Below are 57671 nucleotides of genomic sequence, written 5' to 3' on the forward strand. Positions count from 1 at the left end.
ACGAAAGCTTTTCATTTAATTGATACAAATCGAAAAGAAACCACTGTACCAAATAATCATGAAAATCGTGAGTTAATGATACAAGTATACTATCCTGCCGAAAAAGGATCAGGGAAGCCTTCTGCTTATTTTGAGAACATAAACGAGCTGGCTGAACAATTGGCAGTAATAAACGGTGCTCCATATATCGTAACGACACATTTAGGGCTGACAAAAACACATTCTTATCAAGATGCTAAGCCACTTCAAGATAAAGAAAAATTCCCCCTACTTTTATTCGGCCATGGGATGGGATTATATGGTCAACAAAATACATTCCAGTTAGAGGAATTAGCTAGCCAAGGCTATGTAGTAATCGCTCTTAATTTCACAGGATATGCAGCAACAACGATTTTCCCTAACGGAAACCGTGTAGACTCTATACCAATTGAATATACACCTACCGCCTTAAATACCATAGTTCAAAAATGGGAACAGGATACTACTTTTGTTTTAAACGAAGTAATAAAAGGCAATTTCGATAAAAGTTTTAAAACTATCGCAGACTTAATTGATTATGACAAAATTGGAATGTTCGGTCACTCTGTTGGCGGATCAACTTCCGCACAAATGTTAGTAAAAGATACGCGTATTAAAGCTGCAATTGATATGGATGGTGGATTGTATGGCGATCCAATGCCTAAAGACGGTCCTCAGAAACCATTCATGTTGATGAATTCTGAGGCGTCGATTCATTATATGAAAGAAGCTGAGAATCCAAAGATAACCGGAATCCAAAATGAATTATTGGAAATAGTCTATTTAAGAAATAAAACTATTGAAAAACCGGGCGTGTACACAGTGGTAATTCCAAAAACAAACCATACTAGTTTTACAGATTTAGCAGCATTTTCACCTATTATTAACGAACCAGACGAAGATGTAGCCGCAAATTATACACTCATTAATAAACTAGTAACTAGCTTCTTTGATCAAAATTTAAAAGGAATAAACGAAAATCATTTAGAAGAAATTCAGAAGCAATATCCTGAACTTCAGCTCATTAAACACTAATAATCATTCATTTACCTAGTCATGTAGCCCCTCACTATACTTGAGGGGTTTCCGCTTTAAAACAATTATAAAAAAAGGCCCCATCACTGGGGCGCTCAAAAAATAATATAAGTAAATGAATTAAAACAAATAACAGACAACTAAAATATATAACATAAAAATTGTATAATCTATATATATGCAATATTACATGGAAAAATTTCATTATTACATGCTATACTAAAACAGGAGTCGACAATCGTTATTTTCTTCTTATTTTTTAAAGCAATATGGATATATCTTCTTAACTTCATTTGGATTGTACAAACAAAAGAAGACATCTTACTAGATGTCTTCTTTTCGTATAGTTTTATGAATTCTTTTGCGAAGATGCTCTCCAAGCACGAAAAGATGTTGGGCGTCCAGAATGAGCTCTTTGCTTTGCAGCAGCAACAACTGGTTTTTCTTCAATAGTCATTGGTTTTTCTTCCACAATCGCTGATTTTTCTTCAAGAGTATTCACAGCTGTTTGCATTTTTTCCAACTGCTCTTTTAAGGCTTGCTGTTCAATCTTTAAATCCGTAAGTAATCGTAAAATCATTTCAGAATTGGCCATAAAGATCCTCCTTCCCCCAATACACAGAATAAAATACAATATGTCATCCGCATAATACTCGTGACAAAAATAAGGTCGTCAATTCTTATAAAATCTAACCTTCTTTTATTTTTCAAAAGGACCTGCTCAAGATTATCTGTAAAAACATAAAGTGAATTAAATCCATTAATTAATGGTCTTTATGGAAGGAGGAGTTAATATGGGCTATGGCGGTACTTGTGGTGGAGGCTGCGGTTTCGGCGGCGGATTCGCTTTACTTGTTGTACTCTTTATCTTATTAATCATCGTTGGCGCTAGCTGTTGGGGCGGCGGATTCGGCTGCTAAGTAAAGGCACTCTTGAGAGTGTCTTTTTTTCTGCTTTTGGATGTACAACCCCTATCTCGAGATTGCACATTTTCAAATTGACATAGCATTTCATGCACCTTATACTGTTAACAACAGTATACTGTCATTAACAGTAATATAATTCATTCTAGGAGGTATATCCATGAAACATACAGGAAGACATACGGGGGCATTTCTTTTGTTATTTCTAGCTGAAGGAGATAACTATGGCGGGCAATTATTGCAAAAGTGCGAAGAGGAACTTCCCGTCAATCCAATCGATAGCGCCATTTTATATCGCACGCTAAAGAAATTAGAAAACGAAGGTGCAATTGAATCTTACGTAAGCACAGATCATCAAGACAAACCGAGAAAGATGTACAAAATTACGCCTGCTGGAAAGGAACAACTGGCAGATTTTCAAATGGATATTGAAGAAAAAATGAAGAACTTATCCTTTTTCTTAGATAAATATAAAGACTTAAAGGAATCTGATCATGATTAACGGCGTGATCCTTTACACTTTAGCCGTTATTCTTACGGGGATTTCTTTTATGAAGGACCGGACGAAAACGAAAGAAGCTCTATGTAAGTCATGGAAAATGTTTCGAAATCTCCTACCTGCGATGCTATCTATTATGCTTTTCGTTGGCTTATCGCTTTCTATATTAACACCATCCTTCATCTCTTCCATCATTGGAGAACAGTCTGGATTGTTAGGTGTTATTTATTCAGCAATACTCGGATCCTTTGCACTTATTCCAAGCTTTGTCGTGTTCCCTCTTGGAAATACATTAGTCCAACACGGTGCAGGCCTCCCTCAAGTTGCCGCACTTATGTCTACATTCATGTCAGTAGGGATTACAACCTTGCCGATGGAACAAAAGATATTTGGACGAAGCTTTGCTTACGCACGTAATGCATCTGCATTACTCATGTCTCTTCTATTCTCCTATATCATTTGGATGGTGATGGTATGAAAGAACTAAAAAGATATCGCTTCTTTTTCATCTTACTACTCGGTCTCTTTATATTAACTTTTATAAATCAATCTTTAGGATGGAGCGCATTACAACTAACAGGAAATAGCATTTTAGATATGTTGTTTCTCCTTCCCCCTGTCCTACTATTTGTAGGATTACTTGATCAATGGGTGAAAAAAGAAACGCTCATGAAATATATGGGCGAAAAATCCGGCGTATACGGAATCTTATTCTCTCTCTTATTAGGCGGCATTGCAGCTGGTCCTCTCTACGTTGCCTTCCCAATTGCAGCACTACTTCTAAAGAAAGGCGCAAGCATTCGATACATCGTATTTTTCTTAGGCGTTTGGACAACTGCGAAATTGCCGATTCTCGTGTATGAATTTTCTTCATTTGGTGCTACTTTTACATTCATTCATATTTGCTTCGGTTTAGTGTTCTTTTATGTAATGGGGCTTATTTTTGAGAGGTTTTATGATCAAAGGCAGTTGCTAAGGTATGATGTTACAAAAGAAATGTAAAAAGACATCTTTATCTATTAAAGATGTCTTTTTTATATAAACCTTAATTCTCGTTCTGTAAAACCCTCGCTGCCTTTACTCCCTCTTTCTCTTCTTTTAAAAACAACGATACGATAAATGCAACAACAATAAAGATTAATCCAAGTGTAAATGCACCTTGGAATCCTGATGTTAAACCGTTTAACTTCTCTACTGGATCCATTGGATTTGCGGAGCTTTCCATATAGTTAGCTGTTCCTGAAGACATTTTCGAAATAAAGATAGCCGTACCAATTGCGCCAGCTACTTGTTGCAACGTACTAAACAGTGCTGTTCCGTGTGGATATAAATCTGGTGTTAATTGATTTAAACCGTATGTTTGTGCTGTCATGACAAACATGAGTCCAACCATTAATACGCTATGCATGACAATAATTTGTACCATTGATGTGTCAGGAGTAATGCCTTTAAACAAGAACATCGCAATCCCTACTAACACAATACCAGGAACGATAATAACTTTCGGGCTAAATTTATCAAATAGTTTACCCGCGATTGGTCCCATTATGGCGTTAATAACACTTCCTGGAAGCATGATAATTCCTGATTTAAACGCTGTAACGAGTAAAACTGTTTGCAGGAACATCGGTAATAAAGTCATCGTTGAAAATAATGACATCATCACGATGACGATTAATCCAACTGATAATGTAAACATCGGAACTTTAAATGCGCGTAATTCTAAAATTGGATTCTCAATTTTCAATTGTCGAACGGCAAAAATACATAATGAGATAAGCCCAACAAGTAAAGTGCCATACACTTTCGCATCAGACCATCCTAAATCACCTGATGCACTAAAGCTATACACAAGTCCTCCAAATCCTAATGTCGATAAAAGGATTGATGGATAATCTACTTTTGGCCTTGTTAACTCTGAAACATTTTGAATGTACTTCATTCCAATCATAATGGAAATGATCACGATCGGAATAACAATGTAGAATAACCAGCGCCAATTTAATGAATCAACGATTACTCCAGATAATGTAGGGCCAATTGCCGGAGCTGCCATCATCACAAGTGCGATTAATCCCATTGTGGCACCACGTTTTTCAGGCGGACAAATGATTAAAATCGTATTCATTAATAACGGTGTAATTAATCCCGTCGCTACTGCTTGGACGATACGGCCGACTAATAAAATGGAAAATGTCGGCGCGAATCCCGCAATTAATGTACCAGCTAAAAACGTTACCATAGCGATTAAAAACATTTGTCTCGTTGTGAGCCATTGCTGAAGTAACGCTGTAATCGGGACTAAAACACCAACCACTAACATGTAAGCTGTAGAAAGCCATTGAATCGTTGAAGCCGTTACGCCAAATTCTTTCATTAATACAGTTAACGCATTACCAAGTAATGTTTCGTTTAATAATGCAACCATTGCCCCTAAAAGTAATGCAATTAAAATGGGGGTATGTTTCAAATTAGAAGTATCAACTTTGCCACTTGTAGGGCTCTTAGTTGTCATATTCATTTACAGATTCTCCTCCTGTTTCTTACTTAAAAAGCTTTAAATAAACCCGAACACATGTAATATAATATACATGTGTAGATTAAAAAGGGAGAATCAATTTTCAGCCATTGTATACTTAATCTACAAAAAAGGAGAATTGTAGATGAATGATAATGAAAAACAACTCGATTTACGTATTAGACGTACACATAAATTACTATGGGATTCCTTATTCGAATTAATGACGCAATCAAAACAAAAATATAGTACCATCACGATTAACCAAATATGTGATCGTGCAATGGTACACCGAACAACCTTTTATAAACACTTTGAAGATAAAGATGCTTTATTAACATTTGGATTTAAACGATACAGCAAGATAGTTGCCGAAATACCGCTTTTAGATCGATTAAGTAAACCATTTCAAGTGATGGAACAATTCCTTCACCATGAAGAAATCGGTAAAATATTAGAGACACAAATGTCCGATGAACAATTCAATAGCTGCATTCATTATTTAAGCCACGAAATAAGAAAACAAGAAACCGAAGCGCTAAATCGTCTTTGTAAAAATCATACGATGCCAAACGATTTAATAACGGAATTTTATTCAGGGGTAATCAACTCATTAAGCTCATGGTGGTTTCAAAATGAAAGGAAATTGCCTGCAGCTGAAATGGATAAGTATTTCCATCAACTTATTAATCGGGATATTTTTCAGTTTGAAAAAGAGTAGGACTACAGATAAGAACATGATATGTTTTCGATAGAATACGATATAAATGTTACAGCGAATAAATGGCATATAACAAAAAGAAGAGATGTGCTAACATCTCTTCACGTAAATTTTCTTTTTTAATGAGACTTTTTTAGATGCTATCTTCGAATAAGGTAGCATCTAAAAAAGTTAAAAGGAATTTTCCCTAGTGTCTTCTTATATTTTATGTAATCTTGACCTTTTCTACGTCCTTTGATTACTTACTGCACATAGTCATACAGATTTTTCGCTAACAGCAAACAAGTTACGGTAATGAAAAGGGCGCGAACATACCCGCTTCCTTTTTTTATAGCAAATCTGGAGCCGGCGATTCCTCCAGCAATTTGAGCAATCCCCATTATAAAACCATACACATAGTTTACTTGCCCTACATACATAAACATCAACAATGCACCAACGTTACTTCCTAAATTAAGAAACTTCGCAGTACCTGCTGCTTTTAAAAAATCATACCCAATAAATAAAAGAGAAAACATTAAAAATGAACCTGTACCAGGACCTAGAAATCCATCATAAAAACCAATAGCAAAAATAAAAAAGGTAAAAATAATGACGTGTCGACCAGACAATTTTTTATGAGTGGAAATACTACCCCAATCCTTTTTGAATATCGTATAAATAGCGACCACACCAAGCATGATCAGCATTAATGGCTTCAGTACTTCTGGATTCATTAAATGAACGGTCCATGCCCCTATTATGGAACCTATGAAAGTGATTGGAAATAATTTAAACGCCGATTTCAAATCAAGATTACCAGAACGATAAAACACAATATTACTAGTTGCACTCCCCATTGTTGATGCTAATTTATTCGTGGCTACTGCACTTGCTGGATTCAATCCTGTAAATAATAAAGCTGGTAAGGCAATCAATCCACCACCACCTACAACTGAATCAATAAATGCAGCTACAAATCCAAAAACAATCAAAATCATTAATACAGATGGGTCTAAATAAAAATCCATACTAGTAGCCTCCCCTTTAGTCACTATTGTAATAGTAACTACCTATTTGCTAAATGTAAAGAGTTATTGTAACGTTACAATATAAAGTGAAACTTTAATCAGTGGGGGTTTTGTTCATCCCCCACTGATTATTAGTTGAACCAATCGGGCTTTTACGGGCAGTTGATCCCCACCTAACTTCTTTGCTTCCGCTGAATTTTGAGGTGGGGGTCTTACTGCCCGTTAAAGCGGGATAAAAGCAAACATCGGAGGACAAAAAAGTGGACTACATAGTGCAACAGCTTAAAAAAATTGGTTTTAATGAATATGAAGCTAAATCTTATGTATCTCTTGTGAAACAGGGGCCTGTCACAGCCTATCAAGTGAGTAAGGATTCGGGTGTCCCAAGAGCGCGAATTTATGAGATTTTAGGTAACCTTGTAGAAAAAGGAATTGTCATGAAAGAAGAAATAAATGACACCACTCGCTATTCACCTCTACCTGTTGAAATCTTTTTACAGAAGGCTCAATCAGAATGGCAGTCTACTTATGAAGGAATTAGTGATTCATTAAAAAAACTAGAAACTTCCGAGGAAAAAACGGATAATCGAGTAATTACTTTAAAAGACAATCAAACAATCATTAGCTATTGTCAGACATTAATAAAAAAAGCCGAAAATCGTATTGTCATTTCGATGTGGGATGAAATGTATGAAGCGTTAAAAGAGGATCTAGCTGAGGTAGCTGATAAAGTCACAGTACAAGGCATTACCTTGCATGTTGAAAATCCCCTTAAAAATCTAGAAGCCCATCGTATAACTGCTTATACCGAAACCCTCTCTACAGAGCATTGGTTTATTTTATCGATAGATTCTAAAGAAATGATCTATGGACCATCACTTGAGGAGCGTAATATTGCCTTTTATACAGATGACCCCGTTCATATATACCTATTAGAGGATTATGTATGGCATGATGTTTTAGTGAATCGACTTGTCCGACGTAGCCAAGATGACTTGGAGCAATGGATTACTGCGGAGAGAAGGGCTTTCTTTATGGGAAAATAAGTATACAGAATTAGTTGAATTCACCAACATACTATTTCATAAATCCCATGAAGTTCAGGGGCCAAACTACGAGATACTTTCGGCAAGATCCTTCAAGAATTACGAGCAGATACAAATGCAGATCCACTTGCGAAATTCATTGTATATGAACTGACACTAGATAAAACTAACTTTGAATTAGTAAAAGTTTTAACGGAAGAATTAGCATTGCTTCAAACAGAGCTTCAAAGAGTCCCACCAGCTAATAAACATTTACAAAAGCAAATCAAAAAATTTGCGTATTTAACCTAATAAAAATAGCCGACTAGAGTCGGCTATTTTTAATTACATTTATCTATGCAGACACTGTCACTTTCTCTTTGCGGAAAACCCCCATTAATCCACCGATTAATAAAAGCACAGCAGGTAAAATATAAATGAAAGAAATACAAATGAATCCTCCAATTGCAGCAATTGTCATCATACCGCCGCCGACTTTTGCTTTACTTTTTACCATAACTGATCCAACGATACCTAAAATCGATAAAGCGACTGCTGCCCAGCCTAAACCTATAACATTACTTGCTCCTTCTGCCTCCATAGCTGAAGCAACTCCACCTATAAATAAAGCAATAAATGCACATAAAATACCGAAAATACCACCAATAAGTCCTAATACAAATTCTGTTGTACGTTTCATTTTAAATCTCCTACCCTTTCTTTATTTCATTCCCATTTGTGCTTTGCTCGTAGCAAGTTTTTGTCCATCTTTTTCAGTAAAGGTAACATTAAAATTCGCTCCAAGGTCGCCATTAACATTTTTTGTCCAACTAGCAATAATCATTTTAATATCCCCAGCTTGAGACTCCGCTTTATTATCCGGTTCTCCAAACTTCGCGACCACATCTTCGTATTTCTCCCCACCTGCTCCAGTTAAAGAATCACCTACCTTAATTGCCTCTACATCAGCTGCTGTAATTTTCTTCTTACTTTCTTTATTTTCTTTATTCTCTTTCTTCGCTTCTTGCTTCGGCTCTTCTTTTTTCTCATTAGAAGCTTCCTTAGTAGAATCACCACATGCAACTAAACTTAAAGCTACAGCACTACCTAAAACCAATATCCCTAGCTTCTTTAACATTTTAATAGCCTCCTATTAATCATAATGTAAGATTACCAAGCCCATCTTAGCAAAGAAAGCATCCAGAATTTGTCATATTATGTCGTGGCGTATAAAAAAAGAGCAATGACAGACATTGCTCCATTAAACGCTCCTCTTCCCTATTCCACATCCGCATCATCCAAACGAATATGCGCTACCTTTCCTTCTCCTAACCAAAACTCAAGTGTTACATAGCGTTTATGGTCAACATAGCCAATAATCGTAGTACCCTGCTCTGTCCGTTCATAATAATTCGAACCATATGAATTAATAACATCCTGCTTCGTACTACCAAGCCCTATCCCTTTTGCCGTCTTAAGCTCTTTATTTTCTCCAATCATTAAACGAACAATCTTCCCTTTCTCTTTTCCCTCTATAATTGAAGCTGTTTCTACTCCGTTCTTCCAATCATAATAATCGTAATAAACGTTATCTATCTTCTTAATAGGTTCACCATATTCTTTTCTAAATGCTTCTTTATCAATATTGTCATGAAGCCTCATCTTTCCAATCGATTCATTTGAAAGGTCTGTAAAAGCAGTATGGCTATAATAATAACTTCTTCCTTCTATAACAGGACCTAGCAATCTATAGCCAATTACGCCTAAAGCAATAACGAAAACGATTAGTATAATAATCCATAACTTTTTTCTAGACACAAACTTCCCCTCCAACTAACTCTCCTTCTCCACAAATCGCCCAAACTCCTTCAAAAATCGTAGTTTAAAACTGCCTACAGGTCCATTCCGATGCTTCGCCACATGAATCTCCGTCATCTCTTTCTGCATCGTTTCCTTATCGTAATAATCCTCACGATACATAAGCATAATGACATCCGCATCTTGCTCAATTTGTCCCGTCTCTCTTAAATCAGATAAAAGAGGACGCTTATCTTGACGCGACTCTACAGAACGAGACAATTGCGACAACGCCACTACACAAACATTTAATTCACGTGCTAATACCTTAAGCTTACGAGAAATTTCACTAATCTCTTGAAATCGATTGCCCTTATGCTTTTGATCACCCGTAATAAGCTGCAAATAATCTACAATCACTAAAAGCTTCTTATCACCGTGCTTCCTCTTTAACTTACGAGTTTGCATCCAAATATCTTGCACCGTAACACCTGCATTGTCGTAAATCTCAAGCGGCAGTTCACCAATCTCCGCAAACGCCTTACTCACCTTTTCCCAATCTTCCATCGCAAAACGGTGCTTCGGATTTTTCAGCCTACCTCCTGACACTTCCCCTACGCACGACGCCATCCGTTTTAGCAATTGCTTACTACTCATCTCTAACGAAAATAACCCAACCGCCGCTCCAGACTTCGCCGCATGCATGCCAACATTCAGCGCAAACGCAGTCTTCCCCATAGAAGGACGCGCACCAAGAACGACAAAATCACCTTCCTGCAATCCGCACGTCATTTTATTTAGCGATGTATAACCAGTCTCAATACCAGTAATCTCTTTCGCATCTTGATGAAGCTCCTCATACAAACCAACTAACGCATCCTTCAAATCAAACTCACATACACAGTCCTTTTCCTCTAACTCACAAAGTGCCGTAATCGTCTCACCAATAATTTTCTCATTCTTCTCCGCAATAAGACGCTCTCCCATCTTGTGCCCGAGAACACCCGCCTGATACATTTTCCAGGCACCTCGAACAAGCCCCTCATAATAAGAGAAGTTGGCAATTGTAGGTACACCATCCATTAACCCTATAAAATACTCCATTCCCCCGATCCCCTCTAAAAACTTCGGATCTACCCTAGAAATGAACGTCACAAGATCAATCGGTTGCCCCTCTTCTTCCATCTTTCGCATTAACTGAAATATAGACTTATGCACCGACAGAGAAAAATACTGCTCCGTCAAACGGCACTCCTTAATAAGCTCTCCATCAAGTAATAGAGAACCTAACACCGTCTTTTCCGCCTCCACATTTTGAATACTCATGGACGCCACCCGCGCTCCGCTAAAAAGCGCTGCAACTCTTCCTCAGACGGCGCATTCTTCTCCCACTCCTCACACCTCGCCAAAAACTCCTCCGTCTCCCCCGTACTAACAGACGAATCCTTCTTCCTAAAGCTCGCCGTATCCGCCTCAACCTCACACACTTTCGTAAATCCTTTCCCGTGCCAGCCTCTCAAAATCCCCTTCACATAAGCAACCGTCCGCTTATTATTCTCAAACGCAATTTGAAGAGCCTTCAGCACAAGCTCCTCTGACAAATCCTCCATCCACGCACTCAGTTCCTCTACCGTATGAGGAGACAAACTACCAAAATGCTGCTCATAAAAAGAAAACACGCGACTTCCCATTTCCTCCTCTATAACCTCTTCTTCCTCTGCCTCCTCACAAACCGGCTCTACATCATCCATAGCCAAATCACCAGGCATACCGAAATGCGCTAACAGCATCGGAACATTCATCTCCTCCTCCGCACACTTCTGAAGAAACATATGTACAAACTCCTTATTCTTCACACCCTTAAGCTCACGAAGCACACACTTCTCCACATTCGTATTCGTCACCGGATTATAACGAAGCCAATTCAAAACGAATAACTCCCGCGTATCCGCATCATAAAGAACCTTCCCATAATCAACAAAGCGCTGCACAAGCTTATCAACAGTCTCCCTGTTATAACCCGTCTCCATCTCAGCTAACCGCTTCGGAAAAGGAAAAATCCCACACTGCGTCGTCTTCGAACAAGTTAACAAGTAAACATAAAAATACCGCTCCTCCGGCGTCAAATCCAAAACAAAATCATCCTGCCAAAAATTCACCTGCACATTACGATACACCGCCATCCTAATTCCTCCCGTCTCCGTTCAAAAATGAAAACCTCTTCATAATATATATGGGAGGATGGTCGGGTTTTTGGCGTGTTATTTTAAATTTTTTTTGACTACTACTACGGTGTTTGTTGGTGTTTTTGTTTTGTTGTGTTTTTTCTTAGTGATTTATTACTTGATAGGGGCTTGTAAGGGGCTTAGGAGGGGCTAGTTATCGGTTACTTCGATTAGAAAGACTCGATCTGAAAAGCCACCTCTTTCTTCTGCTTTCTTTTTGCGGATGTTGTTGATTTCTTCTAGTGTTGTGCCTTCGTGTTCGGCTAGGGCGTTTATTAGTTCTAGGAGGTCAGATAGTTCTTCGAGTTTATGTTCTTTTGTGTCTGCTTCTAGATATTCGGTTAGTTCTTCTTGTGTTTTTTTGCAGATTTCTTTTATGTATTCTTCTTCGGGTAAGATTCTTGTTGTGGGTGTTTTTCCGTTGGATTTTATTATTTGTGGGATTTTGTTTCTGATTAGTTTGTTGTGGGTTGGCATGGGATTTTCCTCCGTTTGGTTTTTCTTCTATAGCAGTTTAACTAGGTGTTAAACTGCATAGCTGTTCTCTCCTTACAAATACTGAATTTCCACAGTGACCTTGTCAATTGGGCAAGCACTAAGATAGCTATATTTACCATTAGGGAAATAGTTTATTCATAAGTTCATTATATGCTATATCATATTACTTTTTATAAATCCCATCTCAAAACAGACTATATACTGTCTTCAGTTATCTCCTAGTTAATTTGGTGTATTAAAAAAGGTGAGTACCTAATATCATCATTTTCCACCTTTACTTTACCTGTTATAATCTAAAACAATGTTCTATATAGCAACATATCTTAACAGAAAAATGTTTCGTTAAACTTATAAACACACTTAGAAACTGGTCAAGATTCTGGTCAATAAATTTCATTTTTCTACGTTACAGGATTTGCATAAAAAATATAGAATATCCTATAAATCCTTGATACAACTAGCTTTCCATTCGATATCCCCTAAACTTTGCCCCTTCTAGAAGAACGCATACTAACTCCCACCATAAAAAAAGCGGGAGCATTGCTCCTGCTTTTTTATACTATTTCAAGTTATTAAAGGGATTCCCATCCGGATTACTTCTGATGTACCCACCACCTTGCTCGGCTGTATGGTCAATTGCGGTATTACCGTCACCGTCACGGAAGTAGCCGTTTACATATGTTCCATCATTCCTAAAATATCCATCAACATGGTGCGGGTTAACAAAATGAATGTTGTCCAGAGTCAGTGGCTGAAATTGATGTTTATAAGCATGTTTCAATGGATCTTGGTAGTCCAAGAAGTCGTTTGAATTGTCATAGGTGCCAGGTCCATGATGATTGTTTAGGATGTTATGATGGTCAGGAACGACTAAATGATCATTGGATTGGCCAAAGTCATGGTCAAATGAATCGGATACTTGCTGCAGATTATGTTCACTCATAGTGCTTTTTCCCCTTCCATAAGTTCTGTTTTGATTAATTCATCCAAATCAGTAAGTTTGCTTTGATAAGCCTTGATGAAGTTGGCTTCCTTTTGCTTGTTATTGATTTCATTTTTCAAAATCACTTCATAAGAGCGAAGCAGGCGCGAGAATTCTTCCAATGATTCCTCTTCGATTTGCTCCTTTGTTCTTTGTACGTAGTGGTTAATCTGTTCTTCAAAGTTATCAACCAGCTGGCTAATTTGGCGGCCAGTTGCGGTAATTAGTTCTGGCTTGATATCTTCAAGTTGTTTTTCGGCGAGCTTTTGTGATAAAAATGGAAGTCCGGCCATCCCTACTATCGGCAAAAAGAACGGTCCGCCGAGCAATATCGCAAGAGTACTCGCTCCACCAAGAACAAGCCCTGCCTTTACATTCGCATTTCCTGTCCGTGCACTCAATATCGGAATTGAATCGACAATTTGAATGTTAGCTCCTTTAACTACCTGGATATGGACACTCTCTTTGAACGCAGTGGTCAGCCCTTTAATCACTTCCACCTGCATTTTGCGCAGCAGCTCATGGACATAGTCACTATATTGATTAACCCATGAGTTAAATTGGGATTTTACAGCAATCGGAATTTGAGATTCAACAAGATTTTTGACATCTGCACCATGGTACAGATGAATCCGATTCTCAATATCTTCTCGGACATTATTACCAAAGTGCTGGACCGATTTCCGTACCATGTACTTGATCTCATTGTGACGATCATTCAAATAATTCTGTAGCTGTCCCCTCCAAACATCTTGATTAGAAAACCAACTCGCAACGGCTGCTAACTGAGCTTCAAGGCTTTCAAGCGACTCGGAAGACAATCCCTTGGCAGTTTCAATCTCACTTCTAACAGCTTCTGCACTTGCCTTAAGCCTCCAGTGGAAGCGTTCGAGCTTTTCCATACTGCGCGAACCGCTCTCTATCCTCTTTACAATTTCCGCCTCAATCTCTGGAACCCCAGAATATCGAAGCAGGCTTTCATCTCCATGTAACTTTCCTTCAAGTGCTTCGCGGGCTGATATAGGGAACAGCGTAGCCTTCTCCCCATCAAGGATGTTTTGAATTCGTCGATTGATGTAATCAATAGTGTCATCTAGTTCTTCCTCATCGATCCGGTCCATGAAGTTAGCAGCAAAGACTATTTTGTCCAGCCCATTTTTCAGTAAAAATTCCTGAATGAATATCTTCTCAGTCTTCTTCATTGCGGCATCCATCGACGTCATAAAAATAATAACATCAGCACGCGGAAGGAATTCGAAGGTGATGTCAGAACGCTGTTGATTAAGGTCATTAACCCCTGGAGTGTCAATTAGTACCACCCGATTCTTCAATAATGGGGCATTCATAAATAGCTTTAAATATTTAATTTCTTCCGCATTAAAATCAGCTGAAGCTGTATACTGGTTAAGCTCGTCTACAGTAAGATCCCTCTTCTCAACCTGACCGTCCACCTTTAAAATTTGCATCTCTGGATTTTCGGAGTGGAATACTGCATTGATAGTTGCTGTTGTAGGCGTGACATCCCTCGGCATGATGTCCTTGCCCAGCAAAGCATTGACAAATGTCGACTTCCCATGCTTGAATTCACCGACAACCATGATCGTATAATAATCCTGGATCAAGTCCTCCTCAATTTCCTCAAGCACTTTCAACTGTGAGCTCGCGGGCATCAATTCAACAAGTTTTCCCTTCAGCTTCCCTATCTTCCCCCTAAGCAATTCCTTTTCTGCTGTATAGTTCATCATTTAGCACCAGCCTTTTCTTTTGCAGGATTTATAAGTTCTTGATATAAGCTGCTGAGTTCGTTTTTAATCTGCTTAAAAGCCAGTGATCTACGGTTCAACATTTCCATTTTGAGTTCGATTTCCTTTTCCTCAAGCAGTGTATTTTCCAAGAGCTGGTTCAACTGGTTTTCAACGTTTTGAACATTCTCATTAACGATTTCCTGATACTGTTTATAAATCGATTTGACCATGCCATCCCATTCACCCTTAAAATGCAAGCGGCGCTGTGTTTCTGATGTATCCATCTGAGCAGAGAGCTTACGACGGAATTTAGTCTTTTCATCCTCTCCAGTAAACCAGGCCCACGCCCCTCCGAAGATGAATGAGGCAAGTCCAACAACAGCAGTAGCGACAAATCCTGCGCCGATGGCTAGCTTGCCGATAAAGCTGTTGCTTCTTTCCCATGCAGTATCTAGTTCATCAAAAATCTCGTCGAAAATAGAATGCTTTACTTCGCTTTCAAGTACCAGTCCTGTCGGGGCTATTTCATTCAAAGTCTCGCTGAAAGAACCAAGGCTTTTCAGGTCGCCCTCAAGCTTGAACCATTCATTATTTAGTTGCTTACTCATCTCCTCGATGACCCTCTTGGCTGTGTTCGTCATTTTCTTCTTTTTATTTTCATGGAGACTTCGCTCAAGCGAGGCAATTGCCTTTTCCACTTCACCGCTAATTTCATCTATTCCACGATATCGGTTCTTATCAAAGGCCTCCATTCCTTTGGCAGTAATCTTAGCCAGCTCTTCATCGTACCATTTAGTTACCTTGGTTTCCTCTTTGTTCAGCTCTATAACAATTTTCCTTAAAGATTCCTCGCCAGTCCTATGCACCTCATTTAAGCGCGGACGGAATGATGCCACCTTTTCCTGAATACCATCCATTTGCTGGGTCAAGGTCCTATATTCAAAATCAATCTGTTTCTCCAGTACATCAGAAATGAGCTTGTCCATTCTTTGTATCGGCCTCTGCAGTTTAACTACCCCTCTTTCGAACTGAAGAAAATCACCTAATGCAGACTCCAGCTCCAGAAATCCCGACTCTTCAAGGGGCATAACTGGAATCTGCTTTCCACGCTTTGTGACAAGTTCCTCTCCAGCGGCTTTTCGCCGCGCATTCAAAGCTCCCTTCGATGTAACCATAAAAATCTTCGGTTCATGTAAAATATCCTTCAGGTGCTTATAAGCATGATTAAACACTTTTTCAGCCGCTTCAGGTGATTCCAAAAGATCCTTCTGGTTAACAACGATAAAAACCTTCTGAATGTCACTCGCAAGAATTCGGTCCTTCAAGAAGCTCATCTCGGACTCGGATAAAATCTTGATTGCCGAGAGGAGAAGAATCGCTGCATCAGATTGAGGGATAATACTGTTAGTAAGTTGCTCGCGCGCCGGGTCTAGGTCATTCGTCCCCGGTGTATCGATAATCCTTACCCCATCCTTACAAAAGGAAAGTGGGTGGCCTATTTCCGCGTATTCGATACTCTTAAATAGTTCAACCTGCTTCTCATAGGCCTCTTCAGATTCCTTATCACCCGGAGTTGGATCCTTCGGTGCAACAAGCTTCTTGAACATTTCCTCGTTAATTTCCTTAACACCCTTTTTTCGAAAATGAAGCTTGATGAACGGCTCCTTACTATAGGTGATGATGTTCAGTAAAGTAGTTGTCGGCTTTGCCGAAGAAGGAAGCAGCTTTTTGCCCAAAAGCGCGTTGATAAACGTCGACTTCCCACGTGAAAATTCGCCTACAACGACTACTTGGAATTGCTCCTTCAATACCTGATTCCTAGCCTCGTTAATTTTTTTCAAATCGGTGCGGTTCCCCATATCTTGAAGCATAACCTCTAGCTTGTATAATTGATTAAACAACTGTTTCTTTTTAGTGGTATAAAAATCCAGTGAAAGACTCATGCTATTCACTCCCTAGTACTTTGTTTTTTCTAGAATTTCGACTTTCGGATCTTCCGAAATTAACATATTTCCGTTATTCGATACTGAAACTTTATAAGTAGTACGCACCCGTTTCCGGTCTCCTGATCCATCCCGATAAGCATATTCATCAATAAAATTAACAATAACAATATAATGATTTTCGTCAACTGTACTGATAGATTCAACACTCTTTTCGATGTTATTCATGCGCATATTCTTATTGTTCGCGTTTTTGATATACTCTTCCGTACTCTTATAGCCTGAGCCCTTCGGATCATAATAGTCCTGCACATAGCTGAAACCATTACCATTGAAGGCACCCTCAAAGGCAGAATAATAGCGATGAATAAATCCGTTCACATCCTGGGTGGTTACGAGCTGAACAGTCGGCATCTTAACTACTTCTTTCTTTGTATTGTTAATAGTTATTTCCTTTATGACAATCCTCTTCTCAGGTAAGACCTTCACTATATAATTTTTGGTCTTTTCATAATTTGTCTTCTCTCCCTTCTCATCTGTAAACATGTACTTTTCAGAAGTAGAGACACTATATTCGTTAACATTAACCTTATTCACCTTATCAATCTGGAAACCAAGTTCTTTAAAGGTGTAGCCCTTTCCGGCAATCGAATTAATATAAGTCTGCAGCTCTTTATAAGCAGGGCTACCCTGATCAAAGAAATCAGCAATGTAAACGGAATTCCCCCAATTCAAAACCTGCATATACTCGCTTCGGAATTTGCTAAAAAATTCTTTAAGTTCCCTATCTTCAAGTGCAATCTCGGTTTCCGTTTCATTGACAAGCGTGTATGAAAATGCACTAATCATTAAATTATTACCTGCATTGGAATCCATTGTTAACGTGTAATCTGTTTCGAATTCTTTAAGAGACCCTGATTGTATAGCGGTTTCTTTTACCGTTGCCTTAATTTCATCCCCTGACAAATATTCAACATTGGTAATATTAAAGGTTTCCAGTTTTCCCTTGGCAAGGTTATCATAGTATGGTAAAAATCTCTCCCACCCATCATTGCTAAATAAACGGAAATGACTGGATTGGTCATATTTAAGCTGCTGATATACTGACATTAGAAAACTCTTCACATCTTCCTCAGAGTGCTGATTTTCTAATGTCTGCTTTTCTTCTTCAAGACTTGGAGCTGCATCGGCAACATTCTCGGAATAATCACTATCCTTGTAATCTGAAATATTGTTATCACTGTGTTGCGAAGAACTTCTATCGTTTAATTCCGCAATCCCCACTATTACTAATAACAGAAACATAGCCGCTACACTACTCTTCATCCATCGATTTAGTTCGGCACGGACTATATCAATTTCTATCTGGACATCGTGCTTAAGTTCATCAGGGAGAACTTTAAGCTCATGATGCAACAACTCCGGAGAGATAATTTTTGAAATGTTCAAATTATAGTTTCTTTCCCTTACTTCCGACGATACATCCATCATTTTCCACTTGTGATAAAACTCTTTCGGTGGCAAGTCATGACCCAATTGTGCCAAATTACTAAAGAGATAGTTTACTTCCTCATAAACGAGAAGATTTTCAAGTGTCCGACCTGCGTTTAATAGCGGTACAGCAACGTTCTCTTGGAAATCGTCTAACCCTTTTGAAAATAACTCTATATGAGTAAGATCACTCCTAGAAAATCCATCAAAAGAATTTTTCGCTTTTTTGATCTGTCTATTCCAGCTATCAAGCTCTTTCCGTTCATTTTCTACATGGGATTGAAGGTCACTCTCGACAAAAGTGTTGATACTTTGTTGGATTTCATTTATTCCTATCGTCATCTCCCTAAAAATATCGGTTAACACCTTGCGCTTTTCACCCAAATTTCCCCGTTCATGATGGTAAAATTCCAGCTTCCTTCCATGCCTTCTAAGCTTTTTCTTTTTATTTATCGAGGAGCTAAATTGGACAGTCTTCCAATTTCGATCAAGATTTTCTCTATCCTGGTTCAAATCAATAACTTTATTATTATACTCTTTACGATTTTCAAGGAAGGAGTGATATTTTGGGAGTATCATTTTCTCCCAGATTTGCAGAGGATTACTCTTTAATTCAGCTCCTCTTTGATCCCCCAACTTTTTGTAATACTGCATGAAACTTCGCAAAAATCCATCAAGGCTATCAATTGTATATATCTTTGTATCAAAAAAAACATTCCACTTATCCTGCACAGATTTGGTTAGTTTCTTTTGACTATCCAATCTTTCTTTAGTTAAAAACAGCTCTGGAAACTCCCTTGTCACAAAAAACTCTACATTCCTAGTATTAAGTTTTTTTAATGGTAACGATATTTTTCTCTCTAAATAAAGCTGGTCCATTTGGCGAATTGGCTGCAACAGTCTCGTATAAGTCCGTTCCAGTTTCTTATTGGTCTCTTCTTTAAAGCTCTCCAGAAGCTGTTCTACATCTCCCCAATTACTCCATTCAATTGTCTGAGTATTTTTCTCCAATTTCCCGATTAAAGCATCCTTTGCTGATACGCCAATCAACTTCTGGACTGAAGGCCCTAGCCGTGGTTTATTAAAATCAATCAAGTCCTCTAAGTCATCCTCTTCCTCATCTAATTCATCAATTCGATTAATGATTCCAAAGGGATAAATTGAATTTTCATTAAACCTTTTCAGCCATTTTATTTCTGTTGCTGTTCCTACATTCATAGCATGGAATAAAAAAATGGCATAATCAGTTCTTCCCAAAAATCGCTCCGTTGCCTTCGTATGAAATTCATTATTTGCATTCAGTCCCGGAGTATCAATGATTGTAAAAGCCTTAAGAATCTCAAAAGGCATTTGCAACTCAACATGGGAAAGCTGGTGACGGATTACCTTGAACTTCCCATCACGTTCTGCCGTTAGTTGCTCAAACCAAGCATCATCGTACACTTCCGAATTGCCATTAAGATAATGAGCGATGACCTTCCTCTTCTCTCCATAAACCAACTTTGTTACCATTGCCGTTTCCGGAGTAACATCAGAAGACAAAACCTTTTCCCCAAGCAAAGCATTAATAAATGTTGACTTTCCTGCGTTGAACTCGCCTGTAATCATTATCGTGAGTTCATTCTCTATATCCTCTCGTAGACCGATGATTTGTTCTTTAATGGAAACGTATTTCTGTTCATTTGAACAAAGCTGAATCCAATAATCGAGCCCGATACTCATTTGCTGCTTCCAATCCAATCCTAAGTCCCCCCCCTTGTTGCAGTAAGCCTCATAAATTATGTATTTCCTGCAAAATTTCAAATATCTGTTTATCTTAGTATAAAGGAAGACTCAATGCCTAGTGAAGAAATCTTTTTAATTTCATACTAGGAAAAACTCAGTTACTTATAGTGTATAAGTCATCAAATTTTAGAACAATCCCTTCTTTAAACTTATAAGAAACTGAGTAAAGATTAGTCAAAATTCCGGTCAATAATTTTTATTTTTCTACATTAATGGATTTACAAGAAGAAATATAGACTACCTTCTAAACCCTTGATACAACTAACTTTCTGCTCGATATTACCGAAACGTAAAATATACGCTTCTTATCTTGACAGGGTGGAGGCCATCATTTAAATTTTACAGCCACCTTATTTACAAATAAAAAGAAGAGCATATCCCTCATATGCTCTTCTTCCCATCGCTAACAATACACTTTATCCAACTAATAATGTTTCTCCACTTCACCTAAAATCCTTTGTTCCATGCAAAAATAAACTTGGCCTTTATCCATGACTTAATCACCTTTGTATCTAAGTGCTATTCTTTAACATTTAGCACTTCTAAAACTTCTCTAAACAACACCGATCCCCTACCAACAACCAACTCCAAAGAAACTTTCTTAACTCGTCCATCTCTCCCAACCATAACAACCCCATTCTCATAATCAACCCAAATCTGAACATCCTGCACATAATAACTCTTAACAGAAGATGCCTCATCTAAATTGCGATGATCCAGTTCAACTTTAACCTGTTTCGTAAAACGACGCAGTGTTTTCCAAAGCGCTCGTTCTTCTTTTGATTTCATAAATAGTTCTGGGAGTTCTTGTACTTCTTTTAATAACGACATAGTTGTTATTGTGTATGTTTGAATACCATATCCGACTGGGCGGATGAGGTTGTCTAGTTTTTTCCATGGCTCTAGTTCGAAATGTACATACTCATCGTTTTGTTGCATTTGAATGTGTTTAATTTTGGCTACGTATTGGATTCCGCCTTTTTCTCCGTGCCATTTTTTCGGTGCATATAATGCTATGTACTTTGCTTCTTGCCATCCTGGTTTTAGCTGTGTGACTGGTAACTGGTATAAGCCTTCTTTTCTATATGCTTCATAGTCGGCTTCAGTTTTCACGCTTCCTACTAACACTTTTTCTTCTAGTGAAGAGTGCCATTCTTCTTTTGTTCCTCTTGGAAGGATGCCTTCTCTTATAATTTCTTCTGGGCTTTTTTCAATGAGATGATCTAGAAACTGTTCGACTAGTCTTGTTGCGTTTGGTAAGAATGGGAAACCGCCGATATTTACTTTTTCGATACTTTTATAAAATGGATGGTTCTCGTACGCTTCCTCTTGGTTCCATGGGAATAATACATACGCTCCGTAAGCAGTTCGTTCAAATGGTCCTTCTTGTTCTACTACTAATGCGTCTCTGTAACGGTGCATTGTATTAATGTCTTCTTCTATTGGACCAGGGGTGCCATACTTCCTTTTATAATGAGAGCTTTCAGCAAAATCAATTCGGTATTTTGCATCAAAAATGTATTGATATTGATAGTTCTTTCCCTTTTTCTCAATAGCGAGCATCGTATCTGGTTTTTGTGTAACTGTTGGCAGTCTACCATTTCTTTTCTGGAAGTACAGTTCTATCACTTCATCAGTGACTGGATGCTTGAACGTTCTTTTTGCGGTTTTACTTTCATCAAGCGTCACGTATAAACCGTCTTGTTTAACTTGAATAACATCTTGATGGAGCGGTATATAATTTTTTGATAAAATTTGTCCGAGCTTTAAATACGTCCAATACTCGTATAACCTTGCGACATCTTTTACCGACATTTTGAAAATTTGTCCTCTTAATGTTAAACCTCGGGATAGCATTAAAAAGATTTGATACGCATCTCTATAGCCTGCTGCCATTTGAATAACGAGTGAAAAAACTGATCGATCTAATTTTCCGATTCCTCTCCAAAATGGATCGTTCAATTCATTTTTCATTCGATACTTCATATTTTTTACACGTTCCAGCAAATCTTCATCAGTTTCACCACGTGTATATCTAGACTTTTTCTCTAGCGCCTTAAGTAAATCATCGATTTTATATATAACTCTTTGAATCATCCATTTAACAAATCGATTTTCTAACGTATCATAAGACACTTCCTTATAAGCTGTAATACCTTTAGTCGGTATACTGTTTTCTCCTTGCAGCAAGTGTGGTCGCTTTCTCAAATAGTTCATTCCGACAGAATCCAATTTGCGAATTTTTTCTCCTCGTACTAGTTGATGTCTAGTCATAAGCATATGATGTGGTTGTCTTTTAATGTGAGAGATCGACTTCATAAATCGCTCAAAGGAATCATTTAAAATACGATAAAACTCACTCTTTGATGGATTTGTAGCGTAAATTGCAGATGCTCCTAAGTAAGTTCTCTTTAGTAAATGAAACGCTAAATTATAAATTTCATCATTTACTTCATCCAATAAAGCTCTATAATCATCCTTATAATCCAATTTTGCCGGGAAAACTTCAAATGTAACAGTTAATAAAGTATCTTTATCATCTTTAATTTCAAACCTTGTATTTCCTACTTCATTTGGAAACGAAAGATTCCCCATTAACACATGAAGTGATCCCATTTGAATAGAACTAACTTGTTTTCGAAATCCTGGATGTTCATGATAAAAAGAGAGCTGTTTGTTATTTTTCGGAACTACAACAAGCTGATAACTTCTATTTTCAAAAAAGATTGGTGGATGTTCGTTCCATTCATCCAGCCCCTGCAATCTTGCATCAAATACAGAAACGGATTCCGTCTTCCCATCTACATGAAAATACATCATTTCATCTGCGTTCATAGCGTGATATTCTTTTAAACTCTCATATTTTTCATGATAAGGATTTCCTTTAATTGTCAATGACAGCTCCTCTGTTTCAATCTTAACTAGCTCTATCTCATTATTAGATCCAGAAAGAGGTGAAACCATCATACTCAAACCTCCTTAACATATGAGACAACTTGTTAGCCGAACGAGGATACTTAGCATAGGAAGCATCATTATTACCACTATCGTATTCTTCATTTGCACATAATACATACAACTGCTTTAATACCTCTTCTGTTCGTCCATCGCTCCCTGCAAGACGCGGTAAGATCTTTTGATATATTTGATAATCAAGTGCTTCCTCGAACGATAATAACTTCCCTTGTTCGTTATATGCCATATAGAAGCAAATTTCATCTCGTATACGATACCCAACTTGAGCTCCAACTGATTCAAGTGTTTTATTTATTTCTATTAAAACGCTCGATATACTTCTCACAAGGTCTTCGTTTTCTTTAAAGCATTCTTTTAAATGAAGATACTTGGTTGCTAAAGAGCTATCAGAAACAATTTCAGCTTCCTTCTCTCCTACATCCATTAAGAAATTAAAATAATCTAAGTTAACAGTATTAAATTCAATAGTATTCGCACGATCTAACACTTTCTTACTTAAAGGATGTGTCGTTTCATCCATATTTACAGTTCCGATAATATATACATTTGATGGAATTGTAATATGCTTATTCGTAATTGATTCTGGAAGTACTGGTGACGTAACAATTTTTCCATCTTTCCACTTACGACTTTCAATTACACTTAAAAAGTCACTAAAGTAGTATTCCACTCGAGCTAAGTTCATCTCGTCCAACACTACAAAATACGGCCTATTTGGATTTGCATCTGCGTTTTCAAGAACTTTAATTAACGGTCTTTCTTGAAACTCCCCTTGAAGGTTCACATACCCAAGTAAATCAGAGCTATCACTCCAATCAGGTCGAACCGGAATAAGTGTAAATTGTCCATTCTCTTCCGTTGCTCCTAAACTCTCCGCAAACCACTGAACAATTTTCGTTTTCCCTGTACCTGAAATACCTGATAAAATCACAAATGGCTTCGTCTTTAACGAAAGGAAGAAATTAACAAGATCCTTTTTCTCATAAAAGAAACCTTTACTTTGAATATAAGAAGACACATGATCGATAATTGATTGTTGATCTAAATACACTTCTTTCCTTTCATAAATCATTTCATATTTCGTTCCTTCCTCTTTATAAGCTATGAATCCCTCATAATAGCGAAGCATTTCTTCTAGGTCCTCTACTAACTCTTTTTCACTTGGCATTTTATTAACATCATACGCAATATAAGCCGCTGTTGAATTCGCATATCCTTTTGCTTTTGGGCTTGTCCCTAGGAAAATCTCATCATCTTTTTTCACCTTTTGGGACATATGTATTTGCTCGCGGATCTCTTCTTTAGTTTTTTGCATCTCTTCTTTAGACGTTTCTGTTACACCTTGTCCAATAGTCAAATACAATCGTTGCATATCTTCACTAAATAAATAGACGATATAATATCCTCGCTGTGTCGATGTTGTAATATCTTTATGCATTAGCGCAATCCACGGAACTGTTGCCCAATTCCCTTTTCCGACTGACCCTATCACACTGTACTGCTTCTCATTTATAAATGGTAAACGAATGATCTCTGTTGCTATATCATTTCGGACTGTTAATCCTAATTTATGTCCTGCAAATTTTTCTGTTTTTGCATCCAAATATTCTTTCATTATCTTTAAAAAGCCTTCACGTAAACTACTACTCATATTACCGCCCTTTTCTTCACGCTTTTTTATGTATTGTTCGGATGGAATCCATTCATTATTAATCAGCCCTACTTGTTCCAGCCAATCCAGTAAGTTACCCGTACGCCTCTTCGCCACTGATTCAACCATCAAATTATCCCCTAATGAATTTCGGACAATCGTCATCCCTAAATCGACTAGAGCCTTTTTCTTTTCATCCTTTGAATACTTCTCTAACAATCCAAGAACAAATAAAGCATGACAGAAATATTCTTGTCTTAAAACTAGCTGTGCAACGTAAGCATTCTTATCCTTTGATTGAACATATTCGCTTAATAGAAGCTTATTCATTTCATGAGATTCATTCAAAAATCCCAACAACCTTAAATCCTGGCGCGCGCGAGACTTCCTACTATATAAATTCCCATCCGTTTGTTCACTTAACATATTTGGATTATATGTACCATTCATTATCTCTTCTAAAAAGAGCATGACTTTATCATATTTTTCACTTGGTAGGTTATCTGTTTGGAATTCTTTAAATGTAATAGCCTTTTCTCCATTAATCTTTGTTACCTTTACAAAAGGTAATTCTGCAAATAGCGATATAAAAAAAGCATTCCGTTCCTCTTGTCGTACAAAATCGTTAACATTAACTAATTGAACATTTATTAAATCTCGCCAAAATTGTTGGATCTCCCCATCATTCACACTAAATTCTAAATCCAATTCTTCTTCTATTCCAAATTCCCTTTCTACATATACTTCATTATTTTTTATCGTCGTAATCCAATTACATTTACTATCAATGATATGAGTAATTCGCTGTTTTACTTTAATAAATTCGATCATTATTTTATCTAGCATCTTTATCCCCCGTAGCTACAATTAATTACAATTACTGTTATTTTATCAAACTATCTACAAGTAAAAAACATATGAATAAAACGATATCATTTATTCAATGAATCTATCCCAAAATAACAAGCCTTCTTTATCACTTATACCAATAGTAGCAATATTAACACATAAAAGTTAAATATTCTTCGAGTGGAAATATCCTCTATAACATCTACTTCTAAAACACAAAAAGGAGAGGAATCCTCTCCTTTTTACTATACATTTTCAATACCTACTTCATTTCTCCACTAGGTTCGACCAATTGATAAGAATCTTGAATAAATTTTTCTAATTCTTCATCACTCATCTTATTAGAATTAGTACCTCTTTGAGTATGAGTAATATTATTACGAAAGCTAACAATCATTGCAGGGTTTTCCCTTGTCATATTGACTAAGTATTGTTTTTCTGTAATCGAGGTTTCATTTACTTCTAAATTTTTAATATCTTTTTTGGAAGCAAATTTTTCATACTTCGGACGGTTTTGATGTAAAGTACTGTTTTCTTCAAGATGCTTACGTTGCCTCCATATACTCACTACTTGTGTCCAATATCTATTGGAGCTATATAAATATTTAGAAACAATTATATCTTTCGGTACCAGCACAATTGGATATCCATTGTAACCAGGAAGTTGTTCTGTCTTCAATTCCCATCTATGATTAACATGATTCCAATAATGGAATTCAAAATTAACCGATAAGGGAATATCATGAATTTCACATTGTTCTTGAGTAAATAAAACTAATTCTCCCTTTATCAAGCTCGCTACTAAATCCGATAATAGGTCCTCCCCAAACTCTGGAACGAAAACAAAAAAATCTTCTAATCTCCCAACAATTACATCGTCTAGTAATCCTTGCTTATGAACATATTCAAAAACTTTCGCCAATGATTCTTCTGAATTACCATTACCTCTCGGAAAACCTTCAGTATATCCTAAAAACAGTTCATTCGATTCACCTGAAGATTGAAAATATTCTCTCGCCTCATCTGTTTCCCCTTTGGAATATAAATCAAATATTGTATTAAAAAAATCTTGAATAATTAAATCACACTTTTGAAACCACTCTCTATCCTCAGCAGTTATACGTGTAGGATCAATAAAAAGTTTATTATCTCTATCAATACGTATATTAGCAAAATCAAAGTTAGACTGATGATGAATTTCCAACTCAAATTTCTCCGAAAATTTCATGTGCACTCTCCTCTTTATTAATATTTTTCTAAGTTTATATAACGCCCCTTTAATCAAATAAAAGCTTTAGTTTTTTTCACCTGAATCTGTACTTTCTTCTGTTTTATGATAGTCAATATAATCATCCACAATACTTTTTATTAATCTATCCATTGCAATAAATACTGTCAAAAAAAGAAATACTAAATAATCGTTAAATTGATTAGGAGTATCTATTCCCATCAAAATTTTAAAATCGTTATATCCTTTTCCAAGCGCTATCATCATTAATAAGAAGTAACTAAGTATTCTTCTCATATTTTGCGAGACCAAATCGCGATCGGTAAAGTAAATAAAAGTTATTAAGGAAATTGGCAATATAATGATTACTATATAGTAAATTTGATATGGCATATGTTCAAAATTGACTGCTCCAGCGAACAACACACATATTATTGTGATATGAATCATTAAACTAAGTGTTGTTTTCCCAAATAAGATATCCAATCTGTTTATTAAATAATTCTTTTTATTAATCTTGGATACCATTTTTTGAATAACACTATTAAAAGTGCCTAATTCTTTTTCTACGTCCAACTTAATCCTACTAACTATTACAACAAATATTGGATAAGCACATACTACACTTAAAATTGACCATTTCATTTTTTCTATTTCCGTCCCAATAATAATCTGGAAAATAAAATAGATTAATATCAGTGTTGCTATGATAATCAACACTTCAAATACAATTAAAACACGTTTAATTATTCGCTTTGACATCCTTATTAATCTTCTTGCACTTATTTCCCCAATTTTCTCTAAAAATGGGAGAATCACTTTATTTATAAGAAAGTAAGATATTCCCCCTCCTACTACGATCAAAAATAAATAAAACAAAAACAACTTCATATCCTGCATAATCCTACTCTCCTTTTCTTAATATAATCATTGCCACATCTCTATATTAGCAATCTTTCCGGTAATTATAACGTCACATAATTACAATATTTCTTATTTATGAATTTTTTTGTATACAAAAACTCCAATCACCCATAACTCTTAATGGATAATTGGAGCTCTATAAAATCTATTATTATATATAAACTTCCTTAAACATATTTCATGTTACTTTCCATATAACTTTAGCAACTTTCTTCCTTCCCGAATAATATCTTCCTTTAAACTATCAGGCTTTATTACCTCTACAGCCGCTCCCATACCAAGAATCCATTTCTTTATAGATTCTTTCCCACTCATTGTTGCATGAAAACGAATACTACCATCCGGATTATGTTCTATAATTTGATTGTCTCCCCAAATGGATTCTGGTACGGATACAGAAAATGGTGGATGTATAAGTAACTCTACCTCTAGCGGCTCCTTCATAATACCGAACCTAGGAAACTCTTTTTGAATATCAAATCCCTCAGGGATTTGATATGTATCATAAATAATTCGAATATCTTTTATTCGGGATAATTTGAACATACGTGTATCTTTTCTACGATCACACATGGCAATGCAGTAGAAAAATTCGTTGTAATGTACAAATCCATATGGAGCAATGATACGTTCTGATCTTTCACCAGATCGTTTTTCATACTGAATTTTCACTTTGCATCTTGCTCCAAAGGCCTCTTGTAATTGTATATATTTTCGATTTTCATCCGAAAATTCATAATTTGGTCTGGATCGCTGTACAAAATAAATGTGCCGATCTCGATCTTTCTCCAATTTTCGTAATGCTTTCAGCTTATCTAACGCTACTTGTGCATCACCTGAATAAATAGAATTTCCTTTCGAGAGTAATTGTTCAATCGCAAAAGTTAACGCACGCAATTCTTTATGAGACAAGTTTTTTATTGGGAATAGGGAGGTGTTAGAAATATAGTATCCACCCCCGCGCCCCCTTTCACTTTCAATAAAGATACCTGCTTTTTCAAGTTCATCTCGATAGATGCGAATCATGCGCTCCTTAACTTCAAGCTCCTCTGCAAGTTCGCTAATTTTCATTTTTCCCCGTCCATGAAGAAGCTCGATCATACGAAGAGTATTACTTAACTTACTCATGATTCTTCTTCCTTTCTAACTTACACTACTAGTTTTGACACTTTCACTCATCTAATGTACGCCTGACATTTCTTTACCCTTTGCGTCTTCTAATTTATTTCTTAGTATTCAATCGTTTGGGTAATTCCACTTGTAAATTCTGCCATACGAATACTTCTTGGTGAACCGTTTAGTAAGAAGATTTGAATTGTTTGGGCTCTCATTTTATTTATCGTCCATTCCACTTACATTCTTTTACAACTTGATTATTTTGTATTACATATAAGAAGATATCGAACTGCAATTCTTCTAAATCTTGTTGATGGTTGATTGATAAAATAAAGTTTTCATCCGCTGTTAAAATGATACACCGTATATTTCCATTTTCATCTTCACTCATAAAATCTACTACTGATAGGCTGGAATATGTCTTAACATTCTTACGTTGATTATTACCCTCATACTCATTAATCAATTCTGTATAATCACTTGATATAAGACGAGAAATATTCTTTTTATCCGGTACTAAGGTTACTTGCATCACTTTATACGGAGGCATAACGTTTACGTTTCTCTCTCTTTCTACTTCTTCAAGACGACTTTTACGACGGTCTTCAATGTCGAGTAGCTGTGCTTTCATCTGATTAATCAATGCTGAATTACGATTATCTACATTTTCATTGCGATATTTCTCCAACTTATCCATCGTATTTTGATATTGCGAATCAAACGCACGACGTAAAAATTGTATTTTTTTATTCAGCTGGGTTTCATTCCTTATGACGAACTCTTCTCGCTTTTGCATCACATGATCCATTGCCTGCATAAGTAAATGAGTTCCTTCTTCTTCCTTTTGAATCGCTGTATCAAATGAAGAACCATATAACCAATATGAATCTAATTCTATTACCTCTCCATTTTCTCGCTTTGCAAAATATACTATATCTTTATGCAATTCTCTTCCGGTTCCATCTGTTATCCTAATTTCATATCCTTCAACTTCAAGTCTCTCTTGAATTGAAATTGGGATTTCATAAGTAACAATTGTTACTCCCTCCATCTCATCTTTCATAAGCTTGATTGCTAAAGAAAACAACGGATTATCGTTTTGAATTAAAGAAACCGTTTCATCTATATACTCTTCCTTGCTTGTAAAACGATAAGACTCCTCTTTCCCTTTCAACGGGATACGATGCTTTCTCGCAAATTCGCGAATTGATTTCGGAATTCTATCAATCCGATACATTTGATCATTTTGCGATGGATATACTCTAACCCTATAATCACTTAATGTATTAGCAGTAAAATCTGCGTATACTCTCATCGGAACCTTTTGGATGGCTATTTCCTGTTGTTCACGTTGCATACCAGGTAGATCAATACTATCCATTGCAAGCCGCTCTTCTTGAGCAACTTTTAATAACTCCTCATATTCCTCCGATAAAACTTGATTCACATCTCGTTTTATATCTTCTAACTGTTCCCGGTTCAAAACTGCATGTTGCATAAGTGTAGGCAAATCTATCATCCGATCTTCGAGACGATCTCCTATAAAATCATATACAAGATCTTGTCCTAAATCGTTTTTCATTTTATCCATTTTTACTAAAAGAGTATGTAGCACATCCCCTTCACGTGTATTGCCTGCTACTAAATTAAAAACAAACACTTCATTCTTTTGACCGATACGATGTATACGTCCCATGCGTTGTTCTAACTTGTTTGGATTCCACGGAATATCATAGTTCACCATTTGATTACAGAACTGCAAGTTAATTGACTCTCCACCCGCATCTGTTGCAAGCATGATCGGATAATCACTTCGGAAAAATTCCACCTGTCTTCTTCTTTCATCCATAGAATATTTCCCAATAATTTTAGCAATACGTAATCCATGTGCACTAAGACGCTTTTCTAAATAATGCAGCGTATCTGTTGATTCCGTAAAAATAAGAATTTTTTCTCCTTTTTGCAAAAGGCCATCCGTTCCAAACAACGTATTTTCAAGCTCTATGTATTTACGTTCAACACAATTTTGGCGAATATCACTCGAGTAATGAATAAGGCGTTCTAATTCTGTAATCTCTACTTCCAGCTCTCCCGGATCAATCGTATCTATACTTTCTTCACTGTTTTGCTCTAATAGTTCTTGCTCTTCAAATGTTGCTTCTTCATAATCCTCTACAGATATATCCTCAAGATCAACATGTTTTTTCTCCATCTCTTCTAACAATGTTACCAATCGTTGATGGCGACGTACTAATGATAAATGCACGGCTTCTATAGAAGAACTTAACCTTCTTTGTAATAGCATCATTGCAAAAGCGGTACTGTTATTCCCTCGATTCATAGCACGATTAAAATGCATCTTTACATACTCTGTCACAGCCTCATATAGTTCTAGTTCTCTATCTGATAAATCATATTTAATTGTTTTTGTTGTACGTTTTGGAAATAGAGCGGTGCCGTCAAATTGCTTCAAACTTTCTTTTAAGCGCCGAATAATAAATGGGTTCGTTTTATCACGTAGCGTCTCTTTAATCCCAATAGAAGAAAATATATCCGGATCAATCAGCTTCATTAAATGGCGAAAGTTTTCTACATCTCCTTTATGAGGAGTAGCAGTCAACAGCAGAGCATGCTCACTATTCCTAAGAATCCCTTCTCCCAATTGATATATCTTTGTACGCTTCGTCTTTTTATTTTTATTACCTATTGTATAAGCCGCCATCTTATGAGCTTCATCTACAATAACTAAATCAAAATCAGCTTCCATCACAAGGCTTTTAATATCATCTCGTGATGCCCAGTAAAGAGAAGTTAATATACAGGTCTGTTCAACCAATGGGTTTTTACCGCTGTATTCCTTTAAAGTATGACGCGTCACAATCGTAAATTCTTCTCCAAACTTTTCATACAGCTCTTGCTGCCACTGCTTCAATACTAATGGAGGAACAAGAATTAAAATCCGATCCGCACTTCTTCTTGCCTTTAATTCACGAATAAGCATCCCTGCCATAATTGTTTTCCCCGCTCCCGGGTCATCTGCAAGTAGAAAACGTACAGTTGGCACCTGAAGCATCCTCCCATAAACTGCTTCAATTTGATGTGGAAGTGGCAGAATATTTTTATTTCCTAATGCACGTGACTTAGAAAATTTCCGATCAATCAAAAGTTCTCGATATAACATATAACGCTGTAATTGTTTTGGCGATAACAAAGTTTCCCCGGCTAAATCATTCAATTTTTCAATTGATTGCAACTGTTCTGGGAGCATAATTACTTGATAGTACTGGTTACTATCTTTTCCATATGCCTCAACACGATAAAAACTTCCTTGTATATCTTCACATTTCTTTATTTCTACTATTTCAGGCCATAACGATCCTTTAACAATATCGCCTACCTCTAACATAAGACTCCTCCTACCAATAACATTTCTATATTTCATTATAGCAAAAAGAAAAGGCCTCCCAATATTAGAAATAATCGGAAGGCCTTTAACCTATTAAATACTATATAACTTTAGTTCAAACTCTTCTTCTTTGTACACTTCTGTCGTACGTCCCGAAACATCCTCTAAACGTAGTACACAAACATCACCTGTTTTATAACGATCTTCTAGCAGATGAAATACAGCATCTGTTTGACGCTCTACTACGGCTCCTTTAGAATCAAACAAAATTGTTAATTCATTTGAAATCCGTTCATTATTACGATAAAATGCTGCACGCAATGTTCGTGGATATAACTCATTTGATACTTTTTCTTCTTGGAAAAATGGTACGATAAATTGATAACTTGTAATTACTTTTTGAATAGAAGTAACTCGAACATCTACAAGTTCTTTCTCTATCTTACGTGCTTTCCCTTTTAATTGGCGATATTCAATTAAAGGCACAATACTTTCTTGCGGCATTGCTCCTCCGTGAACAAAGCGTAGTCCACCACCAGCAGTAAAGCGATTTAATCCTTTCGTAATAACCGCTTCTTGTTCTAGCCCTAAATATTTTAAAGAAATCTTTACTGTTCCTTCAGGCACTATTAAATCTTTCCCGATAGCAAATCGACGATTACTATCGAAAACATCACCTTTTATACTTTCTGTTTTCTGATGTTTTTCTACTTGTGAAGATTGATATAAGAACCCATGATCACTTGTAATAAAAATACGTCCAGCGTCATACGTACCAGTCAACTTTCGAACAGCAACCTTTACACGTTCTATCGTATTTTCAACAGCCTCATACGTATAACCTTCTGTTTTACCCGAATCACCAATCGCATCGATATTATCATGATATAAATAGACAACACGTTTTCCTTTTATAAATCCTAAACCGTCTTCCTTACTTAAACCAATGAACTCTTCCATTTTTAATGCAACAGAATCTGGTTCACGCGATTGTAAAATCTTATTTCGATTTTGCAACCCTTTTGTAGAAATTTCATCTACATATACAGTACCATCACTTGCAATATCAGATATCTTTCCAGGTAACAACGCAGCCATCCCGAGTTGTGTATACGTCGGCAGTGATGCTTGCATAGGAAGTAACCTTACTTCTGTATTCAATCGCTGACTAAAATTATTTGTTAACTCTTCTCCAATCTCGTAGCGAAGTGCATCAGAAATAATTACAAAAATACGCTCTCTAGAACCTTCCACAAGTGGACGGATCATATAGCGATAAAAGTTTTTCTGCTGCATTACATCAGTAATTGGCCAGTTCGCTTTTAATTTAGCCTCTACTATCTCATCTGTATAACGACCTAACTCTACTAAATATCGATTCTCATACCAAAACGTTAATCGCTCCAATAGCTCACTATATTTATCTAAATTAGGCTCATTTACATAATGTACTTGAAAATGACGATACGCTTGATCGATATTATAATATTTATCTGTATAAACCGTAACCCATTCTACTTCATTCTTCGGAATGTCATTACGCTCAAATACATCTTTCCACTCATACAAACGGAGTGCCTTTTCTAATAGTTCATACTCCTTATGAAAACGAGTCTTATACCAATAACTCTTACTTCGCTCAGTTAAAATACTCTTCCACTCTGTTATCACTATTGTTTCATTTAGAAGGAGCTCATGTAACACATCAAGAATTTTACGCTCTACTACTGCAAACGTGTCACATCGAAGAAAAGCTTGATACGTGTACTGATCCACTGATTGTGTTACATTCCACTTTTGTTCTAATATATCTAAAATTCCTTCTAGTACATTTCTTTCTTCAGACTTTAACCAATCCTCAACAAACACTTTACATATATTCGGAACTGTTGACTCATACTTAAATGCTAATAACTTCTCATCTAAGTATGCAGCATAATGCTGGAACACAATCGTCTCTATAATTTGAGCTAGACGATTATTGTCTTCTTTAGACATCCCGAAATACTCTTCTATGAACGTATAAAATACTTCTGTATCCAAATACTTAGCAACTTGCTCAAGCATTTCATTTGTATCAGATAAGCTTCCACCAGCTACAACACTTTTTAAAATATCTTGTGGCGTAATACTTTTAGCATTACATAAAACAGCCAGCATCGTTTGCTTTACTTGCTCAACTGTCGACTTATTAGGAAGTAATTTTTGAAACTTCGCTACACGCTGCTTATTATCAAAGAACTTCGTATGTTCTTCTAAAAATGGTCGGATCGCAAGATGATCCAAACGCAATTCCTTCATACGAATCGCAACCTCATCAGCTTGAAACTCACCGTAACTTCCACTATATAATAAAATATCTAATAAAAAATTTTCCCGATCCTCTGGTTTTGGAAATGGAGCATAAATTAAATATGAATTATCCGTATCCTCTCTTTCCAATAAAACCTTTGTACGGAAAGCATTATGTTCGTCTAAATAATACAATTGAATATTTTCACGTTTGAGTGCTGCTTCTATTTCAGTCACATCACGCCCTTCACTTTGTGCATCATACCAAAACACCAGTGAACGGTTCGTACTATTATTTTCTTCCTGTTGTTGATGAAACAGTCGAAGTAACTCTTCTATGATATTCATCAGTCACCAACTTTCACTAAACTTATTGTCCAACTCTTAGAATAAAAAAGAATAGGACGATTGTAAACAACTCAAATAAAAAAATGGATAGAGAGCATGCTCTATCCATTTTTTATTATTTAATCTTCGCAAGCACGCTTTCAATCTTATTGTAGTTTACAACTACTCCATCATCTAAATCAAGTGCAATACGTCGATTTGCAAGTTCAGCCATCTTCTTATCAAAGTCGATTAACTCATCTTGCTGCGCTTTAATTGTCGTTAACTGCTTATTATATCGCTTCTTCATCACAGCTGTTAAATCCGGATTTACAAGATCTTGTTCTAAACGTTTTTGTTCCTGGTTCAGTTTCTCTTGTAGATTCTGCACATAAGAGAAACGCATTGTCGCTAATGTTTCTGGTGTATAACGATGTAAGTAGAACAATGCACGGAAGCCTTTCTTCTTACCTGAATCCGCCATCCAGTAAATTGGACGTTTTTGATAAATCTTGCAGTGATCATTATAAAACTCATCAAAGAAATAACGACGAAGACGCTCAACAGGCGTTTCATTATTTTTCATTGTAAGTGACTCAGCTAACCAACGAAGGTTCTCTGCAAGAGTATCTTGTCCAAACATAATAACCAATAATTCTTGTAAACGAGTCACAACATCATCTTCAAAATACTCTGTATCTGTTAATGGAATGATACCATCTGAATCAGGTTGGAATTTTTTATACTTACTAGCATCCCATTCCCCACCTGCATATGCTAGGCCTTCTACATCTAGTGAATAACGCCCCATCATGAGACCGATGCAATATGATAGAAATGACTTTGTATCACGTACACGGTCAGCACGGCGGATTGTTACTTCTTCATCTGGTACTTCTGGTGTTAATTCATCTTGCAAATCGTATAGTTCAATGAAAATTTTATTTAGTTCTTCTTCTTTTTGTTGAAGTTGGTAGAATTGGTCTTCAGTTTGTTTCTCCCAGCTTGTATAGCATTGCTCTAAATTATTAGATCGCCCTTCATAGGTTAATAATGGATTTTTTGTAAAATTCCACGATACTTCAAAGGAATCCCAATCAGCACCGGAGATAGAAATACATTCATCAACCATTTTCTCTATCAAAAAACGATGTTTATCCCAATTAGGAATAGGAATATTAGCTATATTTCCAGTTTGGAAATTCAAGGTCGGATTCATTATTAATAGATAATAATAAGCAATCTTTGTTGTTAGAAGTCCTAATAACAATTTAACTTCATCATTTTTGGGAAACAGGCTAGATCCTCCAACATCAAAAATAAACCCTTTTGGAGAATAGCGTACCCCAAAAGCAGATGAGCTAATAAAGGACCATGTAATCCCTTCCTGAAAATAGTACGACGGATTATCATGTCTGTGTCCAGGAAATGTTTTCATCAGTTCTCTTCCATATGCATCATACCGAATGACATATTCTTGATTCCCATACCATTTTCTAAATTTCCCTCCCTTATTGTAAGGAGCATATTTCTTCATTTGTTTTTTAAAATCCTCAACATTTTCTGCTGCAATCTGAATATCGTTCATTTCCACCTCGAACCATAGACGAAGTACCTCACTATTTTTCCCCGTAGACATACCATGTTTTGGTCTTGCTATCTCACCCAATTTTGAATTGTTTTCAAATACACTTCGTACATTCTTTGTTATCCAATAAGCAATAGGCGAACCAGATAGTTTTTCATATTCTTTACTATTAGCAGTAAAACGATAGTCAACTATAGTATTAATAGACTCTCTTACTTTAATCGGTTGCATATTTGCACCTTTAAACTCTTCTAATCGAATGTACTCACCTAGTGGAGATTCATTTTGGTTTTGAATTACAAATGTACAAATAGGAACTGTCGCCTCAGTAAACGCTGAATATTCCAATTGAATTAAACTTGATATACTCTGATTGCTAATGATGTATCTTCTTAAATTTTCATGACTTGAAATGAACATCCATGTAAACGGCGTCATTAATCCTGTAAAACCGTTACTCACAATCATTTGACTACATTGATATATAAAGGCTGAATATAAATCTGATTTGTATTCCTTATAATTATCATTCATAAACTTCTTTAAAAAAGGATTATATTTATTATGGTACGGTGGATTTGTAACTACCACTTCGTACTGCAAAGCTAGTAAATATCCCTGCTGAAGTAAAGGAATTAACTTTTCTCTCAGCTCTATTATATAAGCTTCCTCTAACAAATCTGTTGAATCTAAATTAAAAGAATCGATTAACTTAATAGTTTCTCCATATAGAGAGGCCGACCCTTCAGGAGTTATAAGTGAGCCAAATTGTTTTGCATTTTCAAATTGTTCTTGTAAAGAAGTAATCCAACTTACATCTCCTACTTTTTCAGCTAGAAAAGAGAATGCTTCCTCAGATATTGATTCGCTATCAATAAATTCATGAATATTCACCTTTATATCATTGGCCCTTTTTAAGAAACGGCGATATTTTTCTTGCCCTTTCATCATCAGTGCAAAGCTAGCCATTTGTACCGCACGCTTATCAATATCAAGACCATACAAATTCTTTTCAATGATTAATCTTGAAATATCACGTTCTGAGTACCCTGCTTCTAGATACATATCATATAGTAAATCAAAAGCATATACTAAAATATGACCAGATCCACATGCGGGATCAATTATCTTTATTTCTTCCAAAGTTTCAACATCCGGAATAGGTAATTTCTCAGAAGATTTTAGATAGTACTCCCACTCTTTTGCAAGGTCGTTCCCTGGCTTCCACTCATCGTACAGTTTGCCTAAAGAGTTCTGTACCATATATTGCACAATCCATTTTGGTGTGAATAATTGAGTAACGACAGGCAGATCTTCTTTTTTCACGGCATTATTTTTAAGTCCACCAACCCGCTCTTTTTTCTCTGACATATAAAATTGATAAAGCCATCCGATAACCTCAACTTCTTGGAAATCGCCTTCTTCTAAATTACTAACCAACCTATTAATCAATGAGTCTGCATGAAGTAAAGATTCCGGTAACAACAGTTCTGTATAATCCGCAACTTTTTCAAATAAGAAATCCATCATTTCATTTAATTCATTACACTGTGCCACTAACAACTTACGAAATGCCTCTTCACGATTCCCTTGCGCTAACAAAGAAGCTACTTCATCTTTATTCACTGGCAAATCCGTATATTGATACTCCGTTAAAATATCTGGATCAACTTTCCCTTTCAGTTCACTAGAAAGCACACGTACTTTTGATGGAAGATAGTTATGTACTTCCATATAACGAATTGCAATCAAACGGTTAAACCACGTATATGCTACTTCCTCAATTACATTATCGTAGCCTTTTGTTTCAACTTCCTTTAACAATTTTTGAATGCTGTTTTTATAAGCAGCTGGATATTTATTTCCTTTTATTTCTATATAATCCGCACCTGTTACAAGCACCGGAGAGCCCTCGGGAGTGATCCCAAAGGCTTGTGCTCGTAATGCGATTTGTTCACGAAGTTCGTTGCGGGCATAGACTGCAAATTCTTTTAATACTCTTTTATTCATCGTATTTGTTCTCCTTTATTTTTTAATCCGTACTGTTTTTCCCTGATTTAATTCTTCATTCACTGTATCTTCAAGTTTTTTCAACCATTGTTTTAAACCTTGAATATTTTCTATTTCTAATTGATCACCTGGTAGTGCAGCTACCACTAATTGCGAGACGCTCATTTCCACAATTTTAATTTGATCAGTACCCTCTGGATCATCTTGGTCATCTACGTAACTTTTATATAGTTCCTTGACCCTCTCTTCCAAACGATGATAGTCATTATTTGCCATTTGCGTATACGTGTACACACGTGAAATACTTTCAAGGTCTTGCATTTGCTTAACACGTTTCTGTAATTCAGCTATTTTCTCTTGAACTACTTCTTTAATAGCATCAATATTTTTATATCTTGTTTGTAGGTTTTCCATATCACGACGAATCGCTTCCATTTGCTTCAATTGTGTACCAATTTCACGTTGTACAAATTTAGAAAGGCCTTGTTTCAATTGCTCATTCAAAATTGGCAAGTTCGGAATCTGGTGGTATGGATTATCACTTGTCAAAATAGATACAATACTATTTTTTACTTTTTGCACTTCTACATCATGCTGCGCTACATCTAAATCATCTCGGCGTTCTTTTAATACGCGTACACTTTCATCAAAATGACGAATTGCATTACCGTTATAGAATGAGTTTAAATGCTGTACATCTTCTAACCATTCTTCTAAATCCTCATCAAGTTCAACAAACTCTTCTACAAAGTTTTCTTGTTTTGTAATAGCCAATAAATCTACAATGCTATTTTTAATTTTAGAAAGTACAATTCCACCTGGATATGGATATTGTTGGTCTTCACGTTGCTTCGTACGCTGCATATCCTCAATTAGCTCTATGAAATGTTTTTGAATTTGATTGCGAATACTTTTCGCAACTTCATCATAAGTTTCACCAATATCATAGAAGTTGAACAGTTCACGCATTGTTTCTATAACTTCTTTACGTACACGTGATGGTATACCGATTTGCGCCTCAATAACAACTTTTTCTCTTTCCGAAGCCTTTGTAATTCGAGCTATAAACTGTGAGTTTGTTGTATCAAAGCTTTCATTTAAATACATCAGCTTAAATTTTTTATTATAGAGCGCCGCTGCAACCATACCAGCGATATCATTTTCGCTCCATCCATATGGTACATCTTTAAATTTCTCTACTAACAATTTCATAGTAACAATTTGTCTACCACGACTTTCCTCTAAGAAACGAACGACCGTATCATAAGCTAAGTGGTTTTCAAATGTTCCATCCAACCTCGCCGGTAGTCCTTTTGTTGCCCATTCATAGATAGTGTCATTAGCATTTTTCACAGGTACCGGTTCATCAATATAACCTAAATAGCTATACGTATTTCGAACTAAAATCTCAAATGCACTTTGTAATTGATTTTCTAATGTACTCTTAAATTCGTAGTCTTGCCCTTGAATAAAGTATTTTGCATTTGTTGCTGCTTCGGCTAATGCTTCTCTTGCTTTCTTTTCAAATTCGCTAATTTGTTGACGTTTTTCGTCTAATACTCTCTTTTGCTTCTCTGTTAAGCTCGTTGAAATCTTTTTATTAGCAAAGGCTTGAATCTTTTGTGCATATTCCATTGGCTCAAAGAACTTTTCTGCGTAGTGATCCGGAATATACATAATCATCGTTCCAGAATTTGCATCTGCACGAGCTTGTTCTTCTGAAACATCGCCTGTATAAACTTGAAGTGTTAATGCATTTGTCTTTCCACCACGGTTGTATGTGTCAAATGCCTTATTAAATTCAAAGTCATGTGTTTTTTGGTAACGATATGATTTCATCTGTACGATTTCTTCATAGAAAATTCTACCAAGCGCATCTACTACATTTGCTTCGTTTACATGCTCACTTTGAATTTCACGGTTAATCTCTTGCTCATCATCGCTTAAGAAAACAAATGTACGATCTGCATTTTCTGCGATCAGCATTTTTTGACGAAGACGGTATAGCGATTGTTTTACGTCTTTTTCTAATTCATTTTTAATACAATCTACACTATCTACAAGCAAAGTTGTAATATTTTCAACAGTTGCTTTTACTTCATCAATACCTTTAATCATGAATAATACTTTAAGTACTTCTATATCAAATTCAGTAATGCTATCACGCTTACCAGCTTCAATAACCGTAGCTGAAACAGACGTGCTTAAGAAACGTTTTACTGTTTCGTAAAACTGTGAGAATCGTGCTAGTTGGTTTGTATCTTCATCTTTCAACTGAATCGCAACTTCTTGGAAAGCATTCAATAACGAGCGTTCCCCTTGTGATAAATGTGCACCAGCTTCTCCTTGTCGGCGAACTTTATTGAATACACGTTGTAATAATTCTACTTGATATGGAACGAATGGATAAATAGATGCATATTCATCCGCTTCTTTAAATCCATTTTGTAGCACTGACTTATCTTTCTCAAACGTCAATGTGTTATTTAAACTTTGGCCAATTTGATCGAAATCAATTTGTAAGCGATCTGCTGTTGCTGCTGTTTTTTCTAAAAGACGACGTTTAATAACCTCATCTGTATTAGAACTTGTAAGATGAATTTTGGTTGCAAAACGGCCTTGGATTTTCGAAAATTGCTCTGTCCCTTTAATTTTTGTTACTGCATCGATTTGTTCTTGTGATGTAACAATAACCCAGACTTTACCGTGACAGTGATTTCCTAAATCTTCTGTTACCGTTTGAAGGTTTAACATTAAATTAGTATCATCACCGATATACTGACCAATTTCATCGACTAAGAATGTAAGACGATATTCCTCACCTTGATTTTTAACATGTTTAGCAACTAACTTAGCGAAGTCTTCCGAACTCATCTCAAAATTTTTGTTAGAAGCGGATAAGACAGATTCAGCTGTATCCGTTGTGTATCCTAATTGTGTTAATGCCTCAACAAATGATTTTTTCTTAAATAGTAAACGTGCACGGCTATCTACCCATTTCGTACCGTCTATCTCTTCAAAACGCTCAACAAACTGATTATAAATTCCCTCTTCTGCAAGTTGTCTTTCTAAATTAGCAATCCATGGTGTAGAAGAGTAGCCTAAATATTCGTTAAACACTTTGAAAAATACATCCACTATGGTTGCTTTTTCTTTTTTTCCACCTGCTGATTTAGAATCTACGTTGAATAAAATCGCTTGGCTCTTATAATTTGCAGATTGTTGAAGGATATTTAATAACTCTTGATCATCAGTCTTATTCACAAAAAAGTCTACAGCTCGTTTGCCATATACTTTTTCGTTGTTTAATAAATAAGATAAAATTTTTAAGAAGTGAGATTTACCTGATCCAAAGAAACCAGAAATCCATACACCCATTTTTGTTGTTTGATTTTCAAAGCTATATGCATAATTTTTGAAGAAGTATGCCATATTCTCACTAATCTCTTTTGTCATTACGTACTCTTCTAATTCATCTTGGATAACATCTTCATCTCGCTGCCCCGCCTGAACAACTCCATTAATTTCACGATCAATATCTTTTTTAAATAATTCCTTAATTGTAAAAGAGTCTTGCAACATACATGTTTCTCCCCTTATCTTCTATATCGAAAATGCACGATAATATCCGTTTGATTCAAAGCGATTAAATAAGCTTAACCCTTGGCCTGTATACTCTCCTGGGTAAAAGATAATAATTGGTGTATTTGTTACTCGTGCATGTAGTTGATTTAAGAGCTCATGTGTACTTACAAGTTGAAATACACTGCCTACACCTGTAACAAAGACCATTTGCGCATCAGTAGCTTCTTCCCCAATACGTTCTACTAATTGTTCTTCTTCTAAAGTTGGAAGAATTGCTTCGAATAATTCTTCTGTTCCTTGCTCTTCTTCAAATTGCTTTAATCCCTCTATACCACCAATGTCTTCAAACAAGTCGATGATCATGTCAAATAAATTTAATACTTTTACATTTACTTGCATTTTATCTGCAAAATATTTCACTGAATTTCTAACCATCAGTTCATATTCAGGATCATAGTCAAACACAAAATAAGGGACTTCATTTCCAAGTCCACGCATCTTTAAAAAATCCTCTTTTTGAATTTCTTCAAAAAAACGATCTAATTTCTGTTGAATCATTTCCACATCTATCACCATCAGTCATTTAATGTAAGAATAAGTAAGTCACTATATTCAGGATTATTTTCTACGTATTCTCGTAACTCTTTACTTAGTGGAATCGATTTGATTTCATACTCATTTCCTTTTTTCACAAGGAGCTCTCCATCCACTAAGATCTTTAATGTAACTTGCTTTAACTTATACTTTGTTTGGTCCGTCCATTTTCGAACTTCTTCATACTGTTGACCTTTTTCTTCAAAAAAGGTCATAACATTACCTTCTGTTACCGTATTCTTAAACCGTTTTAAGTTATAGTGTATTACTTCTAATACAAAATCACGTGGAAACTTAAAATGCTTTAAAAATGCATATAACAAAATGGCATTATTATCAGAACGTGAGCCATTTACTAACATTTCACGCAATGTATCATCCAACTTTTCCGCTCTTCTATACACACGTGGAAAAATATCTTTCATTGCTGCTTCACTTCGGCAATGAAAGATATTTTCCTCAAAAACTTTATCTTTAATAGCTTGCTTTGACATCCCCTTTAATTGTAGGTCTGCCATTATCTTCATTTCATTACGGTATAAATGTTCGGCTGTAAAACCACCAGAATATACTTTCATTTCTATATCACAACCTTTTAATTTCTAGTCCTGTAGCTTCTTCTTTAATTCTGCCCAACGATGCCATACTTTCAACCATGCATAAAAGTCATAGTAGCGTTCACGATCTTCTTCAAATGCTTCCATAACTACCTCTTCTTCCTCATCGTCAAACAATCGTAGTGTATCTTCTTGTTCTACTACTTTCATCTTTTCCACTTGTGGTTCGATGTTTGGATTAGAAATGTCTGTGATTAACCAGTCTTCAAAAGATTTTCTCGGTTTTGGAGGTGCATTTGGATCACGATCCTCCAATAACGGTGATATGTTACCACGATAAAACATATGCAAATCATGGTGGGCACGCGTAATGGACATATATAACATTTTAGCGTGTAAAGTCTCATCTTTAAAGGTTGTTTTACTTACATCATGTATAATTACTGCATCAAATTCTAATCCCTTTACTAAATACGATGGAATAATAACAATTTTTTCATGTAATTCTTGTCTTCCTTCTGAAATTACTTGAATACTATTGACTCCTCGTCTTTCCAATTCATCATAAGTGTCAATAGCTGCCTGTTTTGTATCTGTTAAAATAGCAACTGTTTTATGTCCTTTCCCATCAAACTCTTGAATAGAACGTACAATTTCATCATATAGCTCTCCAGCACTTTCCACATTTTGAATAGCAGGTACAGCCCCTGGACGGTTTACCGGGATTACAAGCGGAAAATCATAGTTACTATTTAGCAACACACGATTTGCCATATCCATTACTTGTCTTGTAGAACGGTAACTCGTTTGCAGGTGAAGACGTTTGTATTCTTTTTCCTTAAATACGTAAGATTCGATTTCTTCCCAACGATCTAAACCATAGAACGAGAAGATCCCTTGTCCAATATCACCTAAAATCGTCATTGATTTCGCATAATCTTTCATAATTGCAAGTTGGAATGGACTATAATCTTGTGCTTCATCAATAAAAATATGCTCATATTCTAATTTTTTTCCATTAATTTTTGCATCTAAATAAATAAGCGGTGCAATATCTTCATATGTAAATTTTTCTTGCTTTACTTGTCTTCCGTTTTTCAGAAGCAAACTAAGTAGCTCTTGTTCTATACCTTTATGGAATGTATCAAATACTTTCTTCTGGAAAATAGATTTATACATAAGTATTGCAGAAATATGTTGCATCTTCTTCACATATAACTCAATTTCACTTTTCATTTTTTCTCGGAATACTTTCTCACGTAATTCCTTCGCTTTTTCCAATGCTTCATAAATTTCTTTACGCTCTTCTCCTTCTGGAAGCGTAATAATCCACTTCTGATATGCATCTTCAAACTCATCTTCAATTTGCTTTATTTTCTTCTTAGTCTCTCCTATGCTCCAACTTGTAATGAAATCTTTTACTTTTTTCATACGAACATTTAACGGCAAATGTTCTTTCGTTTGATAGAAATTATGAATTTCATCTTTTTGAAGCATAACATCTGATCCAATAATAATACTACCATGCGGAATCATTGTACTCCCAATATACTCAACAAAGTCATCTAATAACTTTTTAAAGCGAAGAGATCCTTTATATTTTGAAACCTTTATAAGATCTTCTTTATTAGAAGAAGCATAGACATTTACATAATGGTCATGCAATTCTGGAATGCTGTTTACATCCGTAAAATAAGTCGATGCCCAGTCATAGAATGTACGTTGTTCAATACCGTCTACTTCAATTTCAGGAACAATATCTTTAATGTAGGATAAGAAAATTTCATTCGGTGCCAAAATCAAAACATCTTGTGGCTTCACTTGTTCATGATATTGATATAGAAGATAAGAAATACGATGAAGGGCAATTGTAGATTTCCCACTTCCCGCGGCCCCTTGAACAATAATAGTGTCTTTTAACGGTAAACGAATAATCTCATCTTGCTCCGCCTGAATACTCGAAACAATATCTCGTAATTGATGAGATTCACCTGTATTAGACAAAATTTCATTCAAATAATCATCCATATATTTTACTTGCTGACCGTCTTCCTCTTCCACAATTCCACTTTGACCAATTTCATTTACGCTATTAATCGTTCCATCTTGAATAATAATACCGCGCTTACCAAGAATTTGAACAAATTGACTTTGATCATTTCCAATAGAAAAACGAGATTGCACGCCTTGGTAAGCGTTGTAAAGCTTACCTAAATCCGTACGCCAATCTACAACAACAAGCTCCCCATCATCATCAATACCTTTTTTTCCTATGTAAATAGTCTCTTCACCATAGTCATCTTCAAAATCCAACCTACCAAAATACGGACTTTTTCGAGCCTCATTTAACTTCTTTATTTGCTTATGTTTTATTTCTTGTAAACTAGCTTCAACCTGAGATGTTACTTCCTTCTTCATCTCATCTTCTGTTTGGTCTAACAAACTATCTATTACTTTTACCGTTTTATCTAAATACTTTTGTTCTTCAGTTATAAGAGTAGTATTCATCGCTCATCACCTTACATTTTATTACATACAATTATAATATAAAAATACCAATTGTTATAGGCTGATATAATCAGCGTATAATCCAATTTGTGGATGTTTTTCTGCTACGCTCTTAACGACTATTAGTTAATATCTTATATAAAACACTATAATAAAAACCGGTATTATTCACGTCACTTAATCAACAAATCTACAAATCATAAATTATAACTTAAATATATATGGAACAGTACATCAAGTAATTGAAAAAAACACGGACTTCTCCCAAAAATATTGAGAAAAATCCGTGACATAACACTCTTTTTGTTATCGTTTATAAAAAACGAAAATAAAAGTTACTTACTTTAATCTCTCTAAATGATATTCCGTATTCCCCTTACCACGCTCTTCATTTTCTTTTCGTAAGTTATATTCCAGTTTTCGTAATCGGTATGTCTCTTCATCCTGAAGTTTACTCACCGGCAACTTCTTCTCATTTAATAAAGTTATTAATTTTTCTTCAGATGAAAACAACTCCACATCTACTAAAGATTTCCCTGTATTTTGGTACGCTCGAATTGTAAATGTATATTTTTGAAATGCCCCATTTATACAAGTAGTATCGTAATCTAGTTGATTCGTAGTGGGAGCATCATGTCCTTCTGCCTTTGGATCATATATAAATTCGTGCGCCTTAGTTTGGATATTTGAGAACTTTAACGGCTCATTTCTTTTACCATTACGAGCAATCGCAACAATTAAAAAATATGGTAAGTTTAAATAATCAGCAGAGTAACAATCTGAATTACTTGGATCTGTCCACTCATCAAAATATTCATCATAAGGATGGCTATGATATGTTCCAACGCAATGCGAAGTTGAAAATAACTTTTTAGCAGATTTAACTGCCCTATCCACTTGAGAATCAGGCATTACCATCATATTAGAGCGCTCCATTACACTGCCGACCGGAAAGGCATAATCGCACTCTGTAGTTGTGCTTTTTTCCATATCGAATAATAAACCATGCGCCTCTGAATGAACTTTCTTCTTATTTTGCGGAAAGAATTGTACTGCATCTAATAAAATAGTAGAAAGTACATGTTGAATCAGTTCAAACGGTTTATTTCGCTCCATTAAAATTACCTCCCCTCATCAATCTAGTGTTTTACTTGTATAGATAGCTGTCTTTGTATTTTCCGGTGTTACTAAGACCGGCCACCAAAACTGACATCCACGCCATCCATTTTCTTCTTTCCCTTCTTGTCTAAGAAGAATTAAGGCCGGTATATCAGTCGCAACCTGTTTGGCAATTCTAAGCTCACTCTTTGCTCCTGTTGGCGTATCTGGTGCATCCTCAAAACGCCCATCTTTTCGAACACGGCTAATATTTCTATCCGATCTTACAATACACCACACTTTTCCGCGATGTTTTGATGTAGTATCATTTGCTAAATACTCCATACTAGAAATAAATGATTCAACATCCCATTGTTTCCCTTCGTTTTCATCAAATGTATTATAAATGTTGTCTATTACTTTTACCGCTACATCAAGGTCCATTAAAAATGGTTGTCCATTAAAAGCATGTAATCTCTCTAATGTATCATCAATTTCTTGAACCGTTTTTGTAATATATGTTTTATATCCAGTTTGGAATCCGACAGGCAATAAACGTTTTAGTGGTTTTAATGCTGTTGTTCTGGATAATAAAATTTTATTAGGACTACATGGGATAATTTTATTTTTGGGGTCCTTTTGTATAAACACAACCCCTTTATCATGTCCGCCATTTTCAAAAGCTTGTCTTAATGTTGAGTCAAACTCATGTATTTTTTTCATTACATCATAAATTATCGAAGTTGTATAAAAGCGAGTAACCGCTAAATCTTCTAATGGACGATACCCAAACATTCGTGAATGTTGTAGCACTGTATCCTGTTGAAAAGTCTTCGGGTTTCTTCCATAATAAAATCCTATTAAATTTCCAATTGTAATACCGCGATCCAAAATTTGTCCTCCGATAAAAATATTTAAAGGAGCACGTAGTTTTAACTGACCAGTGTCATCAAGTAATTGGTTCATATCTTTTTCAGAGTTCACCTTAGTTATCATCAAATAATCTTGCGTCAGGGCAACTAGCACCTCGTATTTTACTTCTTCTAAATCTGGTATATCACATTCTAGAATTGTTATAGATTTTGTCAAATTCTTATATGACTCCTCAACTAAATCATGGAGAAGGATAGGATCTTCATCTGCAATACGTTTCAATTCATTTTTAATCTCTACTACTAACATTTCTTGCCATTCATGTGCTACTTTTGCTTGCTCAGTGTGTACAATAAAACTATATTTTTTTTGACGTACTCCCTTTTTCTTATCTTGATTGCGTCGAATTATCCCACCAACGATGAAGTTAATAATCGCATGACGTAAAGTTTCAACCCTTTTACTTGTCAAAACTTCTTCTATTTTCAACCTTCTTCTATCCTGTTTTTTTAAAACTAATAATTCCTCGATTGAGATTTGTTCATAAATATGAGATGCGACAGAATTTTCATCTTCACTTTCTTCAAAATAATAGTCTCCACCAATATAAGCGTCTGGTACCGGAACCAGTTCTGTAAACGACGGTTTAATCGGTTTAAAAGTTCGGATGGAATCTTGAATCTTCAAATCTTCCGGCTGTAAGTATAGTGAATATGGTGTAGCTGTTACTTGTAGAAAATCAGAACACTTTAGTTTTTTTCGCAAATCATCAATAAGACCTGCAATAACATTAATTTCGTATATCTCTTGTTTAGTTTTTGAAAAACCAATACTAGCAAAATCCGCTTCATCATCAAGAATGAGAACACGTTTCCCTATAAGAGATGGATATGTTTCAAAAAATGCAGTATGTAATCTTCTTAAATTATTTGCCTCTTTTTTAACAACAAAGATTAACTTTTGTTCTAGCTCGTAGGCAATTAGATTATCAGGAATAGACATGCTATCATAAATTTGTAACACATCATCATCTTTAAAATCCTCGAACTCTTTCTTTAAGCGCTCAAATGTTTGTTGCGCCAACGCACGTGTCCCTTTTGTCAAAACAATAGCAACATCATAACTATTATCAAAAGCAAGCGCAGTAATACCAATAAACGCTCTCGTTTTACCACTTTGAATTTTCCCTAGTAACATACCTGGTCTATTGACGCTTGTATCATTTTCAATTAACTTGTTTACTGTATTCTCTATACATTGCTGTGTTTCTATTGAATAATTATTTTTCTCTGTTAATCTACTATAAAATCGACCCGTTTTATTTAATGTACTTACTTGCATATGTATAACCCCTCCAAAAGATATCTCTATTTTTTATTATATTAGTATGGAATGATTCACTTTATACTTTTAAATCAATTATATAAATAATGCATTTCATTAACTACCATATTATTCAAAAAAACTTCCTATACACAAATATTAATATATCACCCCAAAATGCACAGTAGCACACCCATAACATACACCATCTCTATCAAGATGTTCTGGCAAAGTCCTTGTATCACAAAACTTACACTGCTGATACCGTCTTTTTCTAAACTCAGCCACCATAATACTACTCTCTTTAATCTCCACCGCTTTCTCACTGTCACTTAATTCCTCTAAATGTTCCCATAATAATATATGATGCGTAAACCGTGTCATATCTGGTTCGACAGGACAAGTCCATACTAATCTATGAAACCCTATTTCTAAGCCCATTTCTCCCGCACGAATAAACATATTCGGATCAAAATCCAGCCCTCGAACTGCGAATTCGACATCTAGTTCTTTCAACTCGCAAAGCTCCAGTTGTTTTGATATAAATTGTTGTATCTCTGTTTTTGCTAATTTCATTAGTGATGAATCTCCTATATAGTACATTTTATATTTCAATAAAATTTGTAGTAATAAAAATCTTACTATTAAATTATAACTCGAAATCCGGTATTATTTACGTCATATATACCATTTCTTTAAACTGAACATTCATCAATCACTAAATTTCACCATCCTCCCATACCACCCACTACTCTCCTCCAAAAACTCCCTACTCTCCCCACTATCCTTATAAAAACTCTCCCAACCCCGCTCCCTCAAAATCCCCTTCCAACTATCACTCTCCACCATCTTCTTAATAACACCATCCCAATAAGCAACCTCTTCCTCCGTCATATCTTTCGGGCCCATAATTCCTTTCCAGTGCTGGAAGATGACGTTGATTCCTTGTTCTTTCCATGTTGGGATTTCTGGTAGTCGGTCTAGGCGTTTTGGTGCGGATACGGCTAGTATTTTTATTTTGCCGGCTTTGTATTGTTTTTCGGCTTCGGATAGGGTCATGGTTGCGGCGCCTATTTGTTTGTTCGTTAGGGCGTTTATGATTTTTTCTTTGTTTTCGTAGACGAAGAATTGTAGTTCGGCAGGGTTTATACCGAATGCTTTGCTTACTTGTACGAAGGATAGGTGATCGTCGTTTCCTAAGCCTGGGGCAAAGCCGATTTTGAAGTTTTTCTTGTCTTGTTTTAGTTGTTCCATTAGTTCGTTTGCGTTATCTATGGTGCTGTCTTTTGATACGACAACGACTTCCCAGTCTGACGCAAGTGTTGCGAGTGGTGTGAAGTCTTTATATGTTAGTTTACTGTGGCCTAGTAGGTTGTTCGTTATGAGTAAGCTTGAGTTAATCACAAGTACGTGACCACCTTTTTGTTTCGTATATTTCCAGCCGACATCACCGCTGCCACCTACTTTGTTTGTGACTTTGATTGGTTTTGTGAAGATTTTTTCTTCTGTTAGCGTTTTTTGCATTGCTCGTGCCGTTAAGTCCCACCCTGCTCCTTGAACGTTCGGTGCAACGATTTCTACTTCTTCTATGTTTACTGTATTCGTTTGAGATTTTTCCGAGGAACAACCAGCTATTACTCCTGTCATGATCCATATACATAGTAATAATCGTTTTTTCATAGTCCTCGTCCTATGCGATATTTTCGTTCTGGTCGTCCGATAATGCCGTATGTGTACTCTACTGTGCATTCGTTTGTCGCTACTAAGTATTCTAAATATCTTCTTGCGGTTGTTCTGGAGGCCCCCATTTGTTCTCCCATTTCCTCTATTGTAATGCCCTCGTCGAATCCTTTTATAATTCCTTTCACTTTTTGCAATGTTAACGGATCAACACCAGTCGGTAAGTTTTTCATATCTTGTGTTTGCGAAATGCCGAAGAAGTTATCGATGAGTGCTTGATTCACTTCATTGTTACTATGTAATAATTGCTTCTTTCTTTTATAGTCTTCAATTGTGCGAACAAATTTTTCTAACGTGACCGGTTTTATAAGATAGTTACTTACGCCGTTTCGAATTGCTTTTTCTAGCATATGGTTTTCATTTGCCGCAGTAACCATAATGACGTCAACGTCTGGAAAGTCAGCATGAATTTCCGGTAACAAGTCTGTTCCGATTCCGTCTGGTAAGTAATTATCTAATAGAAGCAAATCGATTTCTTCCCTTTGTAGTAGTTCCATCGTTTCTTTCGCATTCAACGCTTTTCCAATCACTTTTACGTCCTTTATTTTTGATAAAAACTCTTCCTGAATTTGTGCGACGCGGAAATCATCTTCTGCAATTGCAACCTTCAACATATGCCCATCCCCCTGTTTGTTATGTACTTTTTCTCAATGTTTTCGGAAGATAAATTGTAAAAATAGCTCCCCCATTTTTCTCATTCTGAATTTCAATCGTTCCTTTTAGTAGATCTACCATTTCTTTTACGTTTGCTAGTCCGTAGCCACGGTTGTTCCCTTTCGTCGAAAATCCTTTTTGAAAAATCGTACTTATTTTCTCTGTCGGTACTCCTATCCCACTATCTATCACTTCAAACACAATGTCGTGCCCAATATCTGTCACAAAGAAGGAAACACTCTTTTCCTCTCGTTCATTCACCGCATCAAATGCATTGTCGATTATGTTGCCAAGGATTGTAATAAGATGCGAAACTTTTATATGATCTGGTAACGGATGCAGCGCACTATCTCCTTCAATATGAAAATCAATTTTCTTCTCAGACGCTGTTCCGATTTTTCCTAATAAAATAGCTTGTACTTTCGCATCATGAATTTGATGAAATAAAATATGGTTTTGACTTTGATGAATGTTAGATTCTTGTTGGATAAATTCAATCGCTTCTTTGTAATGCCCTAACTGAAGTAATCCTGATAAGACGAACAGCTTATTTGTAAATTCATGTGTTTGAGCGCGCAAGTCCTCTGAATACTTTCTTACCTCAGATATGGTGTTCACGAGGTTTTGCAGTTCTGTTTTATCTCTAAAACTACATACAACACCTACCGTACTGTTATTTTCGAGTATCGGTGTCATGTTTAAAATAAACACTTTATCTTGAAATGCGATTTCTTGATCGTTTTCTAGTACTCTCTCCATATGAAATTCCGGTAAAACTTTTGAAATGTGCCGCTGCATATAATCACCATTTACATGTAGCATTTCTTCTGCCGACGTATTCATCATCGTAATAAAACCGTTTTGATCAATAGCGATAATTCCTTCTTTTATAGATAGTAGTATCGCGCTTCGTTCCCGGTATAACGCTGCGATTTCATTCGGCTCTAAACCGAGTGTATCTTTACGAATGCTACGTGCTAAAAGAATGCCACCAACAATTCCGGCTAATAAAACCGCTAAGGAGAAGAGGATAATTTCTTTCGTTCTGCTCAGTATATTAGATTCAATTCCTTTTATTAAAAACTCTACTGTCACAACACCTACTACTTGATCGTAATCTCCGTTATGAACAATAATAGGTGCCTTTGCCATTAAAGACGGACCACTTACCCCATTTCCTTCGAGTGTATAATAGCCACCAAAAGTAAGTGCTTCATAGTTATATGGATTGTTACTCTTTGTACCAATCAACTCCGAATTAGAATGGGAATACATAACCCCAGAGCGATCTTCTATAATGACATAATCTGCACCCGCTTGCTCACGAACTTGTTCCGCAATGGATTGGATGGTATTTTTATGCTCGTTATTTTGAAAAGCATCTTTTATAGCTGGCATAAAAGAAAGCGACTTCGCTGTTTGCAATGCTAGCTGCTCCACTTGACGCTTCGTATCAACGGACTGAATGTAAACAAATATTCCTGCTAACAGGAGAACGACAAATAAAATTAATGAAATAATTAAGCTTACTATTTTCGTTTGTAATGATAATTTGCGTGATTTTTTCATACTTCATATCCTTTGATAAAATATTCAAAACTATCAATCTCCTTTTTCTATTATTATGACAAAACTAAAAATGAAGCAACTATTAAAACTCTCCATGTACATAAAGTACAAAAAGAATAAAATTGTCATAATATTGAGATTTTAACCTATAGACAGTACAATTCAACTATAATGAACACGCTTTCATAATTATCATTTTATTTATAAGCAAGAGGAGGAATTAATATGGCTCAAGCAAAATCTAATCGAGTCGCCGGCAATATCTTTAAAGGTTCTGTCGGCAATTTAATTGAATGGTACGACTGGTACGTTTACTCTGCTTTCGCTGTTTATTTTTCAGCAGAGTTCTTTCCTAAAGGCGATCCAACGAGTCAATTACTGAACACAGCAGCTATTTTCGCAGTTGGATTTTTAATGCGCCCTATCGGAAGTTTATTAATGGGACGTTATGCAGATCGGCACGGACGCCGGGCAGCATTAACGCTTTCGATTACGGTTATGGCCGGTGGTTCTTTAATTATCGCCTGTACACCTAGTTACGAAAGCATCGGTATTATGGCACCTATTATTTTAGTTCTTGCTCGTTTACTACAAGGATTATCACTTGGCGGAGAGTACGGAACTTCCGCAACGTATTTATCTGAAATGGCTAGTAGTGGTCGCCGCGGTTTTTATTCAAGCTTCCAATATGTAACGCTCGTTGCGGGGCAAATGGTTGCATTAGGCGTTCAAATTGTTCTTCAGCAATTACTAAGCGAACCAGATATGAAAGCTTGGGGATGGCGTATTCCGTTCATTATTGGAGCAATGGGCGCAGTAGCTGTATTATGGCTTCGCCGCACGATGGATGAATCAGAGCAGTTCTCAAACATAAAATCACAAAAACGCGAGAGCGCAGGAACCGTTCGCGCTCTTATGAAACACCCAAAAGCAGTATTAACAGTAGTCGGCCTAACACTCGGAGGCACTGTTGCATTCTATACGTACACAACATATTTACAAAAGTTCATGGTAAACACAGTCGGTCTTCCGAAAGAAGTTGTAAGCTGGATTAACTTTGTCGCACTACTTATTTTCGTCGTACTTCAACCAATTGCAGGGCTACTATCCGATAAAATTGGACGACGCCCACTATTAATGGCTTTCGGTATTCTTGGAACATTGCTAACAGCACCGATCTTCTTCTTTATGGAAAAAACGACAGAACCAATCGTAGCATTTTTACTCATGATGGTCGGTCTCATTATCGTTACTGGTTACACATCGATTAACGCAATTGTAAAAGCAGAACTCTTCCCAACTGAAATTCGTGCACTTGGCGTAGGTTTACCATATGCACTAACCGTTGCGATATTCGGCGGAACAGCTGAATTCATCGCATTATGGCTAAAGAGTATCGGAATGGAATCACTATTCTACTTCTACGTAGCTGGATGTATCGCGATAAGCTTTATCACGTATTGGCGTATGGATGAGTCATCGAAGACTTCGCAGATTGAGGCGGAGCTTGGTGGTGGGGATAAACTAGCTAATAATAAGTCTAGTTAAAAAAGGCACCTTAAGGTGCCTTTCTCTCATTTGAATTTACTATTTGAGTAATCTAATCATTTACCTTTGATCCTTAAATCCCCAACCGGAGACTAAATAGTTTTGCGTTTTGTTTATCGTAACGCGGATTACCTTTTTCTTATCATTTTTAGAATAACCTTCTACATCAATAAAACCATCACGTACTCCATGTAAAATATCAACTTTAGTAACTACAAGATCTATATTTTCTTTATCCTTCATATAATTTATTGCTACTTTTGAAGCTTTATCTTGAGTAATGTTTTTGTTGTACATTGTGTAACATACATATCCTATTATTAATAATAAAATTGTAGAAATAGCAATGTTCACTCTTTTTTTCTTATTCAATATATCCTCTCCTTAGGAAGATTTACACTCTAACTATAAATCTTTTTTGGGGAGATGGAAATATAGGAAGTTCAGTTTCAGATAAAGCCTTTCCAAATTTACTACTAGTAGTTATGATGATTTCTCCACTTAATTTCGGAGCACTGTTAATCAAAATTTTTTATTTTTGAACAAGAAGCATTTCGTATCTAATAATTTACTTTGTTAGCTGGATGCCACGTAAAACAACAAAAAGCACCAGGTCCCCCCGATGCTTTCTCCTCTAAAACAAATGACAAGCCACCTCATGCCCCTTCGCAATCTCAACCATCTTCGGTACTTCCTGTGCGCATTTTTCAGTGGCGAATTTGCAGCGCGTTCTGAATTTACAGCCGGATGGTGAGTTGAGTGGGCTTGGTACTTCTCCCTCTAGGATGATTCTTTCTTTGCCTGCGTTTGTTGGATCTGGTTCTGGCATGGATGAGAGTAGTGCTTGTGTGTATGGATGTGCCGGTTTTGTGTATAGGTCTTCGCTGTCGGCAATTTCTACTATGTTTCCTAAGTACATGACTCCGATTCGGTCTGATATGTGTCTTACCATAGATAGGTCATGCGCGATAAATAAGTATGTAACGCCTGTTTCTTCTTGGATGTCTTGCAGCATGTTTACGACTTGTGCTTGGACTGAGACATCTAGTGCTGAGATTGGTTCGTCACATAGGATGAAATCTGGTTTGACAGATAGCGCGCGCGCGATGCTGATGCGCTGTCTTTGGCCTCCGCTAAATTCGTGCGGGTAGCGATATAAGTGTTCTTCTTTTAGGCCTACTTTTTTTAGAAGGTCTAAGATGATTTCTTTTTGTTCTTCTTTTTCATAAGAGCCGTGAATGTTCATTGGCTCGCTAATGATTTGAAATACATTCATCGACGGATTTAATGATGCGTATGGATCTTGGAAAATGATTTGCATTCGTTTTCTATATTCTTTTAGTTCACTTTCCTTTAAACTTGCGATGTCTTTTCCGTCAAATAGGATGTTCCCTGAAGTGACATCGTGTAAGCGAATGATGCTTCTTCCTGTCGTGGATTTTCCGCAGCCCGATTCTCCTACTAGTCCGAATGTTTCACCTTTTTTAATTGTGAAGCTTAAGTCATCGACTGCTTTTAATTGCTCCGTTTTTCTGCCGAATAGTCCTTTTTTAATAGGAAAATACTTTTTTAAATTTCGAACTTCAATTAAGTTTTCTTCATGCATGTGAATCACCTACCACCCTATCATTTAACCAGCACATAGAACGTCTTTCGTTTCCAATTTCAAAATATGGCGGACGTTCTTTTTCACAAATGTCCATCGCATGCGGGCAACGCTCTGCGAATGGACAACCTTGTGGCGGGTTTAATAAGTTTGGCGTTACACCTTGAATTGGCGCGAGCCTCTCTTTTACGCCGTTCGATATTTTCGGCAGAGAGTTTAATAACCCTTTCGTATATGGGTGATTCGGCGATTGGAAAATATCAAGTACAGGTCCTTCTTCCATAATAAGTCCGCCATACATAACGATAACACGTGTACAGTTTTGCGCGACTATTCCTAAGTCATGCGTAATAAGAAGTAACGCCATGTTCGTTTCGTTTTTTAAGTTTTTCATTAAATCTAGTATTTGTGCTTGTATCGTTACATCAAGCGCTGTTGTCGGTTCGTCCGCAATGAGAAGATCAGGGTTACAAGACATCGCCATCGCAATCATAACCCGCTGCTTCATACCGCCGCTTAGTTCATGCGGATATTGTTTTACCCTTTCTTCTGGTGAAGAAAGACCGACTTGTTTTAACAAGTCGACCGCGATGTGCTCTGCTTCTTTCTTTTTAACTTTTTGATGCCGTATAATTACTTCCGTCATTTGCTTTCCAATTTTCACGACTGGATTTAGTGCAGACATTGGATCTTGGGAAATTAGTGAAATTTGATTTCCTCTAATAGAACGTAATTCTTTCTCAGATTTAGAAAGGATGTTTTCATTATGAAAAAGGATTTCCCCTTCTTTCACTTCCCCTGGTGATGTAACGAGAGACATAACAGACTTCGCCATCACACTCTTTCCGCTTCCAGACTCCCCAACGATTCCAACTACTTCTCCTTTATTTAAACGAAATGTAACGCCGCGAACCGCTTCTACTTCTCCGCTTTCTATGAAAAAAGAGGTCTTTAAATTATTCACTTCTAATAGTTTTTCAGACACGTTGCTCACTCCTTTCACTTAACACTTTAGTTTTCATTTCCAGCTCCTTTTGGCGCAAAAGCTTTCTTCAATGCTTCACCAATTACGTTAAAGCTAAGTACCGTTAAAAGGATAAGGAACCCTGGGAAGAGCGTTAAATACCAAGCTTCACCGATATATCCTTGCGCATTATTTAGCATGCTACCCCAAGAAGAATCTGGTTCTCTAATACCTAATCCTAAGAAGCTAAGTGATGATTCCATTAAAATCGATGTCGCAATTGTTAATGTCGCGGCGATAATAATGGTTGATAAAATGTTAGGAATAATATGTCTTACAATAATTGTGAGTGATTTTTGTCCCGATACTTTTGCATATAAAACGTACTCACGCTCTTTTACCGATAAGGTTTCTGCCCTTACGATACGTGCGGTGTCCATCCATGTAAGTAATCCAATAATAAGAACTAA

42 protein-coding genes and 1 pseudogene (1 of these 43 running past the window's edge) are annotated in these 57671 nt (G+C 36.2%); 8 read left to right on the plus strand and 35 right to left on the minus strand.

Going from position 1 to position 57671, the window contains the following annotated elements:
• Positions 1-1053, plus strand: a 1053-nt coding sequence (locus KI369_RS12320; protein ID WP_212956124.1) for an alpha/beta hydrolase family protein, incomplete at its 5' end; no start/stop codon positions are given.
• Between the two features lie 349 nt (positions 1054-1402).
• Here the strand turns inward: KI369_RS12320 and KI369_RS12325 are convergent.
• Positions 1403-1648 (minus strand): hypothetical protein, encoded by a 246-nt coding sequence (locus KI369_RS12325; RefSeq protein ID WP_140420161.1) that lies wholly within the window; start codon positions 1646-1648, stop codon positions 1403-1405.
• Between the two features lie 199 nt (positions 1649-1847).
• On the opposite strand from KI369_RS12325, the gene KI369_RS12330 reads away from it, so the two are divergent.
• The 4 genes from KI369_RS12330 to KI369_RS12345 all read left to right on the plus strand — a co-directional run bounded on the left by KI369_RS12330 (position 1848) and on the right by KI369_RS12345 (position 3477).
• On the plus strand, positions 1848-1973 hold the full coding sequence (locus KI369_RS12330; RefSeq protein WP_000540385.1) for a YjcZ family sporulation protein: 126 nt from the start codon (positions 1848-1850) through the stop codon (positions 1971-1973).
• Between the two features lie 163 nt (positions 1974-2136).
• Complete coding sequence (locus KI369_RS12335; protein WP_000683187.1) at positions 2137-2478, plus strand: PadR family transcriptional regulator; 342 nt, start codon at positions 2137-2139, stop codon at positions 2476-2478.
• Positions 2471-2953 (plus strand): hypothetical protein, encoded by a 483-nt coding sequence (locus tag KI369_RS12340; RefSeq protein WP_212956125.1) that lies wholly within the window; start codon positions 2471-2473, stop codon positions 2951-2953. Before KI369_RS12335 ends, KI369_RS12340 begins: the two co-directional genes overlap by 8 nt.
• Positions 2950-3477 carry a permease gene (locus KI369_RS12345; protein ID WP_212956126.1) on the plus strand — a complete coding sequence of 176 codons (528 nt, stop codon included), beginning with the start codon at positions 2950-2952 and terminating at the stop codon, positions 3475-3477. Before KI369_RS12340 ends, KI369_RS12345 begins: the two co-directional genes overlap by 4 nt.
• A 43-nt stretch (positions 3478-3520) precedes the next feature.
• Here the strand turns inward: KI369_RS12345 and KI369_RS12350 are convergent, their stop codons facing one another.
• The gene (locus tag KI369_RS12350) at positions 3521-4996 is read right to left on the minus strand and encodes an MDR family MFS transporter (protein WP_212956127.1); all 1476 of its coding nucleotides are present in this window, start codon (positions 4994-4996) and stop codon (positions 3521-3523) included.
• 142 nt (positions 4997-5138) lie between these two features.
• Here KI369_RS12350 and KI369_RS12355 point away from each other — a divergent pair, with 142 nt between their 5' ends.
• The gene (locus KI369_RS12355; protein ID WP_139872614.1) at positions 5139-5714 is read left to right on the plus strand and encodes a TetR/AcrR family transcriptional regulator; all 576 of its coding nucleotides are present in this window, start codon (positions 5139-5141) and stop codon (positions 5712-5714) included.
• A 242-nt stretch (positions 5715-5956) separates the two neighbouring features.
• Here KI369_RS12355 and KI369_RS12360 read toward each other — a convergent pair whose 3' ends face one another.
• The gene (locus tag KI369_RS12360; protein ID WP_000348436.1) at positions 5957-6724 is read right to left on the minus strand and encodes a TSUP family transporter; all 768 of its coding nucleotides are present in this window, start codon (positions 6722-6724) and stop codon (positions 5957-5959) included.
• Between the two features lie 260 nt (positions 6725-6984).
• Between KI369_RS12360 and KI369_RS12365 the strand changes: the two genes are divergently transcribed.
• Complete coding sequence (locus tag KI369_RS12365; protein WP_212956128.1) at positions 6985-7770, plus strand: TrmB family transcriptional regulator; 786 nt, start codon at positions 6985-6987, stop codon at positions 7768-7770.
• Between the two features lie 334 nt (positions 7771-8104).
• Here the strand turns inward: KI369_RS12365 and KI369_RS12370 are convergent, their stop codons facing one another.
• The 28 genes and pseudogenes from KI369_RS12370 to KI369_RS12510 all read right to left on the minus strand — a co-directional run bounded on the left by KI369_RS12370 (position 8105) and on the right by KI369_RS12510 (position 53083).
• Complete coding sequence (locus KI369_RS12370; protein ID WP_212956129.1) at positions 8105-8449, minus strand: DUF4064 domain-containing protein; 345 nt, start codon at positions 8447-8449, stop codon at positions 8105-8107.
• A 21-nt stretch (positions 8450-8470) separates the two neighbouring features.
• On the minus strand, positions 8471-8887 hold the full coding sequence (locus KI369_RS12375; RefSeq protein ID WP_000914235.1) for a DUF3862 domain-containing protein: 417 nt from the start codon (positions 8885-8887) through the stop codon (positions 8471-8473).
• A gap of 140 nt (positions 8888-9027) precedes the next feature.
• Positions 9028-9567 carry a hypothetical protein gene (locus tag KI369_RS12380; protein WP_212956130.1) on the minus strand — a complete coding sequence of 180 codons (540 nt, stop codon included), beginning with the start codon at positions 9565-9567 and terminating at the stop codon, positions 9028-9030.
• Between the two features lie 15 nt (positions 9568-9582).
• The gene (gene dnaB / locus KI369_RS12385; RefSeq protein WP_212956131.1) at positions 9583-10872 is read right to left on the minus strand and encodes a replicative DNA helicase; all 1290 of its coding nucleotides are present in this window, start codon (positions 10870-10872) and stop codon (positions 9583-9585) included.
• Positions 10869-11729, minus strand: coding sequence for a DnaD domain-containing protein (locus tag KI369_RS12390; RefSeq protein ID WP_212956132.1), 861 nt, complete (start codon positions 11727-11729; stop codon positions 10869-10871). The genes dnaB and KI369_RS12390 overlap by 4 nt, the downstream gene beginning before the upstream one ends.
• 192 nt (positions 11730-11921) lie before the next feature.
• On the minus strand, positions 11922-12248 hold the full coding sequence (locus KI369_RS12395) for a nucleoside triphosphate pyrophosphohydrolase (protein WP_212956133.1): 327 nt from the start codon (positions 12246-12248) through the stop codon (positions 11922-11924).
• A 580-nt stretch (positions 12249-12828) separates the two neighbouring features.
• Positions 12829-13212, minus strand: coding sequence for a hypothetical protein (locus KI369_RS12400; protein WP_212956161.1), 384 nt, complete (start codon positions 13210-13212; stop codon positions 12829-12831).
• A gap of 1052 nt (positions 13213-14264) precedes the next feature.
• Positions 14265-14996, minus strand: a pseudogene (locus tag KI369_RS29865) (dynamin family protein); the annotation flags it as partial.
• Positions 14993-16939: a dynamin family protein gene (locus tag KI369_RS12410; protein ID WP_212956135.1), complete on the minus strand. Its 1947-nt coding sequence runs from the start codon at positions 16937-16939 to the stop codon at positions 14993-14995. The pseudogene KI369_RS29865 and the gene KI369_RS12410, both read right to left, overlap by 4 nt.
• A 12-nt stretch (positions 16940-16951) precedes the next feature.
• Positions 16952-20170, minus strand: coding sequence for a dynamin family protein (locus KI369_RS12415; RefSeq protein ID WP_212956136.1), 3219 nt, complete (start codon positions 20168-20170; stop codon positions 16952-16954).
• A gap of 564 nt (positions 20171-20734) precedes the next feature.
• The gene (locus KI369_RS12420; protein WP_212956159.1) at positions 20735-23179 is read right to left on the minus strand and encodes a restriction endonuclease-like protein; all 2445 of its coding nucleotides are present in this window, start codon (positions 23177-23179) and stop codon (positions 20735-20737) included.
• Positions 23154-25688: an MrcB family domain-containing protein gene (locus KI369_RS12425; protein ID WP_212956137.1), complete on the minus strand. Its 2535-nt coding sequence runs from the start codon at positions 25686-25688 to the stop codon at positions 23154-23156. Before KI369_RS12425 ends, KI369_RS12420 begins: the two co-directional genes overlap by 26 nt.
• A 265-nt stretch (positions 25689-25953) precedes the next feature.
• Entirely contained in the window at positions 25954-26919 is a 966-nt protein-coding gene (locus KI369_RS12430; protein WP_212956138.1) for a DUF8370 family protein, read from the minus strand.
• A 66-nt stretch (positions 26920-26985) separates the two neighbouring features.
• Positions 26986-27819 (minus strand): hypothetical protein, encoded by an 834-nt coding sequence (locus KI369_RS12435; RefSeq protein ID WP_238484917.1) that lies wholly within the window; start codon positions 27817-27819, stop codon positions 26986-26988.
• A gap of 207 nt (positions 27820-28026) precedes the next feature.
• A complete protein-coding gene (locus tag KI369_RS12440; protein ID WP_212956139.1) occupies positions 28027-28971 on the minus strand; it encodes a helix-turn-helix transcriptional regulator in 945 nt (314 codons plus the stop codon).
• 208 nt (positions 28972-29179) lie between these two features.
• Positions 29180-32365 (minus strand): DEAD/DEAH box helicase, encoded by a 3186-nt coding sequence (locus KI369_RS12450; protein WP_212956140.1) that lies wholly within the window; start codon positions 32363-32365, stop codon positions 29180-29182.
• Positions 32366-32458: 93 nt separating this feature from the next.
• A complete protein-coding gene (gene pglZ, locus KI369_RS12455; protein ID WP_212956141.1) occupies positions 32459-35005 on the minus strand; it encodes a BREX-1 system phosphatase PglZ type A in 2547 nt (848 codons plus the stop codon).
• Positions 35006-35120: 115 nt separating this feature from the next.
• Complete coding sequence (gene pglX, locus KI369_RS12460; RefSeq protein WP_212956142.1) at positions 35121-38582, minus strand: BREX-1 system adenine-specific DNA-methyltransferase PglX; 3462 nt, start codon at positions 38580-38582, stop codon at positions 35121-35123.
• A 15-nt stretch (positions 38583-38597) separates the two neighbouring features.
• Positions 38598-42164 (minus strand): BREX system P-loop protein BrxC, encoded by a 3567-nt coding sequence (brxC, locus tag KI369_RS12465; protein WP_212956143.1) that lies wholly within the window; start codon positions 42162-42164, stop codon positions 38598-38600.
• A 21-nt stretch (positions 42165-42185) separates the two neighbouring features.
• Positions 42186-42725 carry a DUF1788 domain-containing protein gene (locus KI369_RS12470; RefSeq protein ID WP_238484918.1) on the minus strand — a complete coding sequence of 180 codons (540 nt, stop codon included), beginning with the start codon at positions 42723-42725 and terminating at the stop codon, positions 42186-42188.
• A 17-nt stretch (positions 42726-42742) separates the two neighbouring features.
• Complete coding sequence (locus KI369_RS12475; RefSeq protein WP_238484919.1) at positions 42743-43339, minus strand: DUF1819 family protein; 597 nt, start codon at positions 43337-43339, stop codon at positions 42743-42745.
• 24 nt (positions 43340-43363) lie between these two features.
• The gene (gene helD, locus KI369_RS12480; protein WP_212956145.1) at positions 43364-45826 is read right to left on the minus strand and encodes an RNA polymerase recycling motor HelD; all 2463 of its coding nucleotides are present in this window, start codon (positions 45824-45826) and stop codon (positions 43364-43366) included.
• 339 nt (positions 45827-46165) lie between these two features.
• A complete protein-coding gene (locus KI369_RS12485; protein ID WP_212956146.1) occupies positions 46166-46942 on the minus strand; it encodes a hypothetical protein in 777 nt (258 codons plus the stop codon).
• A gap of 18 nt (positions 46943-46960) precedes the next feature.
• A complete protein-coding gene (locus tag KI369_RS12490; protein ID WP_212956147.1) occupies positions 46961-49138 on the minus strand; it encodes a Z1 domain-containing protein in 2178 nt (725 codons plus the stop codon).
• Between the two features lie 141 nt (positions 49139-49279).
• Positions 49280-49696, minus strand: a complete 417-nt coding sequence (locus KI369_RS12495) for a hypothetical protein (RefSeq protein WP_212956148.1) — start codon at positions 49694-49696, stop codon at positions 49280-49282.
• Between the two features lie 135 nt (positions 49697-49831).
• A complete protein-coding gene (locus tag KI369_RS12500) occupies positions 49832-50800 on the minus strand; it encodes a tripartite tricarboxylate transporter substrate binding protein (protein ID WP_212956149.1) in 969 nt (322 codons plus the stop codon).
• Complete coding sequence (locus KI369_RS12505) at positions 50797-51474, minus strand: response regulator (protein ID WP_212956150.1); 678 nt, start codon at positions 51472-51474, stop codon at positions 50797-50799. The genes KI369_RS12500 and KI369_RS12505 overlap by 4 nt, the downstream gene beginning before the upstream one ends.
• A gap of 19 nt (positions 51475-51493) precedes the next feature.
• Positions 51494-53083, minus strand: a complete 1590-nt coding sequence (locus KI369_RS12510; RefSeq protein WP_212956151.1) for an ATP-binding protein — start codon at positions 53081-53083, stop codon at positions 51494-51496.
• A gap of 225 nt (positions 53084-53308) precedes the next feature.
• Here KI369_RS12510 and KI369_RS12515 point away from each other — a divergent pair, with 225 nt between their 5' ends.
• A complete protein-coding gene (locus tag KI369_RS12515) occupies positions 53309-54631 on the plus strand; it encodes an MFS transporter (RefSeq protein ID WP_000035839.1) in 1323 nt (440 codons plus the stop codon).
• Positions 54632-54691: 60 nt separating this feature from the next.
• Here KI369_RS12515 and KI369_RS12520 read toward each other — a convergent pair whose 3' ends face one another.
• The 4 genes from KI369_RS12520 to KI369_RS12535 form a co-directional block, all read right to left on the minus strand.
• Positions 54692-55003, minus strand: coding sequence for a hypothetical protein (locus KI369_RS12520; RefSeq protein WP_212956152.1), 312 nt, complete (start codon positions 55001-55003; stop codon positions 54692-54694).
• A gap of 262 nt (positions 55004-55265) precedes the next feature.
• A complete protein-coding gene (locus tag KI369_RS12525; RefSeq protein WP_212956153.1) occupies positions 55266-56237 on the minus strand; it encodes an ABC transporter ATP-binding protein in 972 nt (323 codons plus the stop codon).
• Positions 56230-57222, minus strand: coding sequence for an ABC transporter ATP-binding protein (locus tag KI369_RS12530; protein WP_212956154.1), 993 nt, complete (start codon positions 57220-57222; stop codon positions 56230-56232). Before KI369_RS12530 ends, KI369_RS12525 begins: the two co-directional genes overlap by 8 nt.
• Positions 57223-57248: 26 nt before the next feature.
• Positions 57249-57671 carry the 3' portion of an ABC transporter permease gene (locus KI369_RS12535; protein WP_212956155.1) on the minus strand. The gene runs 429 nt beyond the window's last position, so the window shows 423 of its 852 coding nt (coding positions 430-852); its start codon lies beyond the right edge, outside the window; its stop codon occupies positions 57249-57251.

It is taken from the genome of Bacillus sanguinis (assembly GCF_018332475.1).
In the GTDB taxonomy this organism is placed as follows: Bacteria; Bacillota; Bacilli; order Bacillales; family Bacillaceae_G; genus Bacillus_A; species Bacillus_A sanguinis.

Bases quoted from the DNA above. Each gene is read 5' to 3' on its own strand.
- KI369_RS12345 (WP_212956126.1), top strand. From the start codon at position 2,950: ATGAAAGAACTAAAAAGATATCGCTTCTTTTTCATCTTACTACTCGGT.
- KI369_RS12500 (WP_212956149.1), bottom strand. From the start codon at position 50,800: ATGAAAAAACGATTATTACTATGTATATGGATCATGACAGGAGTAATA.
- dnaB (WP_212956131.1), bottom strand. From the start codon at position 10,872: ATGAGTATTCAAAATGTGGAGGCGGAAAAGACGGTGTTAGGTTCTCTA.
- pglZ (WP_212956141.1), bottom strand. From the start codon at position 35,005: ATGAATATCATAGAAGAGTTACTTCGACTGTTTCATCAACAACAGGAA.
- KI369_RS12355 (WP_139872614.1), top strand. From the start codon at position 5,139: ATGAATGATAATGAAAAACAACTCGATTTACGTATTAGACGTACACAT.
- KI369_RS12505 (WP_212956150.1), bottom strand. From the start codon at position 51,474: ATGTTGAAGGTTGCAATTGCAGAAGATGATTTCCGCGTCGCACAAATT.
- KI369_RS12420 (WP_212956159.1), bottom strand. From the start codon at position 23,179: ATGGTTTCACCTCTTTCTGGATCTAATAATGAGATAGAGCTAGTTAAG.
- KI369_RS12340 (WP_212956125.1), top strand. From the start codon at position 2,471: ATGATTAACGGCGTGATCCTTTACACTTTAGCCGTTATTCTTACGGGG.
- KI369_RS12430 (WP_212956138.1), bottom strand. From the start codon at position 26,919: ATGAAATTTTCGGAGAAATTTGAGTTGGAAATTCATCATCAGTCTAAC.
- KI369_RS12490 (WP_212956147.1), bottom strand. From the start codon at position 49,138: ATGCAAGTAAGTACATTAAATAAAACGGGTCGATTTTATAGTAGATTA.
- KI369_RS12375 (WP_000914235.1), bottom strand. From the start codon at position 8,887: ATGTTAAAGAAGCTAGGGATATTGGTTTTAGGTAGTGCTGTAGCTTTA.
- KI369_RS12330 (WP_000540385.1), top strand. From the start codon at position 1,848: ATGGGCTATGGCGGTACTTGTGGTGGAGGCTGCGGTTTCGGCGGCGGA.
- KI369_RS12410 (WP_212956135.1), bottom strand. From the start codon at position 16,939: ATGAGTCTTTCACTGGATTTTTATACCACTAAAAAGAAACAGTTGTTT.
- KI369_RS12510 (WP_212956151.1), bottom strand. From the start codon at position 53,083: ATGAAAAAATCACGCAAATTATCATTACAAACGAAAATAGTAAGCTTA.
- KI369_RS12450 (WP_212956140.1), bottom strand. From the start codon at position 32,365: ATGTTAGAGGTAGGCGATATTGTTAAAGGATCGTTATGGCCTGAAATA.
- KI369_RS12525 (WP_212956153.1), bottom strand. From the start codon at position 56,237: ATGCATGAAGAAAACTTAATTGAAGTTCGAAATTTAAAAAAGTATTTT.
- KI369_RS12335 (WP_000683187.1), top strand. From the start codon at position 2,137: ATGAAACATACAGGAAGACATACGGGGGCATTTCTTTTGTTATTTCTA.
- KI369_RS12470 (WP_238484918.1), bottom strand. From the start codon at position 42,725: ATGATTCAACAGAAATTAGATCGTTTTTTTGAAGAAATTCAAAAAGAG.
- brxC (WP_212956143.1), bottom strand. From the start codon at position 42,164: ATGTTGCAAGACTCTTTTACAATTAAGGAATTATTTAAAAAAGATATT.
- KI369_RS12475 (WP_238484919.1), bottom strand. From the start codon at position 43,339: ATGAAAGTATATTCTGGTGGTTTTACAGCCGAACATTTATACCGTAAT.
- KI369_RS12325 (WP_140420161.1), bottom strand. From the start codon at position 1,648: ATGGCCAATTCTGAAATGATTTTACGATTACTTACGGATTTAAAGATT.
- KI369_RS12360 (WP_000348436.1), bottom strand. From the start codon at position 6,724: ATGGATTTTTATTTAGACCCATCTGTATTAATGATTTTGATTGTTTTT.
- KI369_RS12395 (WP_212956133.1), bottom strand. From the start codon at position 12,248: ATGCCAACCCACAACAAACTAATCAGAAACAAAATCCCACAAATAATA.
- KI369_RS12350 (WP_212956127.1), bottom strand. From the start codon at position 4,996: ATGAATATGACAACTAAGAGCCCTACAAGTGGCAAAGTTGATACTTCT.
- KI369_RS12440 (WP_212956139.1), bottom strand. From the start codon at position 28,971: ATGAGTAAGTTAAGTAATACTCTTCGTATGATCGAGCTTCTTCATGGA.
- KI369_RS12485 (WP_212956146.1), bottom strand. From the start codon at position 46,942: ATGGAGCGAAATAAACCGTTTGAACTGATTCAACATGTACTTTCTACT.
- pglX (WP_212956142.1), bottom strand. From the start codon at position 38,582: ATGAATAAAAGAGTATTAAAAGAATTTGCAGTCTATGCCCGCAACGAA.
- KI369_RS12390 (WP_212956132.1), bottom strand. From the start codon at position 11,729: ATGGCGGTGTATCGTAATGTGCAGGTGAATTTTTGGCAGGATGATTTT.
- helD (WP_212956145.1), bottom strand. From the start codon at position 45,826: ATGAATACTACTCTTATAACTGAAGAACAAAAGTATTTAGATAAAACG.
- KI369_RS12435 (WP_238484917.1), bottom strand. From the start codon at position 27,819: ATGCAGGATATGAAGTTGTTTTTGTTTTATTTATTTTTGATCGTAGTA.
- KI369_RS12370 (WP_212956129.1), bottom strand. From the start codon at position 8,449: ATGAAACGTACAACAGAATTTGTATTAGGACTTATTGGTGGTATTTTC.
- KI369_RS12495 (WP_212956148.1), bottom strand. From the start codon at position 49,696: ATGAAATTAGCAAAAACAGAGATACAACAATTTATATCAAAACAACTG.
- KI369_RS12425 (WP_212956137.1), bottom strand. From the start codon at position 25,688: ATGCTAGATAAAATAATGATCGAATTTATTAAAGTAAAACAGCGAATT.
- KI369_RS12400 (WP_212956161.1), bottom strand. From the start codon at position 13,212: ATGAGTGAACATAATCTGCAGCAAGTATCCGATTCATTTGACCATGAC.
- KI369_RS12515 (WP_000035839.1), top strand. From the start codon at position 53,309: ATGGCTCAAGCAAAATCTAATCGAGTCGCCGGCAATATCTTTAAAGGT.